This window comes from Methanobrevibacter sp. (genome assembly GCF_017406825.1).
Taxonomy (GTDB): domain Archaea; phylum Methanobacteriota; class Methanobacteria; order Methanobacteriales; family Methanobacteriaceae; genus Methanocatella.
In genome coordinates this window covers 1-56,904 of the sequence record NZ_JAFQXT010000051.1, presented here as the reverse complement: position 1 = coordinate 56,904, position 56,904 = coordinate 1, and the positions used below count along the sequence as shown (strand labels likewise).

Genomic DNA, 56,904 nt, shown 5'->3' with positions numbered 1-56,904 from the left:
TTGTTAAATCTTTTGCACTGATTTTAGCGACTTTATACAAGACTATAACTCTCTTTGAACCATAACTATAATCCTTTAATCCCGCATTAGAGTAATAATATTTTGCAAGATAGTTACCTGGTTTAATATTCTTCAGGTTAAGGGTTGCGGTACCTTTACTGTTAGTTTTGCAAATTGAAGTTTTTCCATTAAGCACGATTTTGACATTTTTATCCGCTAAAACATTGTCATTGCTATCAGTTAATTTGACATGAAGTTTTGATCCATCATTGTAATACATTACTACAACTGAAGAAGATAATTTTGTAGTAGGGCTGGCGACAATAATAGATGCCTGACCGGAACTGCCTCCAAAATTATTATCTCCTGAATACTTGAAACTAATTTTATAAGTACCTTTAGCAAGAACAGGAATAGTTACAGTGGCTTTCCCATTCGCATCAGTCTTTGAGGTTACTGTTTTATTATTGTAAGTAAAAGAGATTTTCTTGTTTTTAAGTAACGTATTATGTGCTGTTTTCAAAACAACACTGAATGAACCTTTTTTATTGGCATGAATGTAAGTTTTACTATTTGAGTTCAAATTAGTACTGTCTTTCTTAACCACAATGTTATATGAAACCTTTTCATTGGTATAAGGGTTTGTGGTGGTGATTACATACTTGCCTGCAGCCAAATTAATGTGAATACCTGCTTCACCATTATCATTGGTGGTTCTGGTATAAGTTTTACCATTGAATTTGAAAGCAATTTTGGTTTTTGCTAATGCTGAATTATCTTTCCAGAATTTTACAACATATTTTGTTGTATATCCGCAATATTTAGTTAAATCACTTCCAGTAACTGAGGATAACACCTTAACTTTCTTAGAAAGTGATGATGAAGAATAATTTGAATTTCCTCCATAAGTTAATGCAATTGCATATGTTCCAACTTTTAAACTAGCTGTTTTGATTAATGCAATTCCTTTGGCATCGGTGAATGCTGAGTAAGTTTTCTTGTTCACTTTTAAAGAAACTTTCTGATTTGATAAGGGGTTATCATTTTTATCTTTTAAAGCTACTTTGAAGGTAGTGGCTGATTTTCCATAGTGAGCATTGGAAATACTTAATTTTGTAGAAACTAAGGTAGCAGATTTGGCACTCAATACAGTTGCACCTTCAGTACCGACTACATTGCTACTTGAAATATCAGTGGCAACTCTATCACTACTTGAAATGGATGAACTGATAATGTCATCGGCTACTTCGCCAACATTGGAAGCGATTTGTCCGTTATTATCCTCAGATGAGTCGGCACTAATATTTAGAACCTCATCATCTGGACAATTTCCCAAATTATCATCATGAGAATTAACTATATTAGTTTCTGAGATAGAATACTCGCTAGAAATTTCTAATTTATCTTCTGCAGATAATGAATAGTCATTATCTCCTATTAAATTTGAATCTTCTTTATTTACAGCATTTAATGAATCTGCTGCGCTAACTGATCCTATGATAAGGAAAAATATGAACACGACAGATAACACTAATGCCTTATTTTTTATCGAAATTTTTCCACCTCTTGGTTCTCATTACGAAAATTTTATAGTAAAATATGATTATACTAAAATATAGTATTTCATAATGAGTGGATAAAGATTATTTATTTTATATTATATAAATGTTTTTAAAACTCCAATATATGAAAAACGGCTTAAAAATACTCAAATTAATCAGAAAAGATTAAAAACTAGTAGAATAGCAAAATTAAGAAAAAAATATATTAAAATTATCTATGAAAAAATCAAAATACTTAAATTTGCAATAAAATTTTAACAAATCCATAAAAAATGAAATTTAAAATTGACAATATTTTATAGAAAAAATTAGTTTATATTCAGTAATTAAACCTAAATTCAATGAAAAATTGTCTGATTTGATAAAAAATAATTGAAATAGTAAAAGTATTTGGAAAAATAACTCCAAAATATTAAAATTAAAAAATTCACAAAAAGTTGATTCAATGCTGTATGAAAAAAACATTTTTCAAAAGGACTACAAGAAAGTAGATATGCGATTCGCATTGGCTTATCCGAATATTTATAGAACAGCAATGTCTTCATTAGGTTATAACCTATTATATAATCTGATTAATGAACGTGAGGATACCTGGTGTGAAAGGATAATCTATCCAAGCATTAAATCACTCGAATCCAATACTCCTGGAAAGTATTTTGACATAATAAGCTTTTCTCTTCAGTTTGAGGAAGACTATTTTAATGTTTTGGAAATGCTTAAAGAAGCCGAAATTCCACTGAGAAGAAAAGACCGCGGAGATGAATATCCTTTGATTATCGCAGGAGGGCCTTGCGCAACCGCAAATCCTCTCCCCATGTCTGATTTTATTGACATATTCATTATTGGAGAAGGTGAAAATTCGATCAATGAATTTTTAAACGTCTATAAGGACTCTCCCGATAGGAACCTGGAAAGATATCTGGACATTGACGGGATCTACATTCCGGAATTTGACAATGAAACAAAAATCACTCTTGTAGACAACATGAATGAAACCTACCATATAACACAGCCGGTTTTGAGTAAAAGTGATGACGAGGACTATCAAAGTGTCTTCAATAACACAATCATGCTGAACGTTTCAAGAGGATGTACACGGGGATGCAGATTTTGCATGGCAGGTTATCTTTACAGACCTGCAAGAGAGACCGACTGGAAAAATTTAATCGACATTGCAATTGAAAACAGGAAAAATTCAGGATTGAATAAGGTTACGCTCATCGGCGCGGCAGTTTCTGATTATAGTGATTTGGATAAATTGATTGATGGACTTGAAAAAGAGGGTTTTCAAATTTCAACACCTTCACTGAGAATCGAATCGATTACCATGGAAACATTGACCACACTGAAAAAAAGCGGATTGAAAACCATTACACTTGCACCTGAATCGATTGCCCGACTTAGAAAAGTAGTGAATAAAGAGATACTAGAAAAACAAATTTTTACAGTAATAAAAAATGCAGTTGAATTGGATTTCAATATTAAACTATATTTTCTAATAGGAATCCCCGGTGAAAGTGATGAGGATATTCATGAGCTTTGCGAATACATGAAAAAAATAGCCCATATGCATAAGAATCCTAAAAGGGTAAAATTCAGCATAAATCCTGTAATTCCAAAACCCCATACTCCACTTCAATGGGAATGTTATGATTTTAAAGATATAAAAAGGAAAACAAGATATATTCAAAAGGAAATGAAAAATTATAACATAAAATGCGAAAGTCCTAAAAAAGGACTAATTCAATATATACTGTCTTGTGGAGATAGGGGCATTTCTACGATTATTGAAAAATCTCTAGAAAAACAACCGACACTCAAGGAATGGAGAGAGATTACTCCAAAATATGATCTTGATGAAAAATTACCTTGGAGCAATATTGACGTTGGCGTAAATGAAAGATTTCTGAAAATCGAGCACAGAAGATTAAAAAATCTAAAGCAAACCCCCTGGTGTGAAACATCACCATGCTATAATTGCGGGGCATGTGAAAAAGTATTACTAGAAAAAAATTAATTTACTATAATAATATACTATAATATAAGTGAGGCAAAATTTATGATAAAACCGGCAAGCAGAACAAAATTAATAGAATTATCATTAATCAGAAAAATGTTTGAAGCTACAAATCCCGATGCCATCAACTTGGGTATTGGCGAACCGGATTTCGATGTGCCGCAAAACATTAAGGATGCAATGAAAAAATCAATTGATGAAAATGACACTCATTATACTCCGAATAAGGGATATATTGAATTGAGAGAAGAAATTGTTAAGAAATTCAAAAAAGACAACGGCATCAATACCAACCCTGAAAATGTCATCGTAACGGTTGGAGCCAGTGAAGGATTATACATCAGTGCACAGGCATTCATGGAACAAGGGGATGAGATACTTTTACCAAATCCAAGTTTCCTATTATATGAATCCGTCATCAACCTTGCTGGTGGTACAATCGTGCCTGTTGACTGTAAAATGGAAAATGAGTTTAAGCTAAAATCAGATGACGTTCAGGAAAAGATTACTGATAAAACAAAAGCAATATTCTTAAATTCCCCATCAAACCCAACAGGTGCGGTAATGGAAAAAGAAGACATTAAGGCGATTGCCGATTTATCCATGGATCATGATTTTTTAATTATTTCAGATGAAATCTATGAAAAGATAATATATGACAAAAAACATTACTCCCCTGCAAAATACAGCGACAACGTGATAACCATAAACGGATTTTCAAAAACCTACGCAATGACAGGATTAAGAATCGGTTATTTGACTGCAAACGACGAACACTGTGAAGAATTATTTAAAATACATCAAAACAGCATAGCATGCAGCAATTCTACAGCGCAAAAAGGAGCCTATGAAGCATTGACCGGTCCGCAGGATGACGTAACAAAAATGGTTAATGAATTCCAAAGAAGAAGAGATCTGATTGTGAGTCGTTTGAATGGAATGGGCTATGAAACAGTCAATGCCGAAGGGGCATTTTATGTATTTCCAAAAATCGAAGATGAAGATTTCGTCAAGAAAGCTGCAGAAGCAGGCGTAATCACAGTTCCGGGATTTGCATTCGGATCCAATGGAAAAGGACATATCAGAATGTCTTATGCCAATTCTTATGAAAATATCGAAAAGGCAATGGATATACTTGAAGAGAGTGTAGTTAATGGATGAAAATAGAACTAAAACCGGAACAAAAGCTTCATTTGTAGCGATAACGGCTAATTGCTTTTTAACGGTTTTCAACATCATTATAGGATTACTGTCCGGAAGTTACGCATTGGTATCTGAAGGAGCCCATACCTTTTCAGACGTGATAACTTCAGTAATAGCTTATATAGGGTTTAAGATAGGTCAAAAACCCGCAGATAAGGAACATCCCATAGGTCATGGACGTGCAGAAGCCATAAGCGGATTATTAATAGTGATATTTCTGGCAATTGTTGCCTATGAAATTATCACCGGTGCTGTTGATAAAATAATGCATCCTTCTTTAATTACCGTTCCGGACATATATGCGGCAATAATGGCCGTCATAGGAATATTTGTAAACTATTTCATAAGCGAATACATTATCAGAATCGGTAAGGATATCAGAAGTCCCGCTATAGTTGCAGATGGAAAACATCAAAGAACAGACATATTTACTTCTGTTGCCATTTTAATCAGTGTAGTTATATCAAACATTGGTTATCCTATTTTAGATCCCCTTGTTGGATTATTGATAGGTTTATTAATCATTAAAACAGCTTATGAAATCGCTAAAGAAAATATTGACAATATAATGGGGAAAGTGCCATCACAGGAACTGATAAGCAAAATACAAACCGTTGCCAATTTAACTCCGAATGCTCAGAATGCACATAACATTAAAGTCGATTATTTAGGCTCATATGCCACCGCATACCTGCATGTTGAAGTTGATGGAAATATGCCATTAACTGAATCCCATCAAATTGCACATGACGTGGAAAACAATATCCTTAAAGCCATTCCTGAAATAAAATCAGTTATGGTGCATGTGTGCCCTATTGGATTAAAATATAATCATGATCAAGAAATAGATAATTAAAAAGCGCCGGGACGGGGATTTGAACCCCGGAGGTCATAAGACCATCGGATTAGCAGTCCGACGCCGTACCAGGCTGGGCCATCCCGACTAGTAAAAAACAGTATACTAAATAATATGTTTAAACATGTTAATAAAGTTAATTATTTTTTTAATGGCGTGTTCAAAAGTGGACTAATCTCAAAAATATAAGTGATCTAAAAAAGCCAACTCCACCCCGGGATTCTACAAGCATTGCATGTTAACAGTAGAGCTGCTCCCTTCCGGGCCTGACCCGTTCCTGTATCAGAGATGACTAATTTTTACCCTCCAGTAAAAATCTCACCACCACCAATCCTGTAGGACGAGGTTTCTATGTTGTTTTTCTAGGCTTATACTCTCTTAAAAAGCCGCCTTTTGAACTTCGACTGCACCAAAGGGGGTGTGTGCTTACAGAGGACCCCTAACCCTCCAGTCTAGCCAACTTTATATTTGATTTTAATCTTATATAAATGTTAGTGAAAAATATGGAAATAGGCTGAAAAATAACAAAAAAATAAATTAAAAAAACAATACTGGAAAAAAAGTCATTTCCAGTAACAAGCTGAAAACAGTTAAATTTAAAAAATAATAAAAAAATAAAGGAAATATTAGAATATCTCTTGAATAATATCTCCATCAGAAATAATTCCAACTAATTTATCCCCATCAACGACAGGAAGCTGATTTAAAATACCTGATGAAGCACTTTCCTTCATTACTTTAATGGCGGTTTCAATAGTGTCTTCAGGGGAAACTGTAACCACAGACTCAATCATTATTTCCTTGACACTGGTTCCCAATTCATATTTATCCAAAATTAGGTTGTGCCCTACATCAGTTGCAGTTATAATACCAATTAACTTATCATCTTCCAAAACCGGAAGAGAACTGATTTTATGTTCCATTAACTTTTCAAACGCATTTACAACATCGACATCGGAGGTAGTTGTAATTACATCACATGTCATTATATCTTTAACTTTCTTGTTCAACATTTTCCGCACCCACAAATTTATCAAGAATATCCTCAACCATCAAATCAATGGTTTCGTTAATATCCCTATTGTTAATTACACGAGTATGATGAATTTTAGCCTGTTCGACTAAAAAATTCTGAGTTTTTCTGATTGTATCAAAATTATCCATATATCTTTCAAGAGACCTTTTAACCCATGGCTGTCTGCATCTTGAATAAAATCTTTGTTTATGAGCTTCCTCATCATCAACAGTCAATGTGAAAATAATGATATTATTATCTTCAATCAAGTCTTTTCTTATGAATCCTGGAACCACATGAACCCCTTCGATGATTGTGCTGATTCCCTCTTTTACAGATCTTTCAATGATTGCTTCAATTCCCACATTAACAACATCCACATGACTGATAAATCCTTCAATAACGGAATCCACTCGGATAGCCGGTATTCTTATGCTTTCATATGCATCGAAACTTGATTTATGAATCACAGGACTCAGTTCTTTGGAGACGATCTTACGCATTACTTCGCGAATCATATCAGTGCTTATAAGGTTTTTTAATCTTAATCTATTAGCAAGTTCGAATGCCATTGAAGATGTGCCCACTCCTGACGCTCCACCGATTAAAATAATCAATGGCTTTTTGGAAGTTCTTAAAGCCCTCAAATTTTTGTATTTGACAGCGATTTTTGAATCAACGGATTCAAGATGATTCAATACAACATCAGCCAAATTCTGACTGGAAATTTCAGTGATATTATTTTTAATTAAATCCGCTTCAATATCACTGGCGATTTCATGGGCCCTTTCAATACCGATATCCGCAACATTCAGGGACCTGGACATGATTCCTTTGGAAAATGGCTCTTTATACTTTTTGCCCTCAACATCTCCAGTAACCCATATCATGATAATCTCTCCTAAAATATCTAAATTAATATCTTAATGTAATCGTAAATATAATTTTTTATTTGAATTTGGATATTTACTAAAAAAAATAGAAAAAATAGAGAAGAATGATTCATTCTTCTAATGAAATAATGCTTATTTCATAATTAGAGCCGTCAATTACATCGATTAAGACAGCTCCGTTGTCTCTAAGCATTCCTGGATTTGCTACATCAGTAGTTTTTCCAATTTTACTTAGGGATTTGGCTTCATGAATATGTCCGCATAAGTTTATTTGAGGTTCAAACTCGTGTATTGATTTTAAAATACCCGGACTTCCGACATGCTCACCGTTTTCAACCCTATCAGCTTCTGTGTTGAAAGGAGGTGCATGAGTGACTAAAATTTTCACCTTAGGAACATCAGTATTGTAAACATAATCATAGTTAGCTAACAAATCATATACCTGTCTGTAGATTTTGTCATCATCCATTTCACCCGGTGTGTCAAATGGAGTTGGATTAGACCCTCCAAAACCGAATAATATTGCATCTCCATATGCAATTATATTGTTGTGAAGGCAAAATGATACGTCATTAATAGCATTACAAATTCCGTTAGGGTCGCAATTGCCCGGAATTGCTATTACGTCCACTCCACAATCGGCTACCTTATTGATGAATGTCTCTACAAAGTCCAGAGGTCCGAAATCGGTAATATCCCCTAAGATTAAAACCAAATCTATATCATTATTGTTCAAATAAGCATATAAGTTTTCATTTTCTTCGCCGTGAATATCACTAATAGCTAATATTTTAACCATATAATCACCATTAATCTTCTAAAAAGAAAGAACCCATTTCTTTTAAGCCGAATTTAAGGTCTTCCTTATCTCCATGCAGTTGAATAGTCACATCATCGTCATACTCGATGATAAGTCCATTCCATTCTGCAATTTCCTGAACTCTTTCTTCAGCCAAAGGCACCCTTAAGTTAATTCTACCGGTTGTTAAACCCGGAGGGCTGTTAACCAAGAATTTTGACCTTGAATCTGCAAATTCAAATACTTCTTTTCCTTGCATGGCCTGTTTCAATAAGTCAAGCCATTCATCAGCATATTCTTCGCCTTCTTCTTCAGCTATAGCCAAGAGAGTTCCTTGAATATTGTTTAATGACATTTCTGCTTTTGCCAAACCGTTAATCAAATCAGGATGGGAAGGATCTCTTTTATATGAACTGATTGTTGATCTGATTATTCCCATCTCAGGGTTAATTCCACTTGGGATTTTATATCCTTTTTTTGTCAAATCTTTTAAAAGATGATTTAGAATTAACCAGTTTTGTTCTGATGGCAAACTCATAAATGTCCACCTATTATTTTTAGAGTAGTGTGATTGATTTTAGCATCTGCGTCTTTAAGTTCTCTTTCAATTTCGCTAGTACTACTATATGAATCTAAAAATAAAACATGATGAGTGGAAGTTCCTGCAATGTTTAGAATTGCTATTTCATCATCAGATTTGAGTTCTCTTTTATCAATAGTTGCTTTGAATTGAACGTAAGGTTCATATTCTTCTGGAAGGTCAGAATATTTGAATATTCCATCTAATGTTGCTACAAACATAATTACACCTCTAATTATTGTTACATTAATATATTTAACCACTTAATATATAAACATGATTACGAATTATTCGTATTTAATCAAACAAAAAAATTCTTTGTAAAAAAAATAGTTATCACGAGGATAACTAAACCCGAATTGTGTTTTCAATACCTAAAAAAAATAAAAGATAAGGATTAATAATCCTTAACTATTCTCCTAATGCTTTTTTAATAGCTGGAGTTGCGTCAATTTTTTGAGCATCGAAAGTTAACTCTTCAGCAGATAATCCCATAGCTAATCCGTATAATTGAGCTAAGTGGAATACTGGTAATGCGAAGTCAGTTCCGTATCTTTCGTTTACTTCAACTTGACCTTGGTCAAATTGCATGTGACAGAAAGGACATACGTTAACGATTGCGTCTACGCCTGCTTCGGTCATGTGGTCAAGTTTTTCTTTAGTGAAACTGGTAGTAACATCTAAATCTCTTGCTCTTAAACCTCCACCTGCACCGCAGCACATCATTTTGTCTTTGTAGTCTACTGATTTAGCACCAGTGATTTCTACAAGGTCATCTAAAATAGATGGGTTTTCTGCGTTGTCTTCAATACCAATAGTTTTGGTAGGTTTTAAGAAGTGGCAGCCGTAGTGTACAGCAACATTTAAGTCTAAAGGTTTTTCAATTAATGAAGCTAATTTTTCAAATCCGACATCGTCTCTTAAAATTTGAGCGAAGTGTTTAACATTAACAGTACCTTTGTATTCTCTGCCGATTTCAGCTAAGTTAGCGTTAACTTTAGCTCTTTTTTCTTCATCTTCTTGTAAGATATGGTTACATTCAAATAATGAACCGAAACATCCATTACATTCGGTCATGATGTCAGCACCCATGTCTTCAGCAATAGTTAAGTTACGAGCTGCGATTGTAGCCCAGGTTTCTTCATCGAAAGAACCGAATACACCAGGAGCAGGACAACATGATGCTCCTTCCATATCAGTTAATTTAATATCTAATGCTTCGAATAATTTTCTGGTAGCTTTTTCAACACCAGGATAACGGTTGTTCATGATACAACCTAAGAAGTATGCGATTTCCATATTATAACTCTCCTCAATTCATTTATTCTTTTAATCCGCCGGTTGCTTCATCGTAACCGATTAATTCATCAAATGCGGTAATTTTACATAATTTTTGAACTTCTTCTAATGCTTCAGGATAACTGTGAGTTGTTGGTGGTAATTCTGGAAGGCCAATTTTAACTCTTAAAGCTTTAGCAGCATCGTTAATAGGTACTGCGTGACCAGTGTTGATTACGAAAACTCCAGTCATTTTGTGAGGTTTTGCCATGTAACCTGCGTGAGCAGCAATGTTACGTGCTTTTTTGATAATTTCCACAATTTTAACACTTCTAAGACATCTTTCTTGGCAAGTGTAACAAGTGGTACACATCCATAAAGCATCATCAGTGATTACTTCTTCTTTTAATCCAAGTAAACATTTTCTGACGATTTGTCTTACTTTGTAAGGAGTTCTTCTTCCAGATGGGCAACTTCCACTACAGGTACCGCATTGGAAACAGTGTTTTACAGTTTCGATTCCAGAATCAATGAATTCAGCAGTGAAATCTGGATCACGATTTGCATCAGTTAATAATTCTTTATCAGTCAATAAAGTCATTTTATCTCTCTCTTTATCATTATTATTTGAATCTTTTTTAGCTTCTATGGCATCTTTTTTAGCTTCAACTTTCTCATGGATTTCTTCCTCGATAGCTTCCACTTTTTCATGAATTTCTTCTTTTTTAGCTTCAACTTTCTCGTGGATTTCTTCCTCGATAGCTTCAACTTTTTCCACTACAGGATCGATGTCATCGGAAGCTAAATCTTCAACACTGTCTGCTGATTCTTCCACAGTTGCTTCCTCAGCTTCTACAACTGGTTCTGCTTCAGTAACGACAGTTTCAGTTTCAGTTTTTGAAGATGTAACTTGGACATCATCAGATGTGTTTGAAACATCAGCATTGATGTCAATTTCTTCATTATCTCCTTTAAATAAGGATTTTAGACGATTTATTATAGACATTGAAAACACACCTCGGGACAATCATCGGATAATCTCCTCAAATCCATACTAATATTCTTTTTAAGAACATATATAAAGGTTACTAAAATTTTAGCTTGTGTAATCCAAATGATTACACTAAATGAAAAATTTTTATATGCCTAAATAATTATATATTTACATAAGAACAAAAAAGGAAGAAAAAATGATAAAGAAATTTGAAATAAAATCACATGACGGACCAGGAAGAATCGGTAAAATTGATGATGAATTGAGTCCGAGATTATTCTCAAAAGATGACTTGAAAATTGCTCCCAGCGAAGGATCCGCATATAACGTTGACCGGGAAATTGCCGAATTTAACGTTAGAGAAACATTAAGACTAGCCAGAAAAAATGCAGCTGAATGTGATGTGGCAGTGATTCAAGGTTCAAAATACATTGATTTAAGAGTTAAATGTCTTAAGGAACTTGAAGAAATCGGATATAACGGATTTATAATTGCCAATGGAGATGCATTACTTACCAACTCAAGAGATTTGGTGGAACTTATTGTCACATTAAAAAAAGAAGCTAAAAAGAATAGTTATTTTATTTTTTCATTTACAGAAGTTTCCTTCATGCCGATATTGGTATACATGGGAATTGACGGCTTTTTAACCGATTCTGCAAATTATTACAGTCATCTGAATGTTTTGCAGACCCCTACTAAAGCATATGATTTGAATACCTATCCGCTTTATGATGACATTTCACAAAAAGATCTTGAAAGTGAAAACATCAGGAACATGGAATTTGTTATAAAAGAAATCCATGCCCATATGAAAAACAGATCATTGAGAAATCTGGTGGAAGAAAGGTCCGGAACAACTCCCCAAAACATCTCAACCTTAAAAATACTTGACAGAAACCATATGGATTATCTGCTTGAATACACACAATTAGTTTAAAATCTTAAATGAATCCACAATATCTTTGAATTCACCTTCAGATTCACCGGATATATCTAAAGTACGCAATTCAAAAATATAAATATTCTTTTCTTCAATGAACACATAAGTGTGAATATCAAAGTTGATTTCCGGAGTATCGATGTTTGCATGGAGTTTAATGGCGTCCTTGCCTGCAATCTGAGTGAAATCGGATGCCAGAATCACACCTCCATCATCCGAAATTGCATTTTCCATGAATATCTTATAATCGTCAAGATTTGTGGCGGTGGGAAACATGACTGCATTGATTAGGTTATCCTGTCCTTTTGATAGAGTGGCTATGCAATCAGGATTGGAAAGTATATCGGCTTTTTCGACTTCCCATTTGGCAGGATATTGAAAAGTGATTTTTCCTGTATTGAATGTCTTCATGAATCATTCCTCATCTTTTGGCGAAACATCTATGGTTTCGGGAGTTTCCTCATCGATAGTGTCAATATATTTGGAGAATGGTTCTGGAAGTTTTGGCATGACTTCCTTTAGGATTTCGGCTGCATCAAGTTCCAAAGCCTGGCCTGAAAGCAACTGTTCCACGTCAAATCCGAAGTCGAATGGCTTGAGTAAATCGTCTGTAGGCACTCTTAAATTAATCTTTTTCTTGTTGAGTATCATTTTCAGAGTGCTTGTGTTTCTTATCTGCTCATTCATGTCTTCAACAGTGCTTTTTATATCATATGCTATAGCCTTATTCTTCTCATTTACTTCCTGCTTTGATTTTTCAATGGATTTTTCCAAATCTTTAACGAGAATGGCATTTCTTCTGTTGATGTTGTCCCTTGCCTCATCAATCACCACATTGATTGCATTTAGAATTGACTTGTTCAATTCGACATTATAGGCAAGAATCATCTTATTCTTATAATCGAGTTCCTTAAAAATAGCTACTCTTTCATCGTCGATTTTGGTAATCTTTTTGTTTAACTCATGAATTTCATCTTTGGCCTTTAAAAGTTCCTCCTTATCGGACAGCTGTTCCTTAAGTGAATCCACATCGTCGAAGAATGAACCCTTAAGAGTTTGGATTTGGCCTTTGAGCTCTTCAATCTCAGCGTCTTTTCCTTCAATGGTATGATAAAATTCATCAAGTTTTTCATCAGAGAATTGATTATCAATTAATTTTTCATAATCGCTTTGGGACAACACTTTTACTAAATCATCATCTTCAAAAGGATCCTCTTTTTTGAGACTGACCTGCTTTTGTTGTGATTCTTTTTCGACAGTGTTGCCGTCCTTGTCTTTACTGGTATACTTTTTTGTATACACTCTCACAGTTCTAAAATCATCACTTTCCATTATTGACACCACTCTATAATAATAAGTTTGATTTGTTTAATTTAAATAGTTAATGTTAAAAAAAGAAAAAAAAGAGGAAAAAAATTTATTTATCTTCTTTTTCAATCCATAATAACATCGCTTCTTCTATAGCTTTGGAATACCATCCAGTTTTAAATAACATCTTACTGGAAGCTATTTTGCGAAAATTCAAGTCAATGTCATTATTGATGCTGATTGTAACGCGTCTGTTTCGAGCCATATGAATAGATTGTTTAGAATACTTAATAAAGGTTTTAGTTTATTTTAAAGTCATATTGACATGAAAACATTAACATTGTTCCGTTAATAATGATTTGAATCAGGAACTGAAAAAGAATATATGAAGTGGCGAACAATATTTCTTAGAGATGGTAATATGAACGCCAAATACTTAATTATTCCATTAATATTCATGACCCCCCTATGTCTAATGGGAGCCGATTTCAGCAAAACCCCCGCTGACGCGAATAGTGATGATGAAATGGATCTCCCAAACGATTCATCTGATTTCGTATTGACATCTGATGTTGGCAGGATGTAATTTTAGAAACCAGATACTATTCCACATATAATTTTGTGGGAGATTGCATTGACGGATACGAGCAGCCCACTGCTCTACTGACCAAGGAAGCGGCGAATGCTCTTAAAGAGGCAAATGACGAGTTTGTAAAAAAAAGGGTATCGGCTAAAGATATATGATGCATACCGTCCTCAAAAAGCGGTTGAAAATTTCAAAAAGTGGGTTGAAGATGTTGGCGACACACGCATTAAAGATGCATTCTATCCCGAAATCGACAAATCCGTGCTGTTTGAACAGGGCCACATCAGCAATCATTCCGGACATAGCAGAGGCAGTGCAGTCGACCGACAATAGTCGATGCCAAAACCGGAAAAGATGTAGATATGGGCGGAACATTCGATTACTTTGGTGAAAGAATCCACCCAGACTACAAAAACATTACCTCTGAACAGTTCAATAATCGTATGATACTTCGCCAGGCAATGACTAATCATGGGTTTGACCCATTACCTGAAATGGCGGCATTTTACCTTAAAAGACAAGACTTATCAGGACACCTATTTCACTTTCCCTGTGAATGAGGATTCTCTTGTCAATTAACATTCAAAGAGGAATTCGAAGTGTTCAATCCCGTCTTCGAGATATTCCTCTGAAACCTTTTTAAAGCCCAGACTCTGGTAAAAATCAGTCAGATAGGCCTGGCCTGACATTCGAATCTTATTTTTTCCCAAATCCATGATGATGAAGTCCATTGCCTTTTTCATCATTTCCCTTGAGATGCCCCTGCCCCTATATGCCTTTTTAACAATCACTCTTCCGATTGCCATTTCCTCATATGAAACATGTTCCGGCAGAATTCTCAAGACTGCTGCAATTTCATCATCATCCCTTAAGAACAGATGATATGCGCATTGATCCTTATCATCCAAATCCTGATAAGCGCAATTCTGTTCAACGACGAAAACTTCCGCTCTCAATTTCAATATTTCATACAGTTCCACTGTTGTCAGTTCACCGAACCTTTTTAATTCCCATTTCAAAAATATTCCTCCGTTAATTTAAAGGAAGGCGTTTGGCTTTAACTTTCTCTTTAAGGGTTTTTAGCTCATTGGAGATGATGAATATTTTTTCGCCATCGATGAATGTCTTATAACTCCAGCCATCCCCGTATTGGGAAATTATAAATTCCCCATCCTCACCTGAAAACTCGTCCTGGGGAATTTCCTCATCAACAATCACGTCTTGCCTGACATCATTCTGATTATTTATTGCATTGATTGCCAGGTAAAAGCCTCTGAATTTCGGATTACCCGTTTGGCCCCGGACATACCACTGAATGAGCTCATGCTGAGTTATATCAACAACGAAAGCAACTTTAAAAAAAGAACGAAGCTTTTTATATTCGTTTATTACAATCAGGAACTTCCTGAAATAAGAGAAATTATATGCCCCATGTTTCAACTGTTCATGAATTAGTTGTGACCTTAAAGAATCATTTCTTTTTTGTAAACTATTCAATACAAAATCAATCTCCATCACTATTATTTTGAACTTCAAAGCATATAAGTTTAAATAATCGAAAATAAAACTATTATTAACCAATTCAAGAGGTGATAAAATGAGTATAAAAAAAGTTGTTGTTGCAGGCGGAGGCGTGCTTGGAAGTCAAATTGCTCTTCAATCATCCTACTGTGGATTTGATGTGACAATCTGGCTTAGAAGTGAAGGCTCCATTGAAAGAGCAAAACCAAAGCTTGAAAGATTCAAAAACATCTACATAGATACACTAGAACAAATGAAAACCGATCCTGCTGCATATTGCAGAGGATTATCTAAAAAGACAGACTTGAGCAACGATGAACTTGACGCACTAAAAGAGCAAGCGCAAGCAGCATATGATAACTTGACATTGACAACAAGTTATGAAGAAGCTGCTGCAGATGCCGATTTGATTATCGAAGCCATTGCTGAAAATCCGGAACAGAAAATTGCATTTTACACAGAACTTGCAAAATACATGGAAGAAAAAACAATTTTAGTGACAAACTCATCAACATTGCTTCCGTCCATGTTTGCCGAATATACCGGAAGGCCTGAAAAATACCTGTCATTGCACTTTGCAAACACCATCTGGGCAAACAACACTGCTGAAGTGATGGGCCATCCCGGAACCAATCAAAAATACTACGATGAGGTAGTGCAATTCGCTGAAGATATAAATATGATTCCTTTAAAACTTAAAAAGGAACAACCTGGATATATCTTAAACTCATTACTGGTTCCATTCTTAAACTCTGCACAAGCCCTGCTTGCCAATGATGTTGCAGACCATGAAACAATTGACAAGACCTGGATTCTGGCTACTGGAGCTCCTGCCGGACCATTCCATATCTTAGATATTGTAGGTTTAACCACCGCTTACAATATTGTTGTTATGAATCCAGAATCAGAAGATCCTAATACAACTGCAGGCAAAATAGCTAAGATGCTTAAAGAAAAAATCGATGCTGGTGAAACCGGTATTAATGCAGGTAAAGGATTTTACGAATATTAATATCATGAAAGGATTTCTTTACCTTTCATTCTATTTTTTTTTGATTTCAGGAAAATCATTCATATGAAATACTATTCATATCCTTAAAAACTTTTTCAACTTTCCTGATAATTTGATTAAAATCAATTTCATTAATGAATTAAGTGAAGTGTTATTTTAATATTTTAAAATTCATTATTTTAAATAAAAAAAAAGATTTTTTTGCGAAGAAAAATAAAAAGATTTAAATAATATTAAAACATAATTATATACGACATGAAGCAAACTTCATATCATGATGAACATCAGTCAACATTTTATAATCTCCAAAATGATTAGTATGTTCAATCGGAAGTAGAAAAATACCACAACTACTTCCTAACTCCCCCTTTTTTTAAACTAAACATCATCAAGTATTTTAGGATCTGCTCCTGCAATTTCCACCAGATATTCCGCTTCAACAATGTGAAGCTTGGACGGAATGATTATGCAATGAAGCGGTCCTCCGAAATCAAAATCTATTAGTTCACTGATTTTTCCCGCCTTGACTGCCACATCCCTTGAACCAACACGGGCAATGCCCATGGCAAGAGTGTCATCAGTAATCAGACCTTCTCTGTCCAAATCATTATAAATACTCATCAGATACTCCAAACCTTCATTAACAGTCATGTAACGGTCTTTATGAGCCTGAATATCCAATAAGACAAGAGTGTGCAAATCCATCTTAAGATTCTCTTCAATAACCTCATAAGGGGATTTCGGATAAAAATTATAATCCGGAAACGGTATTGTGGTCACCTTGCCGAACTTGTATCCCTGAAGTCCTGAAATAGCCGGTGCTGAAGATAGGATTGATGAGCCGTGAATCACTTCGAAGTCTATTTCCTTTTTGCGGCATTGAACCAGAAAATCGCTGTGAGTGGTTGCAATCAGAGGGTCTCCTCCCGTTATTAAGGCAACATCACTTGTTCTAGCCTCCTCGATGAATTTGTGTTCCTCCTCAACTTCCCCCCTGACAAGAACTTCTATCTTTTGACCAATCAGCTCTTCAATAGCTTCAAAGCTTGATCCGAATAATCTTGATGTGAAAAATTCAGCATAGATTTTATCTACATTTCTTAAACATTCCAATCCTTTAAGAGAAATATCCTTTTCATCAAATAATCCTAAACCAACTAAATAAAACATAATACTATTTATAATAATTTAAGCATAAATAACTTTATGAAATGTGTAAAAGTTCCATTAAAACAATTAAATGATACTCGTATTAAATTAATGGAAAATGGCTTAATGAATATGGAATATAAGATTAAAGCCGACAAAGATTACGGATATATTCCCGTTGATGATGACATTGATGACTACGAGATTGTGGATATTGACTTGGAACCCATGAAAAAAGTCCCGCATAATTTTTCTGAAATACTTAAGGATGAGCTGACCCCTGATGAAATTGAAAATCTCAGAACCTCCTTTGACACCATCGGAGACGTGGTTATACTGGAAATTCCGGAGGATTTGCAGGACAAAAAACAGATTATCGGAGATGCCGCCCTTAAATTCACAAAAAGAAAAGCAATCTATATGAAAAAAAGCGCCATCAAAGGAACAACACGCGTGCGTGATTTGGAATTTTTATCAGGCATAGACGACTCTGTTACCATCCATAAAGAACATGGTGCACGTTTGAAATTAGACATTCGTGAAGTATACTTTTCACCGAGACTTGCAACCGAGCGAAAACGCGTTATGGAAAGTGTAAAAGATGGTGAAAAGATTCTTGACATGTTCTGCGGAATCGGGCCTTTTCCCATTGTCATTGCAAAAAACAGGAATGTCGACATCACTGCTGTAGATATAAATGAATCCGCAATTTACTATCTGAATGAAAACATCCGGCTAAACAAATTGAAAGGCAATATCCAAACATGCTGTGGAGATATCGGCAAAGTCAGCAAATCATTTAAAACAAAATTTGACAGGATTATCATGAACCTTCCTGGGCTTGCCTACACTTTCCTGGATGTTGCAGTTGATTTGATTGAAGATGGCGGCATAATTAATTATTATGAGTTTTCTGATTCATATGAACAGGGAATAAAACGCCTGGAAGTTGCATGCGGAAAAGTCGGAAAGGAAGTTGAAATAATCAACACACGCAAGGTAAAATCAACATCTCCCGGCGAATGGCATGTAGCCATTGACGCAAGGATAAAAAAATAAGAAATTATTAATCTGTCAGATTAATAATTGTTTAGAACTGGATTCTGTTGCCAGTCCATAAGTCGTCATCATTGAATGCATTAAATTTCTTTTCGTCTTCGATATATTGATCCATATCCCTATATAATTTAACTCTGAAAATATCCGGATAAGCAATATAAAGCATGTCCCCGTTATCTCTGGTTTCTTTTACATAGGTTTCTTCAAACTCGATGATTGTATCCTCATCTTTGTTGAAATGATGAACCTCATTTGCACATAATATTTTGAAATGTACAAAGTCATCTTTTAATAGTTCAGTGACCAAATCCTTGATTAAAGGAGGATATTTTTTACTTTTTCCACTTTTAATTTCCATAAAATCCCTCATTGATTATTAACAATTTTAAATCTCTAGTTTTACAAAATATTGTAAATCATAATCAAAAATGAAACTCAAATAACCTTATTTTGATTGAAATATGTAGAAATTCATAAAAATGTTATTTAATACTTTAAATTTCATTCTTTAAATAGTTTTATAATGAAAAAATGATTAGAAAATGGATAGTTGAACTTCAGGGACTGAGGAGATAGCACGGCAATCCCATGCCCATTAGGGCATACAGTCCATGAAGCAAGAATCCTCAACCTCCATGAATTGAGGAGTTAACTATTTTCAAGACTAAGAACACACCCTTATTCCTAGCCTGTCAATTTGAGTTTTAAAACTCCGTTTTTTAGCTGTAAAAAAAGTAAAGTTCCATAGGTTAATCCTACCTTACTTTACTGGGGGGGAATAGTTATTTTTTGTACTCGATATAAGTACAATTAATTATATCAAATATCGCCCATATAAAGGTTTTTGCATGCAAGTACTTACTGACATTAGTAATATCAAAAAATAAGAATTATAAGAACATTTAAGAATTAAAGAAAGAATTATTGATTAAATCGGATCAATAATTCCCTTTTCGGTAATGATTCCTGTGATCAATTCCTTCGGTGTTATGTCGAAAGCCGGATTGATGACATCAGTTCCTTCAGGACAGATTCTTGCACCGCCATAATATCTCACTTCATCCCCGTCCCTCTCTTCAATAACTGTGTCAAAAATGGAAATCTCGTTGTCAAATGTAGAGTAGGGTGCCGCCACATAAAATGGTATGTCATGGTATTTTGCTGCAAGCGCCACCATAAATGAGCCTACCTTATTGACTACGCCGCCTTTGGCGATTCTGTCAGCGCCGATGACCACCTTATCGATTTTTCCTTGAGACATCAAATATCCAGAAGCCACATCAGGGATTAATTTCACCGGAATGTTTTCCTGCTGCATTTCCCAAACACTTAAGCTTGCTCCCTGACCTCTCGGACGGGTCTCATCGCAGATTACGTTGATGTTTTTTCCCGCATCTCGCGCGGCCCTGAATACTCCAAGAGCAGTCCCATAATCGACACATGCAAGAGCTCCTGCATTACAGTGGGTTAGAACTGTATCGCCATCATCTATTATTTCAGCGCCGAATTTTCCGATAGCCCTGTTTGTAGCCATGTCCTCATCATACATTTTAAGCGCTTCCGCAAGTGCGTCTTCACTTTCAAGCACTCTGTCAACAGCCCAGAACAGATTAACAGCAGTTGGCCTTGCAGCCTTTATCTCTTCTGCGGCTTTAGTTAAATCAACACCCTCAATGTCTGCCAGTGCCATTCCAAAAGCTGCCGATACTCCAATAGCCGGTGCGCCACGCACGGTCATGTTTTTTATTGCAACAATAACGTCCTGATAATTTTCACAGTACACGTAGGTCAATTCATCAGGAAGCTTTCTTTGATCAATGAGTTTTAATTTATTATCTTCCCATTCAAGTGTTTTCATATTAACACCCAATATCTAAAAAAATAAGTTTAAAAAATTGAAAGCATAATTAATGTTAGTTCCTAATTTTTGTTATGCAAAAATGCATAGAGTATTTATAATTATGCTTCCCGTCTAATTTAATATCCAAAATGGATTGATTAGAGATGTATTAAAAATACATCTAATTAATATTTTTTTCAATTATCATTTATAAATATTTATGTTAAAACTTAAAATCAACATCTATTTAGGATATCCTAAATACAATTAGGCATTTTCAGTCATAATAGGAACAACCTGTTTTTTACGTGAAACAACGCCTTCCAGTAATACGGTGTTGTTTTCCAGTATTACTCCGTATGCCTTTTCAACCAAATCTGCATCTTTTCCTAATGCGATGACCTGGGAATTGCTGTTTACAATATCTGTGATTAAAAGCATGAACAGGTCAAGATTTTCCTTTTCGATTATTTTATTCATACCCTCTTCCAAATCATCTTTCATTGCCATCACATCACTGATATCTGCAGTGTTGACCTGGTTTACAATTGATTTGACATCCTTAAAATCGATTTGCTTTGCATCTAAAGATAAAATCTCGTCAATAGTGAAACTGCTCAAATCAGTACCTGCCTTAAGCATTTCCAAACCATATTCCTCAGCATCGAGTTCAGCGATTTCAGCAAGTTTTTCAACCGCTAACTTATCATCTTCGGTTGTGGTTGGGGATTTTAAAAGTAAAGTGTCTGAAATGATTGCAGACAGCATTAATGTTGCGATTTCTTTTGTGATTTCAACATTGTTTTCCTCATATAGTTTACATAATATAGTTTCAGTGCATCCTACCGGTTCAAACCTTAAAAATAAAGGATAGGAAGTCTCCAATGCCAATTTATGATGGTCAACAACTTTTAATATATTGGCATTTTCAAGATTGTCAACGGATTCCGCTGGAGAGTTATGGTCAACCAATATTACATTAGCACCGTCTTCAATACTTTCCAAAAGTTCAGGTGCTTCCAAATTCAGATAATTCAAGATAAATTCTGTTTCCTTATTAACATTTCCTAATCTGTACGCCTTCGCATCAGCATTGCCCAACTCGTTTTCTAAATTAGCCATTACAATACTTGATGTTATTGTATCACTATCCGGACTTTTATGTCCAAAAACATAAGTTTCTACCATATTATCTAACCTATTACATTAATTTGATATACAATAATATCTTTACAACAGTTAATTTATAGGTTTGCATTTAAAAAAAAAGATTTAGTAATGACTTTGTGGAGTCATTCCTAAATGATGGTCTTCGCTTTTCTTACCCGGTATTCCGTAAGCGTCAGCCCTGCATTGGGTACATGCCCTGAATACTGGTATAATCTCTTCAACTTGTTCTCTGACGCTTTCCATCATAGAACAGTCGGGACGAGAGTAATGTTTCATTTTGGCCAAAGGTATCAAAGGCAATACGTTCATTAATGCTGCGCCTCGCTTTTTAACCTCTTTGGCTATTTCAACGATGTGTTCATCATTCAATCCAGGAATCAATACTGAATTGACCTTAACCACCAGACCATTGGCCGCAGCTTTTTCAACACCGTCCAGCTGGTTTTTGATTAGAATTTCAACAGCCTCATAACCTTTATATATCTTACCCTCATATTTGATGAAAGAATAGATATCAACCGCAATATCCGGATCGATTGCATTGATTGTTACTGTAACGGAGTTTACTCCTAGTTCAGCCAATCTGTCTGCATATTTTGGAAGTAAAAGTCCGTTTGTACTCATGCATTTAATTAAGTCAGGCTGTTCAGCAGCCAATTTTTCAAAGAATTCGAATGTCTCCTCATTTGCAAGTGAATCTCCAGGCCCCGCTACACCGACAACAGAAATAGGTCCTTCTGCAGTTACATCATTGACATGAGCAATTGCATCGTCAGGTTTCATAATGCAGCCTGCAACACCCGGTCTGTCCTCTTCATTATTAATATCTCTTGTACAGAAGTTGCAAAAGATATTGCATTTAGGTGCAACCGGCACATGTGCTCTTCCGACTTTATCATGCATTTTTTCATTAAAGCATGGATGTGCTTTTGTTATATGTGCGAATCTTGAACCGTTGTGTTCATTCATAATACCAATCTCCTCAAATATAACTCCTGTTAATTTGTATTGATACGAACAAATATATAAATCTTTCTACATGCCCCTGTTCAATTCATCTATAAATTCATGAGCCTTTTCAATCCATTCGTCCTTAATTAACTCATCAGTAGCCACAACAGTTATGATGTCTTTGGTGGACAAATCCTTAATGTTTTTAAACCCTTCAGGCAAAATCCTGAAGATTGCATCATAAATACGCCTTTGCAAATTAGAATGAGGATCATCCACAACGACAGATTCCAGTTTAGTGTGGTCACCCTTGATTTCAAGCTGATACCTGTTTGGCTGATAAATCTCATCCCTTGAAAACTGCATCCATAGGATTTTCAAAATATTCGGAAGGTAATTCTCATTATCGATCAATATTGTTGTAACATCACCAGCCTTATCATAAGTTAAATTCGCTACATCCTCAAATTTAATGACGTTTGAAGTCTTTCTCATTTTAATGGCCAAGACAAAAACAGGATCATCAGGATTAACATAGGCTTTCAAATCATCCACAGAAGCTCCTAAAACCAAATCCTGAAAGATTTGTTTTATGATGATTTCATAAACTTCCGCTCCTCTCTCATCATAGCATTCAACTAACATATAACCAACCCTTTAAAAACTATTTATCGTCATGCCTGTGTCCCATTCCGGATACCAAAAGAGCTGCTCCTACAGCACCGATATGCTGGGAATATTCCGGAACAATGACTTCAATTCCACCTAAAGTTTCGCTTACCGCTTCAACAAGACCTGAAATCAAACTTGTTCCACCCACTTGGATTAACGGTTCACGGATATCAATTTCCTGAAGCTGCTGTTCATAAACTTGCTCTGATACGGAGTGACATGCCGCCGCTGCAACATCAGCCTTTGAACCTCCGGCAGCAAGTGTGGTAACAAGGTCCTGAATACCGAATACTATACAGTAAGAGTTGAGCATTGCTTTTCTCCAGTCACCCTGAACGGCCAACGGACCAAGTTCGGTAATGTCGACGTCCAGCCTACGGGAAGTCATATCAAGGAATCTTCCGGACGCACCGGCACAGATACCTCCCATAGTAAAGTTATCCGGAATACCGTTGTTTACAGTAATTACCTTGTTGTCCATACCACCTATATCCAATACGGTTGCCTCACCTTTTTGGCAGTCCGCAAGATATACGGCGCCTTTTGCATTAACAGACAACTCCTCCTGGATAAGCTCCGCTCCGAATTCCTGACCCATTGTAAATCTGCCGTAACCTGTAGTTCCAATTCCGTCAACATCATCCCAATTATAACCGGTTCCCTCAAAAGCTTCTGCCGCTGCGGTTTTTGCTGATTCAATAATATCTTTAGTTGCAGTCCAACCGGTACCAATGACCTGGTTGTTTTCCATAAGAACCGCTTTTGTAGTGGTTGAACCTGAGTCAAGACCAAGAGTAAGGCCTTCCTGTTTTTCACGAGCGAGAATGCTTCTGCGAGTTACAGTAGTGGCTAACGCTTCCATACGAATGAATAATTCATCCGCTTTGGTTCTTTCAGTAAATGAATATGTAACTACTGGAATGCGTGTGTTATTTTGAATAAATCTTCTTACCTCATTTCTAACCAATGCTGCTTCAGCACATCTGAAACAGGTTGCGATAAACACCGCATCAGGTCTGGATCTTCCTTCAACAATGGCCATTGCCCTTGCAATCATGAGTTTTAAACTTGAACTCTGTGCTGAAAATCCGAATTTTTCATAAGATTCATCAATGTAATCCAAATCAATTTCAGGAAGAACAATTTCGGCACCAAACTTGTTTGCCGCCTTTTCAATCTCTTTTTGAATTCCACTGTATTCTGTTCCGCATGAAACTAATGCAATTTTAACCATATTATTCTTCCCCCTTATCAGTTTCTTCAAGTGAGTCTATAAAGTCATTGACGCTATTTACCATGAAATAGGTTTCGTCCTGATTTGTAGGATAAGTCAGTTCCAAAACAGGAATGTCCTTGTTTCTAAGTAAGAATATTGACAGCTCATTAGTTCTAGCACAACCTATGCAACCAAAACCGTATGGCGCATTGTCAACGACAATTGCGGCTTCCGCTTCATCTATAAGTGGCCCTATAATTGCCATTCTGCCCCGAACACCGGAAGGAACTTCGATTGCCGCATATTTTAGACCTTTGATTGGGTCGTCTTCCGTAATGTTCATCGGCGGAGAATCAATCTCCGGGTCTTTGATTTTTTGCCTAATTTGTTTTTGTAAAACTAAAGGAGTATGACCTTTTCTTTCAATTAAATCTGCTAAGATTAATGAGTTTGGAGGATAAACAGCTATTTTCACCATGTTTTTCACCTATTCTTTCTTATCTAAACATTCATTCATGATTTTTTTAAATTCATCAACGTCAACCGGTTTTTTCTCTTCAATTTCCACGTCTTTACGCTCTTCCAGCGCATTAGCGACAAAACCAAGTATTCTGTACTCTTTTTCCATCTGATGGAAACCTTCCCTAGGACCAAACCTATGGCCCCTGCAACGTCTAGGATCACCTGGAGCGAATCCTCTTTCCTTTGTGAAAATGTGGTTCGGGTCGAGTTTTCTGATTTCCTCTATCGCTTTATAGACATCTTCACTTTTTCCACTAATCATGGACCCGTAACATGTATTTTTGATTGTTAACGGCAAATCAAGCATGTGGAATGCGGTTACGATTTCCTGTTCGCTTACATGAGCTCCCGGTCCGATAAAAATCATACGAGTAATTACATCCGGATCCCAATCTTCTGTACCCAATTCGGGACTAATGGTCAGATTCTGTGACATAAACTTCAACTCCCTCTTTTAATTCTTCTAGATGATCATAATCAGATGTAATGTCTCCAATTATATTTGTAGCATCAAAGCTTTCTGCAGTCGGACCGAAATCATAATTATCCTCAAACCTGATGCCGATTAGACCTGCACTCTTTGAAGCCATGTTTGTTATTCCAATTTGACCTCTTATAACTTTTTCAACCGGGGTGTTTTCAGGTATCAAACCTTTGGCAATTTTCTTATCTCCCTCGAAGATAACAATGTGCATTCCCGGCACTGCAAAGTGAACTTTGATTTTTCCTATTGGATTTTCCAAAAGCCCAGAAATATATTTAAAGTATCTTACTGATCTTGGAGCGTTATCCACAAATTTGATTGTGCATAAATCCTCTTTTTTGATTGCTTTTGTAATTACCTGGCCTTCTTTTTGAATATCAATTGTATGCAACGGGGTTTGCTCGACGATAATCGCATCATCATCAACCAATCCGTCTATCATGTGTTCAACACCGGCCTGTGATAACAATTCAGTGGCCTCTTTTTGTGTTTTATTCAACAACATCAACCTTTGCTGTTCTGCCTTAACGGTGATGAATTCATTTTCCTTTGCAACATCAATGATTTCCATACCGTTTACGATCTTGCCGACAGTTGTGTGATTTGGAGTTAAAACCCTGTTTTCACGATAAATGTATACCTTTCCCACACCTACACCAGTATTCCTAACCGTGATTGTTCCACGGGTTCTTTGAGTGGTGTTCTCTTTAGGTTTATCGATGCCTGCAAGGTCATAAAAACCAATGAATGATTCGCTGTCATATGAGACTTTAATTCTACCGTCTTTGATAATTGAAAATAAATGCTCTACACATGTTGGGGAATCCTCATCGATATCAAAAGAGATATAAGTGTACAGTTCATTTCCCTCTTCTAAAACAGTGCTTAAATCTGAAACGGAAACGATGTCGGTTGATGTGCTTCTTTCGATGATAGGCTCTATGCCTGTAATCTTATCATCATCTGTCAAATTATCCAATGTTTTCTTACCCCCGATAATTCGGGCGAAAATACCTTTATTGAATGGAGGCACACTATAGATATTCGTAGTATTCTCTTTAAGCATTATTAAATGAGTAGACTCATTACTAAAACTAGATAAACTTAAAACAACATCTCCTTCAAAATATTTAAATTCATCGGAAGTAGGTTCCAAATCAGTTACAATAGGACCCACGGCAACCTCTGTTGAAGTCGACCATCTGACATCCAAATCAACAAAATCCTCATACTGATTTTTCCACACGTCTACTAGAGGCCTTGCCTCATCGGACTCGTCTAATTGAATAATTATTGAACCCTTGTTTGTTTTAATTTTATACTTGCTAATGTTCTTTTCCAATTCTTTTTTACCTTTTATTAAGCAAATAATACTTCCTGGAGTATAAGGGGCGTTAGTTTCACCAATCACATCCTGGATTGTTGAAGCATCTGCCACATCTACCTCTTCTCCATTAATTTTAATTAACATACAATCTCCAATAAGAATTTTTAATATTATATATATTTGATGTCATACTATAAAATAATTATTTATTTGATTTAGAAAATTATATTAACACAAAATTATAACAATATAATGTGGAGTGAAAACTATGGAACTATCAAAAAAGCATATCATTTTCCTACTGATCATTTTAATTATTGCTGTAGGAGCCCTCTCAATAGCAAGCGCATACACAGGTACCGGCTTTTCACACAATATACCAAGTTCAAAATACTATGACCTGTCCGCATCAGACATATTGAGCAAATACAACAGAACTGACTGTCATGTGGAAGAAAGCGGCATTTGTGTTCAGGTGGTTGACGGAGATACCGTTTACCTGGATAATGGTGACAAGATACGTTTGGTGGGAGTAAACACTCCCGAAAGAGGAGTTGAAGGATATATTGTTTCCAAAAATTTCGTTCAGAAGCTGTGTTTAAATAAAAAAGTGGGCATAGACATTGATGACCGAAAACATTCAGACAAGTACGGCAGAACCCTGGGCGTTCTTATCGTCAACGGCAGAAATGTCAACGAAATGCTTTTAAAGGAAGGCCTTGCTGAGATAATGTATATGCCTCCAAGCGAATTCTATCCTTTTGACTGGGCAAATGACAATACTCCAGTATCCCATTATCACAGCTCATCATCAACCGCCAAAACACCAACAAGTTCCCAATCCACAAGCTCATCAGATTCAGCAAACTATGTCGGAAATGCGAACAGCGGCAAGTTCCATGTGGCATCATGTCCAAGCGTCAGCGACATGTCTGAAGGAAATAAGGTTTTCTTTTCAAATAGGGATGATGCGATAAATCAGGGATACGTGCCCTGCAAGCGGTGCAATCCATAGTTTAAATAATCTAATCAAAGAGCGTATAGTAAAAGAGTTTTAATTGTTATGAAATCAAAATTTTGTTTAATTATAATTGTATTATTTTTCTGCATTAGTATATCCCATGTTTCAGCGGAAAACACGAATGATACTACTTGTTTGGAAATTAGTGATACCTGTGAAAACCTAACCCTCAGTGAGAAAGAACTGAGTACATCACAAGTTATACAAGAAGAATCTGAAGACAATATGCTTTTATCAAACAATTATTCCTCTATTATTTGTGGCAATCTTGATAAAGTATATGGGAATGATACCAATTTTACTTTTTATTTTTATGATAATTCCCGCAACGGGTGTGCAGTTGTTTTGAGTGGAATTGATTTTAATTACAATGCATACATACATACAACAAATCCGATCTTAGGATTAGAATTCAACGGCACCAAACCAATGATGCCTACATATGCAAAGCAATATCATCATTATTGTTAGGAGAAATAGAATCAAAATCCTTAGAATTAACCGGTAGAAAAAGCAATTCCTCATTAAATACAATTTTTACAGAAATATTAAATGGTAGAAACTACACAATAACAACTGATAATGAAACTCTAACAATACAATTAGAAGATAATGAAAATTGCAGTTGGTTATACAATATAAATTCAGGATTAATATATGATTTAATCAATTATGATAATTTTACATACAAGGGAGCAATATCACAAGCAGGCAATACGACCTGCCCATTCCTGTTCGTGGAGGTAATGGTGGGTTCAATAACCGAACAACTTAGATACAAAGGAAATATAAGTTCCAATTATAGTTTTATACTCAGTGAAAAAGATAAAAAAATTTTAGCTGAAGTGACCGCAAGTTTATCATTATCCAGTGCAGCAATTCTTTTAGAGTATTCAATACCTCTTTTAATTGTTGGTACGATATCAACACCTATTCTAATCCCTTTTTTGATTGGAATTAGTTTAATAGTGATTGGTTATGAATTAAATAAGTATGCTGTCGGGGATAAAGAAGCTTTAGGTAGTACTGCTTACAGTTTTGTTCAAGGATTATATTTATGAAAAATTTTATGAAAGGGGAATTAAATTGGATAGATATGGTATACAAGTATTAATTGTTATTCAATGCATATTATTAGTTCCAACAATCAGTGAAATTAATGATTATTTGATTACTCATGATATTTTTTGTTTTTTAATATTGTCTTTGTTTTATGTTATGGCTTATAGCCTTACATTTCCATTTATTTTTAAAGAACCAATTGAACAACATTATGAGGTACTATCTGAAGTCCATATGTTTTCAACTTATCAGTATCAAACTTTACTTTTTTCTGTATGGTTGCCTGCATTACTATACCTGATTTTAGGTTGTTCTTATTTTATGGGATTTTTCTCAAAAAGTTTGCAATGCTCAGTATTTTTCATTATACCGATCATTAGTTTGATATTTGGAAGAAAACCATTTAATGATTCAAGTTGTATTGTTAATAATGAAATTCTCTTAGGTTATCCTCCAATTTATCCGATAATTAGCTTAATAGCAGGTATTTTTGGATTTAGTTTCATTTTAAATTCAGATATCAATCAGAATATTGTTCTGATTATAACATTGATTTTCCAAGCCATACTGGTCCTACCTCATGTTATAAACAGGATTGCTCCGTTTGAAATTAGAACTAAAAAAGGATGTTTATATTTCCTAGCAATAACAATAGCGTTATATGCTCTACTTATATTCCTAACTATTGGGAAAACAATATTTTACCCAACAAATAGCATTATCAATGCAAAAACAATACTTGATAAAATAATCACATACGGCATATCAATGATAATTGTCTACCTATTCTATAAACAAGCCCAAAAAATGAATAAAAAGAAAAAGTAATAAGAATAATTTCTCCAATGAAAATTTCATAGATGTGAAAAATTCCGATTCAAGATATTATTCCCAATTAAATTATATATGGACATCCTTCAAATGAAATCAAAATTCAATCGAGAACAGTCCCTATTTCCTCAAAACACGATCTGAAATAAAAACAGGATTCTTTTCCTGATTAAAAACTTCCATCTGCTCGTCTTTATAGTTTAAATAAAGTGAATTAGAGTCAGTTACTTCACCGACGACATTTGCTTCAATAGAGTATTTTGCCAGATATTCCTTGATAAAATCGCATTTTTCCTCGCTTGCTGTAAAAACAAAACCTGAACCTGGATACGATCTGAGCCAGTCTACCCATTCAATTCTTTCATTTCTTGGAATATCCTCCAGATTGACAATAGCTCCTTTTCCGGAAGTCTCGAGAAGCATTTCAAGAGTTCCCAATATTCCCGGATTTGAAATGTCTTTTCCTGATTTTATATAATCATGTTCCGCCAAGTATTGGACTGCAGTAATCTGGTCCTGAACCAGCTTTGCATCTTTGTCATAAGTGGTGTCCCAGTTTAAGCTAAACATTTCATGGGGCTTGCCGTCAAGGTCTATTGCGACAATAACCCTGTCTCCAACTTCCGCCCCGAAACTGGTGATCATCTTATCTTTTTGAGCTATTCCTACAATGGCTACGCCCAATGAGTCGACTTCGCCGTCGGGGTGAAGGTGTCCTCCCACCATGGGGACATTGAATTTCAAACATCCGTCCTTGATTCCATTCAATAAATCCTCGTAAATGTCATCATTGCTTATTGACATTATATTGACCATTGCCAATGGTTTTCCTCCCATTGCAGCAATGTCATTTACATTGACAAGTACTGAGCAATATCCTGCCCAATAGGGGTTTACATTCATGATGTCCCCCCATATTCCGTCGGCAGCAAGCAGTATGACCTGATTATTTCCAATGTCAATGGCTGAAGCATCATCGCCTATGTCTATTACAACATCTCCTGAAACATTATATGATTCCTTTAGAAGAGATATTACATTATCGATTGAGCTTTTACGTGACACTCCCTTAAATTCTTGAATTTCCTTAACAAGATTTTTAAAATCCAATTTTACACTTCCAGTTTAATTAATATAATTAATTTTATATTTGCAGTTAATATTTTTTATTATTTCTTCAATCTTGACTTTAACTTCATCGATGTTTGCAAAATCATATGAATCCTCTTTGTCCCTGAAGATTTCCCTTTTAATATTTTGACCGCAGATGTCATCAAAACCGCTTTCAACCTCAAAGATGATGGAATTCTTAACCTTGAATCCATCCTCCACAACCTTGTCCAAATCTCCATCAGTTATTCCAATTACAGGTATATCGAATCTGTAAAGAATATCGGAAGATATCAATGTCGTGTCGTCCCCGACAGTTATGACAAGATTCGAGTCCCTAAATCGATAAACATCCTCCCCCGCATGATCAAGGAATGTTACCTTAAAATTTTCTGATTTATCTGTTGAAATAACCCTTGGAGTGACTTTGGCATTCCTTAAAAGGCCGGTTTTTATGATTGCACTGTCAAGGTCGACTTCCCCTAATTTCTCAAGGCCATGGCCCTTCAGTTCGCCTCCGATGATATTGACAATATGATTATCCCTTGCAATCAGTGTCAATTTATCGGAGCTGGTCTTTCCTATGACAACACTGTTGACCATGATATTTTCACCTGGGCTTACCCCATGGACTATTCTTTGATTTAAAGCGGCATTGTCCTGCTTAATGTGTCTTTCATAGACCTCTTCAGGCTTTACAATATCCAAACCCAACTTAAATGACAGCTCCCTAACAATCTCCAGATCATTATTCCATGGGATTATGCTGCCGTCAGATTCTCCCGGGCGTTCTATTTGAATCACCGGAATGTCATTATCTGCAATTTTATCGGCATAATGGGTGTAAACCTTGTATCCGAAAACCTGGCCTGTGACATCGGATTTTCCATAATTAAGCAGGAATATCGCATCCACATCATCATCATGAAATATCTTTAAAGAATCGCTTGGAACCAATTTGCGTGAAATGTCTATGACATCTTCCAAACTTGCATCGATTACTGCAGTTCTTCCCATAGTCCCTCCAAGCCTTGCCTTAATATCCCCATAGTCCTTAAGCAAATCTATTAATTTCAAAGCATAACCTGAATCAATGATATTCGGGCCATGGACAACTATTCCGATTTTCATCTAATCCACCTTAATACGTTTTTTAAATATTCGAGATCCACATATCTCGCAGTCATCAAAAGGATAATCATCACCATATTCCTTTTTACAGCCTTCACATACCTTTTTCCAGTTATAAACGCCTTTAATGCCCTCGGTTATTATGCTGGAATATGGAATTTCCATGATTTTTAAGGAATTCTGAATTGTATAGTCATCACTGATAACCTTAACGTTTTTCCCCTTGTCAGACAACATTAATGCCAGAGCTATCAGCTTCTTGTCGGCGCCGGACAATCTCAAAACGTCACCCGATTCGGATATGACTTTTTCAACTTCGCCAATGTATTCCGTTTCGACATCCTGAATAATTATCTTGCCCTCGTCAATCGCCATGTCAAGGACCAGTCTAGATTCAAAATCCTTGATTTCGGCAGTGATTTCGGGAATGGTGAAGTTATTATTTGAAATCAGTTTAAATCCATTAATGAACGCTGATGCATCCAGCACATAACAAATTTCCATATTACTATATTTAAAGTTACAAATTAATAAATCTTAGTTCGCCCGTTTTCAATGCATTTGTGAGACCTTTATGAGAGTTATATGAGAGTTATATGAAAAGCTTGTAATACCTTTATAATTGATTTTTGAGAGATTTATGAGACCTTTTGAAAAAATTATTTAAATTTAAAAGCTTAAACTAAAAATACATGAAGATACATCGAAATTTTAGTAAAATTTCAATGATGATACATGGAGGATATGAATATGGATAATAACCAGAACATTGAAAATGACATTAAATTCCTTGCAAAGTCCGAAATTCGATTGAAAATTTTAAGCGAACTGAATAAGCAGCCCCATAACATCAGAGAAATCGTTAAAAAGACCAATATAACTTACAGCTCAGTTTCAAGCAACATCGGGAAATTAGAGAAAAGGAACTACATTACAAAATCAAACAAGAAGTATCATGTCAATCCCATGACTGAAGTGTATTTCAACTCTCTGATGGAATTCAAGCAGAGCGTTGATTTGATAAATGACTTTGACGCATTCTGGGGAAAGCATGACATAAATCAGCTCAGCATAGATTCTGTGAAGAACATTTCCTATCTGAAAGACTCACATATAATTGAAACAACACCGACTGACATTTTCAAAACCCACAATATCATAAAAAAGCAGCTGATGGAATCCGGAAATGTTAAGGCAATCTTTCCCTATCTTCATCCGGAATATCCGAAATTGATTGAAAACGTTTTGAATGACCATGGGGAAGTTGAGCTAATAATTCCTCAAAGCATTTTCAAAGAATTGATTAACAGAATCGACAGGAAAACAAGGCTTGCGGCCAAAAAGAATAATCAGCTGAATGTCTACAACTTTAAAGATGATTTGAACCTGTATCTGACAATCTGCAACAACAACATCAGCTTAGGCCTGTTTAAAAATGACGGCAGCTTTGACCAGAACAGAATTCTGATTTCAGACAATCAGAAATCAAATCTATGGGCAAGAGAATTATTTGAACACATCAAAAAGCAGGTGACACAATGACCAATATCGAAACAAAAAAGGAACTGACAGACGAATTCAGCGGCATAAAATATATCCTATCATCAGGAATGAGGTCCAGATTACTTTTATGCATTTATGACAATCCGAAAAATCTTGATGATTTAAGGAAAGACTTGAAAAAACCGTCCGCTACAATATTGCACGGACTGAAAGAGCTTGAAACAATAAATCTTGTTAAAAAAGCTAAAAAATCATATGAACTGACATCCAACGGCTATCTGTTGACAACAAATATGATCAAACTCATCGAAAACTGGCATTCGGTCAACAAAAGCAAGGATTTTTGGAACAATCATGACTTAGCGTCAATACCCGAAGACCTGCTGAAGAACATCTATCTCCTGAAGGATGCAGAGTGCGTCAGCTCAACCACAAGCAACCTATCAAACGCCTTTAATGCATACCTTCAACTGATATCCAATGCAACCCGCATGAAAATAATATTGCCGATTTACTCCGAGAACCACTTTAAGTATTTAATGGATTTATTAGAAAAGAATAAATTAGAGAGTTTGGACTTAGTGATTAATCGGGAAATTTTAAACTCACTGCAAAATCATGAATTATTTAATGAAAGAATATTGAATAATGAAAAGGTTATTGTGAACTGTTTAAATGATAATTTAAAGTTATTTTTAACTTATTCTGAAGAGTTCATGTCCCTGTCGTTATTCTTTGATGACGGGCACTATGATGATTCCCAAATATTAATCGCTAAAGATGAAAATGCTCTTAAATGGGCTAGAACTCTCATAAATCATTATCGATGGAGGAAACTATGGAAGAAAATCTAGTAATATGGTCATTAAAAAATCAAGAACTAGTGGATCTGTTAATAAGTCGCGAAGGTGGAAAAACAACAGTGAGAATTCTGGATGAAATATTAAAAAATCCAACAAACGCAAATCAGTTATCAAAAATGTTAGAACTAAACTATAAAACAATTATTCATCATACGAACATAATGCAGGAACATAAATTCATTACAAGAAACAAATTCAATAAAACTTATTACTTCCATCCTACAGAGAAATTAATTAAGAATCTTGATGAATACTATTTAATCAAAAAAGAATTGGATAAAAGGGAGTAAAACAATGAAAAGTGATACTGCTGAAATGCATAAAAAAGAATCATCCAACGACATATCATGTGGAATAATCACACTTAGTGACAGTAGAAAATCAGAGAAACTGGATTTGTCCGGAAAATATATGGCTCAAGAGATTGAAGCCAGATATGCACTGAAATCAAAAATTCTGATTCCGGATGAACCTTCAGATTTGATCAATGCAATCGAAGATATGGTTTCTCTAGAAATTGATGTTATCTTAACAAATGGTGGAACAGGTTTGGATACCCGTGACATCACTGTCGAAACAGTTGAATCACTTTTTGAAAAAAGAATTGAGGGATTTGGAGAACTTTTCAGAGCGAAATCTTATGAAGAAATTGGCTCTGCCGCTCTTCTTTCAAGAGCAACAGCGGGAATATATAAAAAAACGATTATATTTTCAATGCCTGGTTCTCCGAATGCTGTTAAAACAGCATTATCTTTAATCATTGATGAATTGCCTCATTTTGTCCATCATGTTAAAAAATGATGAAATTAATTTTTCATCATAATTTTATTTTTTTAGTCGAAAAATTCATTAACACTTATTAAAGGCTCAAGAGCGATGCCCTCTTTTTCAAACTCTTCAACAGCCCCTTCCTGTCTGTCGACAACAACAAAAGCCCTGATGACATTGCCGCCATTGTCCTGAATAGCTTTAATTGCTTTTAGAAGTGAACCGCCTGTAGTTGAAACGTCTTCGACAACAATGACATTATCATCCCGGTTCAATTCACCTTCAATGAGTTTTGAAGTACCGTAACCCTTTTTTTCTTTACGAATCATTAATAATGGCAATCCTGACTCTAAAGAAACGGCAGTGGCTATGGGAACAGCTCCCAATGCTGGACCTGCAACTTTATCAATGTTATCCCCAGCAATTCTTTCAGTTATTAATTTTGAAATTGTGGAGAGAATTTCAGGCTCGGTAATGGCCTTTTTCATGTTAATGTAATAATTGCTTTTCTTTCCGGAGGATAAAGTGAAATCCCCTTCAAGAAAAACCTCATTTTCTTTCAGCAGTTCAATAAGATATTCTTTTGAAGGCATTATAAATCATCTTCACCTTTAAGTAGGATTTTATCTCCAATGACTTTCACGAGTTCCATTGGAACCATATTCTCACTGGATTTTATTTGTTCGGATATTCCGGTTTTTTTAAGTACTAAATCTGTAATTTCAAATGTGTCCTTATCTAGAACAACATCGGAAACCTTTCCAACAATTTGAACGTCCGCATCAAGGACCTCTTTTCCAAATAATTCATCTTTAATTCTCATAAAAAAACACCTTTTAATATAAAATTGTTCTTAATATTAATTAATTGTTTCTAAAAATCATATCCAAAAGCAAAATTGTATTAAATACTAACAATATAATAACAATATTGATTTCAAGGTGAATTTATGGAAAATGAGATATTCACAGTATCTGCGATTAATGCCCATATCAACAAAATGTTGAAAAGAGATCCGAATCTGAAAAATATTCGGATAAAAGGTGAAATTTCCAATTATAGAAATTACCCCAGCGGGCACAGTTATTTTACTTTAAAAGATGAAAAATCTCAGATTCCCGCAGTATTTTTCAAATTCAATAAGCAGAGATTCCTTGAATTTGAACCTGAAAATGGCATGAAGGTAATTGTCAAGGGGAAAATTGAGGTTTATGAAACTGACGGAAAATACCAGTTATATGTAACAAAGATTGAAAAGGACGGAATTGGAGATTTATTTGCCCGATTTGAACAATTGAAAAAAGACCTTGATAAAGAGGGATTATTCGAAGAGACTCATAAAAAAGAAATACCCAAATATCCCAAAAGGATTGGTGTTGTTACCGCCAAAACCGGAGCTGCCATAAGAGACATCATAACCACAATAAAGCGAAGGTATCCAATATCTGAAATATTAATATTTTCAACACTGGTTCAGGGCAACCAGGCCGCGCCTCAAATTGTCAGACAAATTAGGCATGCACAGGAATTTGACATCGACACACTGATTGTCGGACGCGGTGGAGGCAGCATTGAAGATTTATGGCCGTTCAATGAGGAGATAGTTGCACGAGAAATTTATGCATGTGAAATCCCCATCATAAGTGCGGTAGGCCATGAAATTGATTTTACGATAGCTGACCTTGTAGCCGATAAGAGGGCTGCCACTCCAACGGCCGCTGCAGAGCTGGCGGTTCCCAATATACGGGAAGTGAAAAATAACATCGGTCAACTTTCAAACAGGATAAACAAAAGTATTGAAAATAAGATAGTGGAAAACAGGACAAGACTGAGCCATATATCTCAAAAAAACGTTTTGAAAAATCCCGAATCGATTTATGAGATAAAAGGAATGCAATTGGATAACTTAATTAATAAACTGGACTACTCATCCAAGACCATTATTTCGCAAAATAGAAATAAGTTATTCAGGATAGAAAACTCAATTGTCTTGAAAAAACCTGAAGAGATTATTAAAGCAAAAAAAGATAGATATATGAAAAATTTCAACAAATTAGAAATCCTCAATCCGCTTTTAACATTGAAAAGAGGTTATGCTATGGCAAAATCCGGAGATAAAGTTATATCCTCAGCGAAAGATGTGGAAGTTGGAGATGAAATTGACATTGAATTTGATGACGGAACTGTAAATACAAAGGTGATATGATGGAAAATTTAAGTTTTGAAGAAAGTATAGAAAAACTAGAAGAAATCGTTAACAGACTGGAAAATGGAGATGTGCCTTTAGATGATGCAATTGACGAATTCAAAAAGGCAATGGATTTGGTTAAAATCTGTAATGATAAGCTAAATGACGCTGAAGAATCAATTGCTAAAATCGTTGAGAACAATGGCGAACTCATTGATTTTAATCCCGAATAGGCATATTGGAATTAGAGATAAATACCACAGAAGTATTAAAAATAGTTAATCCAGAATTCCAATAAGGTCTTTAACGGATAACTATCACATTTTTCTATTATTTCCAATGCCAAACTATAGGCATCCTCTTTTTTTATTAAGTTAGCTTCAACTTCATCTATCAAATTCAGAACAGAGGTTGTTATTGCTACATTCTTTTGGTCTCTGGCATCAGTGCGCAGCTGCTTTATGAATTCGAATTTATCCTGATTCAGATTATCATAGAATTCGTTGATGTCTAAAGAATACCTATTCAGACGGACCAATGCATTTGACTGTGATTTGCTTGTAATCCAAACCTGTTTTCCGATTGATCTGGTTACGGATTCGATAACTGCTTTTGCAATCAATTCGCCAAGCTTGGAATGTTTTCCCGCATTTGTTAAAATATCACTAGAATCCGCATTGGAAAAAATCGCCACCCCATCGGTTCCGGTTCCTGTTGCAAATCCGTTGGAGTACTGTGATGGGATTCTCAAATTGTTCAAAGCAACTGTTTTTGCTTCGGTTATGGTCATGAATGCCTCAGTTAAAGTGGACTTTTCAAGACAGACATTTGTCAATAGGATAATATTTATTGTGCCGAAATGAAATTCCCCGTTTTCCTGCCAGTATGATGACTCATCCCCTGCTCGGGATGCGTTTGTCCTAACGCCTGCAGTCGTTATGGCAGTGACTTCAAGATTTTTGAACTCCTTAGTTACAATGCTGACATTTTTCATTTCAGCCAGCGTTATCAGTCCTGTTGAAAAATTGGAATCAATATTTAATGACTTGCATTCATTCATCAGATACTCGCATACATCATGATTTACCAGATAATCTATTTTTTCCTGTGATAAATGCTGGTTGAAAGCATGCTTGTAGATGTCGTTTGTTCCGGAGTTTAGCTCAGAGGTTGACATTCCATTTCGCTGAACTCCAAAATTAATTAAAATGGTGTCTTTTAGGTAAAATATCTCATCATCAGTGGATGTCTTAAAAATAACTCTGTTTGAGTACATAAAAAAAGAAAAAAGAGTGATGTAAAAGAATTTACATCATTGGAGGCATTCCGCCAGCCATGGATGGGTCCATACCCATGTCTTCTGGGCCTCTGGTTGATGCGATTACATCATCGATTCTTAAAATCATTTCAGCTGCTTCGGATGCAGATTGGATAGCTTGTTTTTTAACACGTTTAGGTTCGATTACGCCAGCTTCTTTCATATCTGCTACTTCACCAGTGAATACGTCTAATCCCATGTAGAATGAGTCTTCTTGTGCAGCTCTTAAGTCTACTAAAGAGTCAATGCTGTCTAAACCTGCGTTTTCAGCTAAGGTTTTTGGCACTATTTCTAAAGCTTCTGCAAATGCGTTTACTGCTAATTGTTCTCTACCGGAAATTGATTCTGCGTAGTCTTTGAGTTTTTTAGCCATTGCGATTTCAGGAGCTCCTCCACCAGCAACAACTTTGTCGTCTTCTACAGTAGCTGCAACTACACCGATTGCATCTTCAATTGCTCTTACAATTTCATCTACAATGTGTTTGGTACTTCCTCTTACGAATAATGTTACGGATTTAGCTCCGCTGCATTCTTCTACAAAGATCATTTCTTCTCCAGAGATTTTTCTTTCTTCAACAGTGCCTGCAATACCTAAATCTTCTTCGGTTAAGTCATCTAAGTTAGTAATTACGCTAGCGCCAGTTGCTCTGGATAATTTTTCGATATCGGATTTTTTGACTCTTCTTACTGCTAAAACACCAGCTTTGGATAGGTAGTGTTGTGCTAAGTCATCAATACCTTTTTGTGCGAATAATACATTTGCACCTGCATCAACGATTTTGTTGACCATGTCTTTGACCATTTTTTCTTCTTGTTCAATGAAAGCTTGCATTTGAGCAGGGTCAGTAATTGTAATTTCAGCGTCCATTTCGGTTTCTTTAACTTCTAATGGAGTGTTGATTAATGCGATTTTTGCATCTTTGATTTCGGATGGCATGCCTGGATGTACTCTTTCTTTATCGATGATTACACCTTCAACTAAGCTGGATTCTTCAACAACAGCACCGTCTTTTTTCTCGATTTTGATGTTGTCAGTGTCGACTGTGCCATCTTCTTCAGCAATAGCTTCCACAGCATCTACGATTAATTTTGCTAATGGTTCACGTGCTGCTTCAGTTCCTTTACCAGTCATAGCGGTCATAGCAACTTTGAGTAAGATTTCGGAGTCCACATCGTCGATTGCGATTTCGTCTAAGATTTCCTGTGCTTTTTCAGCTGCTTTTCTGTATCCCATTGCTATGATAGTTGGGTGAATGTCTGAATCAAGTAATCCTTCTGATTTTTTCAATAGTTCTCCAGCAATGATAACTGCGGTTGTGGTTCCGTCTCCAACTTCGTCTTCTTGGGTTTTTGCCACTTCCACAAGCATTTTTGCTGCTGGGTGTTCAATATCCATTTCTTTTAAGATAGTAACTCCGTCGTTGGTTACTACAATGTCTCCGAGTCCGTCGACTAACATTTTGTCCATTCCTTTAGGACCTAATGTTGTTCTTACAGTTTCAGCAAGTACTTTACCTGCTAAAATGTTATTTCTTTGTGCATCTCTGCCGACAGACCTGTTAGTACCTTCTGGTAAAATAAAAATTGGTTGTCCTTGTGCCATTAATAATCACCTTTTTTTTAATTTTATAAATAATTAGATCAGTTTAATTATCAACATGAGAAAATAAGTTATAGTGTTGACTAAACCTTTCTACTTAATAGATGAGTTTAAGGTTATATAAATACTTTACGGTATAAAGTAAATTTAAGTAAGAAAAAGATTTGAGAGATAATCTGCAAAAAAATTACCTGCAAAATTATTGACAAACCAATTGATAATTGTAGGAGTTACCCCAATCGCTGACAAAATTATTATACAAAAAATAAATTAAAATATATGTGGCTGTGAAATTACGAAAAAATATCCTGGGAAATATAGATGCACGCCAAATTTTTAAATTATTATTGTAAAATTAAAAAAATAGATTCGATTTAAAAGCTTAAACTGAAAAAAATAAGGGAAAATAGAAGAAAATCTTCTAAAATTAAATAGTAACTGTAAATGGACCAAAATCATAATCATGATGGAAACCAAGAGAACTTCCAGGACCAATCTTATTATTGACACTGGCAGAACTGTGATGAACACTGCCGTCTGCATCAGAAGAACTGTTATGAGCAGGTTCTGTAGACTCGGCCGCATATATTACACTGCATGTCAAAGCGATTATCGAAACAACAATTAATACTCTTATGATTCTTTTACTAAACATGATACTCTCCTCTCAAATAACATTAATTTATTTTCGTCAATTTATCTCTGAAAAACACTGAGATTCTTATCTAATCTGCAATTCTTGAATGAAAATTTTAGAGATAAGCAAATATATAAAATAAGTTACATTTAATGTTTTTCGCGTGTAAGTGCACACTTACATTATAAAATAGGAAAACAAGCATTAAAAATAAACAAATATCATTTTTAGACAAATAAAAATAGAATACTGGATAAAACTGGATTTTAATTCATCGTCAACTAAAAAAAGATAATATAGGTAGAGTTATCTACCTTGTTTTTTCTCTAATCTGAAAGGAGGAGTAGTTTCCTGGGTTTCATATGCTTCCTGTTCTTCCTGCAATTCATTGAAGAAAGCATTGATTTCCTCTAACCTTTTAATCTTATCCTCTTTTCTTTGCAATTCATTTTGAAGTCTTAAATAATCTTCACGTGAAACAGATTGCTCTTTTAGATAACGAATTTCATTTTCGCGGGCAGAAATCTCGTTCTGCAATTGAACATACTCATCTTTAGAAACTGATCTGTCCTTTAAATATTGGATTTCACTGTTTCTTGCATCGATTTCGTTGTCGAATCTGGCTTGAAGATTGTCATAATCCTGTTTAGGAACAGAATTTTCCTGCAACTCAATAAGTTGGGTGTCCAATGACTTAATTTCGGAATTGAATTTTAACTGCAAGTCATTATAATCTTGTTTAGGGATAGTTTCTTGTCTTAAGTTGGAAATTTCATTATTCATCGCATTAATTTCGGATTCAAATTGAGTCTGAAGGGAAATATAATCCTCTTTAGGAATAGTTTGCTGTTTGAGAATGTCCAATTCATTGTTAACCTGATCAATTTGACTTTCTTTAATGCGGATTTCATTATTTTTCAGCTCAATCTGCTTTTCAAGCTCCAGTATTTGGCTTTGTGATTCGAAATCGTTTTCCAATTTGAGAACTTTGATTTTATATTCATCGATATTTCTAGAAAGAGAATTAATTTGGGCGTCTTTTTCTGCAATGCTTCTGTAAGATTCATTTAACCTTTCGTTAACATCGGACAATTCTTTTTTCTTATATTCGCGTAATTGTTCAGCGAAATACTCCTTGATTTCATCAAGAGAATTGTTGACATAATCCAATTCATAGATCCTATCTTCCTGATTTTTAATAAGGATATCCTTCTCATCCATTTGTTTTTTCAAAAGATTGATTTCATCTTCAGCTTTAAACTTGATTACAGAAACCTCTTTTTCCTTATCTACAATGTCTTGTTCGAGCTCCTTAAGCCGTTGCGGAGTGTTATCATTAGCTCGTTCCACTTCAAGCTTAGTTAATTCCAGTTTTAATGAATTAAGTTCCAATAGGCAAGATCGAATTAAAGATTGCAGAGTATCTTTTTCAGCATCAATTCCTATTTGCATTCTATCCCTTAGTTAAAATTTTTTCTTAATATCGGTTAGTAATTATTAATTTGTAATAATTTCCGAAACTCCGATATATTGAACAATATATTTCCTTGATATAAAATATTAATTTCATACTATTTAAATTAAACCCTTATAGTAACTAAAAAATAAAATGAAAAAGAAATAGAAAACAGAAGTCAAAAATAAAAAATTTTAAAAAAAATAGAAAAAATAAATTGATAAAATTAGAGTATTTTATCATTAATCAATTCAGCATTGAGAATAGATGCTCCTGCTGCACCACGAATAGTGTTGTGGCCAACTAAAACATATTTAAAACTATTGTCAAATACTGCATCTTTTCTGAGTCTACCAACAGTTACTGCCATACCATTACCTGCATTTCTGTCCATTCTTGGCTGTGGCCTGTCGGATTCTTCTTTAACAATGACCGGATTTTCAGGAGCAGAGAACAGATTTAGTTCTTGCGGCAAACCTTTGAAGTTTGACATTTTGTCACTTACATCAGCAATGTCAAAGTCATCAGCCAACTCGATAAACACCGCTTCGGTATGACCATCGATTACAGGTACCCTGTGACATGACGCACTTAATTTGAAATCGGCATTGACTACATCAGTACCGTCAAATGAACCGAGCAGATAGAGTGATTCGCTTTCCATTTTTTCCTCTTCCCCACCAATGTAAGGAACAAGATTATCGATAATGGCCATTGATGGAACCCCATTATAACCTGCACCGGATACAGCTTGCATGGTTGACACTCTAACTGATTTAACATCAAAATTATCAACAATAGGTTTTAATGTTAATGCCAAAGCGATTGTTGAACAGTTTGGATTGGTTACAATGAATCCATCCCAGTTATTCTCCTTTTGTTGAGCATCAATCATGTCTAAACACTCAGGATTGACTTCAGGGATTACCAAGGGTATATTTTTTTTCATCCTATGTGCACTGGCGTTACTTGCAACAACATAATCCTTTGCAAACTCTTTTTCGACAGTGAGTGCGAAATCGGCAGGAAGGGATGAAAATACAATATCCACATCATCATCCATTGCCTTAGGATCAGTTTCAATGACTTCAATGTCTTTTACAGACTCCGGCATTTCATTATTCATATACCAGGTTGTAGCATCTTCATATCTTTTACCGGCGGATCTGGAAGAAGCAGCTAAAGCTGTAACCTCAAAATCCGGGTGATTTTCAAGCAACTGAATAAATCTTTGACCAACCATTCCGGTTGCGCCTAGAACACCTACATTTACCATATTTAACACCTATTCTAATCCTAAAACATCATTCATACTGCTGACAACACCAGTTTCAGCATTTGGAATATATCTGATAGCTCTGATTACACCAGCAATAAATACCTCTCTTGTATGTGCCTGATGTTTGAGCTCTATCCTTTCACCATCACCAACAAACATTACTGTGTGGTCTCCTACGATATCTCCACCACGGATTGCGTGAACACCAATCTCTTCAGGAGTTCTTTTTCCAACTAAACCCTGTCTTCCATAAACTCCTACCTCTTCAGGGTCACGGTCCAGTTCTTTTGCTATTACCTCAAATGCGGTCATAGCTGTTCCGGACGGAGCGTCCTTTTTCTGATTGTGGTGAGCCTCAATAATTTCAATATCAAAATCATACAATAACGGAGCCAATTTCTTTAAGGTATTGAAAAATACATTTACTCCGATAGCCATGTTTGAAGAGATGACTGCCGGAACATTATTGTCTTTAACATTTTTAATATTGGATTCCATTTGTTCTTCACTGAAACCTGTGGTTCCAACAACGATTCCAACACCACAAGAAGTTGCTATCCTAATTGTTTCGACTGCAGCATGAGCGATTGTGAAGTCTACAAGCACATCAGGTTTTGCAGCTTTTAATGTCTCTTCCAAATCCTGAGAACCGGTAATCGCAACGCCCAGTTCTTCAGTTCCTGCCTGAAGACCTGCATCTCTACCGGCAAGAGGAGTATTCGGCATCTCAATAGCTGCAACAACTTCCATATCATCCTGTTCTGTGATTTTTCTAATAATGCCGGAGCCCATTCTTCCTGCAGCTCCGGTAACTGCTACCCTAATCATATTATTACCAACTTAAATTAAATCAGAATCTTTTAATGCTTTTTTAAGAACTTCAAGGTTATCTTCTCTCATAGGCACTAAAGGTTGTCTTAAAGGTCCTGAAGGCAATCCCATAAGACCCATTGCAGTTTTAACAGGTACCGGGTTGCTTTCAATGAACAATGCCCTAATCAATTCAACCATTTCATAGTGAAGTTCCATTGCTCTTGTATAATCATCATTCAATACGCTGTCAACCATTAGAACCATTCTTCTCGCATCAATGTTTGCGGAAGCTGAAATAACTCCGGTTGCCCCAACGGCCATAAGAGGTAAAGTTAATGAATCTTCCCCTGAAAGAATGTTGAAGTCTTCCTCCAATCCTTCGTGAGTGAGTGCCCTGTAGATGTCAGATACTTTATCCACACTTCCGCTTGCCTCTTTAACCGCATCGATGCCGTCCACTTTTGCCAGTTCGACAATTGTTTCGACATCCATGTTGATTCCTGTACGGGAAGGCACATTATACAATATTAGAGGAATGTCGACTGTTTCGGCAACAGTGGTATAGTGGTCAATCAAACCGTGCTGTTGTGGTTTGTTGTAATACGGAGTGATCAATAATGCTGCATCAGCCCCTGCATCATATGCATATTTAGTCAGTGAGAGAGCTTCTGAGGTGGCGTTACTTCCAGTACCTGCAATAGTCTCGACTCTGCCGTCCACTTCATCAACCAAAATATCAATTATCCTTTGATGTTCTTCATGAGAAACTGTAGCTGATTCACCTGTGGTTCCTGCACCAACTAAACCTGTTACTCCTTTTTCAATTAAATAATTAATATTGGATCTGAATCCTTCTTCATCAATTTCTTTATCTTGTGTGAATGGAGTTACCATTGCAACGTATGTTCCTTCAAAATTCATTCTAAAACCTCATTAATTAATTCACGTGCTTTATCACCATCATCCCAGTTGACGAACAGTACAACTGCGGTTTGTGATGAAATAATTTCGACAATATTGATTTCGTTTTTTCTGAGCGGTTCTGTAATTTCTGAAATTATTCCAGGAGTATCGATAATATCAGGACTTACAAATGTAATCATTGCAGTATCTCTTCCGAGGGATAGAGAACTTAAGACATCGGTTTCCACTACAACCTGATGCAATAAATGATAGGCCTTATTGGAATCATTCTTTTCAACAAATACTGTGATTGAGTTCTGACCAGCGGAGATTCCAAAAATATTTATATCTGAATCAGCGAGTTTTCCAGTTATGTTGGCCATAAGACCGGTGGTTTTAACCATTGCTTCACCGACAATGGCTATAAGAGAAATAGGGTTCTTGTATTTAGTTACACATTTCATCATATCACCTTCATAAGGACCTACAATGCGTGTACCTTTTGAGGATAAATCCCCGTGAGCAAAATTGATAATTTTTGCAGCTATTAATGGATCTTTGTATCTTAATGCATGAGGATGGAGAACCTGCGCTCCATGAGTTGCCAAATCCCTCATTTCCTCAACTGATATTTCATCCAACAATTGCGCTTCTTCAATTTTATTAGGATCAGTTGACATGACACCCTCAACATCAGTAACAATTATTACCTCATTTGCATCAAGACAATGGCCGATTAAGAAAGCGGTTACATCACTGCCTCCTCTTCCGAGTGTTGTGATTTCACCATTCGGACCTTGCCCTAAAAATCCACAAATGACCGGAATTATACCTTGATTTACGAGTTGCATTATTCCTTCGGTTTTTTTCTTGGTTGTATTAAAATCAATTTTTGCTTCTAAGTAATTAGAATCAGTCATTATTGGCCATAAATCATTATAAGGGTCAATAAATTCTGACTTTACACCTAAAGATTCAATAGTTGCTGAAAATAATCTGGCACTAGTTAATTCACCCATAGCCATAATTCCTGCCTTTTGCTTGTCTGTTAAGCTTGTTCCAATAGCCTCATCAGACAATCCAATGAGGTCATCGGTGGTCTTGTTGACAGCTGAAACTACAACTACTATCCGACTACCTTTCATATACTCATTCACGACAGATTGCGCCGCTTTTTTAATTCTGGAACCATCCCCTACCGAGGTTCCTCCAAATTTCGATACTATCAAATCCATTAAGTTCACCTATTTCTTAAAATATTGATTATTATTTTGCTTAAATATTCAATTAAACAAAATATACATATCTATTTTTATATAACCATATTAATAAACTTTAATTAAAACGAGTATAAAACCAGTTAAAAAGTTAAATGTGAAAAAAGAGTTGATAAAAAAAGAGTAGAAAAATATGAAAAAAAGCTTATTTTTGGGTTTGTTCTAACCTAACAAGCCTTGTTACATATCCTGCGATTTTGTTTCTTAAATGTTTAGTACTTACGGTTGAGTATTCCTGTACTAATTTTTTATTTTCTTCAAAATCAGTAGTGAAAACACCTTTGTGAGTTTCGATGAGTTCTTTTGCTAAACGTTTAACAAATGAAGTTCTAATATTGCCCATTAACATTCCTCCTTTAAAATTTGTTTTTGCATGTTTTTACTTAACTTAGTCAGCATACTAAATATTTGATCAATAATTTCACTATCAAGATTATTCTCTTTGGATAATTTCTCAATTTTTTTATGAATTGCCTCTTCCCTATCCTTATCATAGATAGGTAATCCCAGATAATCCTTAGAAAATACAATATCTTTTGCAAGAGCAGTTCTCTGAGAAATTAAATCAAATAACGCATTATCAATTTCATCAATACGTTTTCTGGATTCCTTGAGAAGTATTTCAGCTTCTTCATTATTTTCAAAATGTTTACTTTCGCCATTACTTTTCAAAAAATCACCAAATTGATAATAATATAATTTATCAATATCCTAGTATATAAAGTATATGTTTCATTTTTAAGATAGCAAAGAAAATGACAAATTTTTCCTATAACAAACAGCAACCGTCATTATCACTCACAGTTTCGATGACTCTGCCTTCATATTTCATCCATGACTCGCGAACATCATCAATTGAATCAACATCAACAATCGCCACAAAGGATGAGCCGGTTCCTGAAAGGCCAGCTGCAAGAGCACCAGCCTGTAAAGCGTCAATGGCAATTGAAGTATTGAATCCCAATGCAGAAGAATAAATCAGTCCATTTAAATTTAAAGCCTTGAAGTACTCTTTTTTACATGCGAAATCGAATGCCGTTTCGACCAATGGAGCTAGAACTTTCATCCTCCCAACATTTGAATCCCCTGATTTTGAGTGGAAATCAGGCATGTAAATCAAAATAGAATGATCATCCATTTTCTCTTTTATGATAAACTCCCTATTTTTATTGTCAGTTACGACGACTCCTCCAAAATAGGATGCCGTTGCATCATCAAATGAACCCGTGATTGTAACTCCCGCATCAAGAGATGCGTCGATTGCCATATTGATTACCTCCAAATCGGACAGTGGCTTTAAATCAAATTCCTCTTTAATGATTTCTGAGGTAACTTTAACAATAGCATTTGAAGAAGCGCTGCTGCTTGAAAGTCCTGATGCCATCGGCAAACTGGATTGGGTCTTTAAGCTGATTCCAAAATCCTCTTTGTCAATATCATAATGATTGAAAACCTTCTGAACACATAATTCCATTAAGTCAGTGTCGGCTCCAACGTCATTGACACATCTTATTGAATCAGGCATTGTTTTAGCCTCACATTTTATATCCAAACCAATGCCGAACGCTGAACCGAAACCAGTTGCAATTGCATTGATTATTGTCGCAGAACCGGGAGACCTGACAATTTTCCTCATTATCTAACCTCGTCATATGGAATGTCAACAACTGCAAAATCCAAAGCCCTGTTTCTGGCATTCATCGAAAAGATTAATCTCAAATCATTGTCAGTGAGAATTCTATCAGTGGCCTTGGCAATTGAAACTACATCATTCGGGTCAACCAATAGTCCCACATCCTTAGTGATTATCTCTGAAATTCCCCCAACATCACTTCCTATTACGGGTTTGCCGCAAGCCAAAGCTTCAATAAGCACCAAACCGAAACTTTCTGAAAATGACGGCAAGACCAAAACGTCACAGCTTGGAATTATTCTTTCAACATCGTTTCTTGATCCTGTAAAGATCACATCATGGATATTTTCTTCTTCTACCTTTTTCTTCAGGTCTTTAAATAAAGGCCCATCTCCAACAATCACTAAACAATAATCGCAATTGGAGATTTTTTTGGCTTCAATAAGAGAATCAACATTTTTCCTTTTAATTAGATTGCCAACAAAAAGGACGATTGGTTTGTTTCCAATTTTATTTTCCACCCTGAATGAAACATCAGGATGGTTTGAAAATTTGTTTACATCAACGGAGTTCCATGAAATTCTGGTTTTATTGGCTATGCCAACAACTCCTGTTGCAATGATTTCATGTTTCAATGCATTGCTGACTGCACAGACCACATCAGCATCTTCCAATACTGTTTTAATTGAGGAACGCATGAATGACTGATTTTTATATAATTCAAACATGTCTGAACCGTGTGCGGTTACATAAGTTTTAATATTGTATTTTTTCCCAACCTCAACAGCCGCGGCCCCTGCGGGGAATAAGTAATGGCCATGAATAATGTCTATGCCTTCTTTTTCAATGAGCTTTTCCAATGCCTTTTTGGCATTTTTCTTAAACATCAATCCCCTTACTCCTTTAAGATTAAGACCTTTTGTTGGGATAACATGAATTCCGTCAATATCCTTAATTTCCTTGTGGGGATATGTTATGACAAAAACCTCATGACCCATTTCAACTAATCTTTTTGATAAGGTATGTATATGAACTCCCACTCCCCCAACATGAGGCGGGAACTGACCGACCATAGCTATTTTCATAAGTTAAAACTCCAAATCTTCACTATATAAATATAATGAAATTATTGTTTAAATAATTAATTATATAAGAAAAATTAATGTTTAAGATGCGATTTGTTTTAAAAAAAAAGGAAATGGAATCATAGTTTTCAATCTAAAAAACTTAATTGTCCATCTAACGGAATATTAATATCTGAAACTGCATCAAACTTAAATATTTCCTAAAAAAAATATATTACCATGACTTTCATGAACAATAATGGAAATTTTAAACAGTTCCGAATGATCGGATTCCTAAATGAAAATTGCAATGATGATCATGTGATATCAAAAATTACCATCGTGCTTCGTCGAGACAAGATAGAAGCTCCTTATTATATGATTACCAAAATCAGACTATCTTCATGTATTGACAGACCAGATAATGGAGTTATTCACGCAATGGACATATTGAACCATACCAGAAGGCATAACTTAACTGAAGATGCCTATGATGAAATTAAATCATTGATTACTGATAACGACTATGAATCCGACCAGGTGAAAATCTTTAAAGACGATGCTCAACTTAAGATGGTTTTAATGTCTAAAAATGATGATGAACTCAATGACCTTTTTAAAGTCTATGGAGAACTTTTTGAAAAAATAGATAAGTTGATTGATTAAAATGGGAAAATCATTTTTTAGAGATAATTTCCGCATTGTCGTTTAGATAATTTCCTTCCATATCCACTAGAATAACATTTAAATCCAAATCAAAACGTTGCTTGCACCTTTCGCGGATTGCATGGGCAATACTATTTGAAACCTCAACTGAAATATCCAATTCGTTCAATATGTTCATCATGTCATCAGTTGTTTTTGAATCGAATAATCTTTGAAGGTCCTCTTGTTTTGCGCCGCATAATGCTGCATGTGCAACCATTATCTCGCGTCTGCCGTCTGCAATGGCATATTTAGTGTTGAAGATTCCTCCGGCAACCTTTATCAATTTTCCGATGTGTCCGAAGAAAGTGAATTTGACAATTCCTCTTTTTTCAGCCTCTTCAAACATGAAACCAACATAATTGCCTGTTTGGATAATCTGTTCTTTAGACGCATTCAAGTTTTTCAGAGCCAACTTTTCGCCGATGTTTCCCGGGACAAAAATCAAATCCTCAATGTTTGAAGCCAAAGCGACATCCAATTGTGTGACAATGGAATTCTTATACGCCTCGCTGGACATGGACCTTGCAATACCTGTTGTCCCTAAAACCGATATTCCCCCGATGATGCCCAATTTGGGATTCATTGTTTTTTTGGCAATGATTTCTCCATCGGGAATGGAGATGGTTACTTTTGCAATTTTATCTTCAGGTATCTTATCCTTTAAGTTTTTAACAATCATGCGACGAGGACCCGGATTTATTGCATAATCCCCAACAGGAACCTGAAGGCCTGGCTTTGTGATTTTGCCAACGCCCTTTCCCCCAGTGATTATAACATTACTCTCCTCATCAGTTTTATCCAATAATTCTACAGTGGAAACTATTGCCAAATCGACTGTAACATCAGGGTCATTGTAAGGATTCTTATGGGCTACTGCACAGGCTTTAAAATCAGATATTTTCCTGCAACTGTCAATAATGATATCCAAAGTCTTTTTGGGAGTTTCAACATTGACGCATGCAATGTCGGAAGATTCCAGAATCGCCTCCAATGCTGCAAGCGAACAAGCTGTTGCTACAGTGCCTGTTGTAACGCCAGTATATTCATCAATAGACATTTTAAATAAAAAAAAGAGAGAATCTATAATTTAGATTCAAGTACAGAAATTAATTCATCTTCAGAAGGAGTGCCTACAAAACTTACTTCCCCGTCGATAACTACTGTAGGAACTGCCATGATTTGATAATCCATTGCTCTTTGTCTGTTTTCTGGATTGCTTGGGTCATCGATTTTAATTGATTCCACATCAATTGCATCGCCTAATTTATCTTTTGCTTTTTGGGCAGCATCAATTGCCGCTGGACAGTGTGGACAGGTACTAGTTGAAAATACTTCTACTTTTATTGCCATATTCTATCTCTCCTTTAAGTTAATTTGTAAATATTTTATAAGTTATTAATATATAACTGTTCCCATTGAAAGAATTAATCCAGATTAGATGTTTTCGGCACCACTGATTTTGACAGGACTTGCTTTAACTGATACGTGCTTGACTTCGGGAATCTCCCTGATGATTCTTTCATGAACCTCACTGCATACTTTATGAGATTCTTCGAGAATCATTCTCTCATCAAGTTCTATTTCCAATATGATTATTGTGGAATATCCCATATAGTCAACCAGGATATTCTTAGTATCCTGAACGTTAGGCACTGAATTTGCAATGTTCCTTATGTTTTCAATTAACTCCTTGGATGGCAGCTTTCCAATGATATAATTAACATTTGATATGAAAATCTCGACTGCTGTTTTAAAGATAAGCAGTCCGATGACTATTGCAATTATGGAATCAAAAACAGGATGGCCGATATTGGAAAAGAATACCCCTATCACTATTGCGATTGAAGTGAATACATCTGATTTCTGATGATAACCATCGGCGATTATGGCAGGACTTTTAATTTCCTTTCCAACCTTTATCATATATCTGCTGACAATTATATTGATGAAAATTCCTACAACCGCCATTGCCGCAACGCTCATATGAGGGGCTGAAAATTGATTGAACAATACCTGTTTGGAAGCCTTTTCAATAATTTCCCAAGAAATGACAACCAAAAATAAAACAATGAATAATCCGCTTATGGCTTCGGCACGAGCATAACCTAAAGGATGATCATCATCAGCCGGTTTTTGACTATACTTAAATCCGATATATGCAATGACTGTCGTTATGATGTCTGAAAGTGTATGTGCTCCTTCAGAAACCAATGCACTGCTTCCGGCAATCATACCGACTGCAATATTGAAAACTGTCAAAAAGCAATTCGCAAGAACTGCAACCAAAGTCACTTTTTTACCACTTTTCTCGCGAAAATTATCTGCCATAAAATAACTCCAATTTAAATCAATTAAAATATAATTGTATTATTAGTAATAAATTTTTTGCATTTGAAAAAAATCTTAAAACTGATATTACTTATCAAATGCTCTCCGGAAATATTTAATATATATTAAAAAAATAAAAATTAATGATTAAAATGGAAAATCTAAGAGACGATATCAAAACAATAATCAATGGTGCATACCCTTACATTAAAGAGTTTAATCCTGCTCAAAAGGCTGTTATCGAGTCAGGATACCTTGAAGACAAATCAAATTACATAATCTGCATTCCTACAGCCAGTGGAAAAACCGTTTTAGGAATCCTTCCAGCTTTAAAAACAATACTTGACGGAGGCAAGGCAGTTTATGCAGCACCACTTCTTTCGATACAGAACGAAAAGGTTAAGGAATTCAAAGCATTTGAAGAACATGGAATCCGCGTTGGCAAACACCCTGCAAGTTCCGATTTGTCCGTAATGGTTTTCGAATCATTTGACGTGCTTACAAGATTTTCCTGGAATAATCTAAGGGATGTTGATACCCTAATCATTGACGAATTCCACATGATTGGGGAATTCACAAGAGGACCAACTCTTGAAGCGGCAATAACAAGGGCAAAAATCATAAATCCCAAAATGAGAATAATTGCGCTGTCAGCTACCTTGAAAAATATTGAAGAAATAGAGGGGTGGCTTGAAGGAACCTGCATAGAGCATGATTACCGGCCGGTCCCACTGCATAAGGAAGTTTTGGATGCGGAGATGTTCAATACCAAAAACAAGAATGATGTTATTGTGAAAGTATTGGAAAAGTCAATTGAAGATAAATCGCAGGCATTGGCTTTCGTGTCCACTAGAAGATTTACAGAAAGCCTTGCAACTTACGTTTCAAAAAAGATAGACAAGAAAATTAATTTGAGACAGAGGGAACGCTTTAAAGAAGTTGCCGATAGGATACTTGAAGTTCCAAAAAATAAAGGTTCACTTCCAACAAGCACCTGCCTTAAATTGGCCGAAAGCATCGAACACGGTGTCGCTTTTCACCATGCCGGTCTTTTCAATGAACAGAAAGAAATCATTGAAGATGAATTCAGAAACGGGAATATCTTAATGATTACCGCAACACCGAGTTTAATGTATGGAGTCAATTTACCTTCCAAAACCGTTGCAATCAGAGACCATACCCGGTGGACAACAAGGGGGCCCGAACAGATACCTGTTTTTGATTATGAACAGATGTCCGGACGAGCAGGAAGGCCACAATATGATGATGTCGGATATTCCTATCTAATAGCAAAAACAATGGATGAGGCTCTAAACCTGCAGGAATACTACGTTGAAGGCGAAATTGAAAAAACCAATTCAAAGCTCGTTGAAAACAAAGATGCGATTTATAAACAGATTATTGCCCAAATAGCTTCATCACTTTCAAGGAATCTGGATGAACTGATTGACTTTTTTGAAAAAACATTATACGGCTATCAGATGAGCAATAATCCTTCAATGGCATTGTTTGCTGCCGATAGCATTAGATACGAACTTGAAATCGCATTGGAATTTCTGCTTCAAAACGGAATCATAAGGGCAACCCCTGAAGGATTGAAAGCCACTGATTTTGGTTATCTAATAGCTAAATCAAACTATTCTGTTGAAACAGCGGTTAAAATTAAGGAATACATCTCAGGCATCAATAAGATTAACGCCAGTGAATTCATATATGCTTTATGTGAAACTCCTGATGTGCCTCTCATATCCTTCAAAGGAAGAAAATCAAAAGACCCAGTGCATGAAAAACTGTCCGAAGTAGGTCTCTTTGCAGTTGATATCGGAAACGTTGAAGCCACAGCCGTATCATTGATGGAATGGATTGATGAGAGAAACGAGTATGAAATCGAAAACAGATACAATGTTTATTCCGCTTCAACTAGAAGATCCGCTTATGAAGCATCCCGTCTTGTCAAGTTTGCAAAAGACACCTCAGAAGTGCTGGGAAACTATTCCAACCTGAAAGACTTTGACATTTTATCCGCCAGATTATACTACGGTGTTAAAGAGGACATTATTCCGTTAGTCGTTGGAGTAAAAAGACTCGGTAGAAAAAGAGCAAGAAATCTGGTCAGAATATTCGGAACAGATTTGAGTGGCGTTTCAGAAAATGAGTTGCAAAAAGTAGAAGGTATCGGACCTAAATTAGCTGAGAAAATAAGATTATTTGCAAATAATTAAAAGGTGGGATTTAACCTCCACCTTCTGCAACACTGGAATCCATTTGCATGTTTTCCAATGATTTTGCTTTTTCTTTCATTGCTTCAACGTCAATTTCATTATCTCCCTCATCATAGAATGAAGATTTTTTAATGTCCTTTTCATCGAGCAATTCGACTAAATTAGAACGATACCATAATTCGGTTTTATCAATTTTTACCCAGTCAATGCCGTCCTGTGTCTTCAGGTCAAGGACTTTGCCCATTGTTCCTGTATCCACATATCTGACATGAGAATCAAGAGTAATTTCCAATCCTCTTGCATCAAAAACCATTTTAATACCTGTTTATTCAGTGTCGTCTTCTATTTCGACTTCAACAGTTTCAGCTTCAGCTTCTTCAGCTTCTTCTTCTTTTTCGATTTCTTTGTTTAAGATGACATATGCACCAATGGTTGCAATATCTTCAAAGGAGATTTCAAGTTCATCTCTGGAGAAGATGTTTTTTTGTAAAGTTAAAGTAACGGCTTCGATTTTACCGGTTGCGGTGTCAAAATCCACATTGTCAACTTTTCCAACAACATTTGCATTTTTATCTAAAACGGTAGATCCAATAAATTCTTTAATTTGCATTTTTTCACCTTTGCTTAATATTAATAATATACAATTATATTTTATTTCATTAAATATATAAATAAATCCTGTATATAAAATTAACTATTATCATATGGTGAAAATAAAATGGAAAATGCATGTCGGATAATAATCGATGATATTGTCGATGGTAAGATTACAACACGAAAAGAACTTGAAGTCGAAAAAAGGCAGTTATGTCGCGATTTAAAGTTAACCAGGTTCATGAGCAATGCGGACATTCTGGAATATGCAAAACCTGAGGAAAAGGAAATCGTTTCCGGAATCCTAAGGAAAAAACCAACAAGAACAATGTCCGGCGTTGCAATAGTTGCCGTAATGTGCCATCCTCACAAATGTCCTCATGGAAGATGTTTTTATTGTCCCGAAAGCGACATTGCTCCTCCAAGCTATACCGGTGAGGAACCGGCTGCGCTTAGAGGCAGAATGTATGAATATCATCCATATGTCCAATGCTTCAACCGCTTGAAACAACTTAAAAAGATTGGCCATCCCATCGATAAGGTTGAACTCATAATAATGGGAGGGACTTTCCCTTCAAGGGATTTGTGCTATCAGGAATGGTTTGTTTCACAATGCCTAAAGGCAATGTGTGACTTTGGCTTGATTATGGAAAACAAGCCAACGAACTATGATTATGACCTTGATTATGAGGAGATACGTTCTTTTGAGAAAGGAATTTTGAAAACCTATCCTCCAAACGGCTATGTGTTGATTGATGATGTGCAGAGGGTCAATGAAAGTTCAAAAGTGAGATGCGTGGGAATGACTTTTGAAACCCGTCCTGACTACTGTAAAAAGGAGCACATCAATAGAATGCTTGATTTTGGAGTTACCCGAGTTGAACTTGGTGTTCAAACCCTATCGGACGAGTTATATGAAAAAATTCAACGTGGACACACATTATCCGATGTTGTTGAAGCCAATCAGCTCTTAAGAGACTCCGCCATCAAGGTGGCCATGCACATGATGCCGGGCTTGTTTTCAAATCAAAGCCAGGATTTGAAAATGTTCAAACGGCTATTCAGTGATGACGATTTCAAGCCGGACATGCTGAAAATCTATCCCTGCCTTGTAACGAAAGGAAGCGAACTGTATGACCTATGGAAAGAAGGCGGATATGAACCATATAATGATGACGAAGCCGTTGAATTGATAACTAAAGTCAAGGCCATCCTTCCGAAATGGGTAAGGACAATGAGAATTCAAAGGGATATCCCATCAACGCTTATTGAAGCCGGAGTTAAAAAATCTAATCTTGGAGAACTCGTTTATAATAATCTTGAAAAGGAGCATATAAACTGTCAGTGCATTCGCTGCCGTGAAATAGGACATAAGAAGACCTCCAGAGAGTATACTTTGGATGACTTTGAATTGTTTAGTGAAAACTATTCCTCATGCAATGGACAAGAGCATTTCTTGTCAATTGAAGATATTAATGAAGAAAGCATTGCCGGGTTTTTAAGATTGCGTCTGCCATCAAAAGATCATTTCCGAGAGGAAATTACTGATACAACCGCACTGATTCGTGAATTGCATGTCTATGGAAACATGATTAAAATTGGTGGTAAAAACCCTAAAATAGGACAGCATACCGGATT

The 56,904-nt window shown here is 35.6% G+C and carries 67 protein-coding genes, 1 tRNA gene, 1 other RNA gene and 1 pseudogene (1 of these 70 only partly in view); 22 read left to right on the top strand and 48 right to left on the bottom strand.

Annotation, left to right across the window (positions count from 1 at the left end):
• Positions 1-1,519: the 5' portion of an Ig-like domain repeat protein gene (locus IJF99_RS09080; RefSeq protein WP_292794516.1), read on the bottom strand. Its footprint begins 1,427 nt before the window's first position; the window shows 1,519 of its 2,946 coding nt (coding positions 1-1,519); it begins with the start codon at positions 1,517-1,519; its stop codon lies off the left edge, out of view.
• 488 nt (positions 1,520-2,007) lie between these two features.
• Here IJF99_RS09080 and IJF99_RS09075 point away from each other — a divergent pair, with 488 nt between their 5' ends.
• From IJF99_RS09075 to IJF99_RS09065, 3 genes are read left to right on the top strand one after another with little or no spacing between them, the layout of a single operon-like run.
• Positions 2,008-3,579 carry a radical SAM protein gene (locus IJF99_RS09075; protein ID WP_292794514.1) on the top strand — a complete coding sequence of 524 codons (1,572 nt, stop codon included), beginning with the start codon at positions 2,008-2,010 and terminating at the stop codon, positions 3,577-3,579.
• Between the two features lie 42 nt (positions 3,580-3,621).
• Positions 3,622-4,740, top strand: coding sequence for a pyridoxal phosphate-dependent aminotransferase (locus IJF99_RS09070; protein ID WP_292794512.1), 1,119 nt, complete (start codon positions 3,622-3,624; stop codon positions 4,738-4,740).
• Positions 4,733-5,638: a cation diffusion facilitator family transporter gene (locus IJF99_RS09065; RefSeq protein ID WP_292794509.1), complete on the top strand. Its 906-nt coding sequence runs from the start codon at positions 4,733-4,735 to the stop codon at positions 5,636-5,638. Before IJF99_RS09070 ends, IJF99_RS09065 begins: the two co-directional genes overlap by 8 nt.
• Before the next feature lie 4 nt (positions 5,639-5,642).
• On the opposite strand, the gene IJF99_RS09060 is transcribed toward IJF99_RS09065, so the two are convergent.
• The 9 genes from IJF99_RS09060 to hdrC form a co-directional block, all read right to left on the bottom strand.
• A tRNA-Ser gene (locus tag IJF99_RS09060) sits at positions 5,643-5,726 on the bottom strand.
• Positions 5,727-5,786: 60 nt separating this feature from the next.
• Positions 5,787-6,101, bottom strand: an RNA gene (ffs, locus tag IJF99_RS09055) — signal recognition particle sRNA.
• Between the two features lie 163 nt (positions 6,102-6,264).
• Positions 6,265-6,651 carry a CBS domain-containing protein gene (locus IJF99_RS09050; RefSeq protein ID WP_292794506.1) on the bottom strand — a complete coding sequence of 129 codons (387 nt, stop codon included), beginning with the start codon at positions 6,649-6,651 and terminating at the stop codon, positions 6,265-6,267.
• Positions 6,632-7,543 (bottom strand): 2-phosphoglycerate kinase, encoded by a 912-nt coding sequence (locus tag IJF99_RS09045; protein ID WP_292794504.1) that lies wholly within the window; start codon positions 7,541-7,543, stop codon positions 6,632-6,634. The genes IJF99_RS09050 and IJF99_RS09045 overlap by 20 nt, the downstream gene beginning before the upstream one ends.
• Before the next feature lie 112 nt (positions 7,544-7,655).
• On the bottom strand, positions 7,656-8,345 hold the full coding sequence (locus IJF99_RS09040) for a metallophosphoesterase (RefSeq protein ID WP_292794502.1): 690 nt from the start codon (positions 8,343-8,345) through the stop codon (positions 7,656-7,658).
• A 10-nt stretch (positions 8,346-8,355) separates the two neighbouring features.
• On the bottom strand, positions 8,356-8,883 hold the full coding sequence (locus tag IJF99_RS09035; RefSeq protein ID WP_292794500.1) for a DUF2096 family protein: 528 nt from the start codon (positions 8,881-8,883) through the stop codon (positions 8,356-8,358).
• Entirely contained in the window at positions 8,880-9,146 is a 267-nt protein-coding gene (locus IJF99_RS09030; protein ID WP_292794498.1) for a DUF749 domain-containing protein, read from the bottom strand. Before IJF99_RS09030 ends, IJF99_RS09035 begins: the two co-directional genes overlap by 4 nt.
• A gap of 190 nt (positions 9,147-9,336) precedes the next feature.
• On the bottom strand, positions 9,337-10,224 hold the full coding sequence (gene hdrB, locus IJF99_RS09025; protein WP_292794495.1) for a CoB--CoM heterodisulfide reductase subunit B: 888 nt from the start codon (positions 10,222-10,224) through the stop codon (positions 9,337-9,339).
• Between the two features lie 22 nt (positions 10,225-10,246).
• On the bottom strand, positions 10,247-11,209 hold the full coding sequence (hdrC, locus tag IJF99_RS09020; RefSeq protein ID WP_292794493.1) for a CoB--CoM heterodisulfide reductase subunit C: 963 nt from the start codon (positions 11,207-11,209) through the stop codon (positions 10,247-10,249).
• Positions 11,210-11,393: 184 nt separating this feature from the next.
• Between hdrC and IJF99_RS09015 the strand changes: the two genes are divergently transcribed.
• On the top strand, positions 11,394-12,137 hold the full coding sequence (locus IJF99_RS09015) for an archaeosine tRNA-ribosyltransferase (RefSeq protein ID WP_292794491.1): 744 nt from the start codon (positions 11,394-11,396) through the stop codon (positions 12,135-12,137).
• Here IJF99_RS09015 and IJF99_RS09010 read toward each other — a convergent pair.
• From IJF99_RS09010 to IJF99_RS09000, 3 genes are all read right to left on the bottom strand, one after another.
• On the bottom strand, positions 12,129-12,551 hold the full coding sequence (locus tag IJF99_RS09010) for a PsbP-related protein (protein WP_292794489.1): 423 nt from the start codon (positions 12,549-12,551) through the stop codon (positions 12,129-12,131). The two genes, IJF99_RS09015 and IJF99_RS09010, sit on opposite strands and share 9 nt — an antisense overlap.
• A gap of 3 nt (positions 12,552-12,554) precedes the next feature.
• Positions 12,555-13,472, bottom strand: coding sequence for a hypothetical protein (locus tag IJF99_RS09005; RefSeq protein WP_292794487.1), 918 nt, complete (start codon positions 13,470-13,472; stop codon positions 12,555-12,557).
• An 85-nt stretch (positions 13,473-13,557) separates the two neighbouring features.
• Positions 13,558-13,713, bottom strand: coding sequence for a hypothetical protein (locus IJF99_RS09000; protein ID WP_292794485.1), 156 nt, complete (start codon positions 13,711-13,713; stop codon positions 13,558-13,560).
• A gap of 156 nt (positions 13,714-13,869) precedes the next feature.
• On the opposite strand from IJF99_RS09000, the gene IJF99_RS08995 reads away from it, so the two are divergent.
• Both IJF99_RS08995 and IJF99_RS08990 read left to right on the top strand, forming a co-directional pair.
• Positions 13,870-14,034, top strand: coding sequence for a hypothetical protein (locus IJF99_RS08995; protein WP_292794483.1), 165 nt, complete (start codon positions 13,870-13,872; stop codon positions 14,032-14,034).
• Positions 14,035-14,069: 35 nt separating this feature from the next.
• Positions 14,070-14,192: a hypothetical protein gene (locus IJF99_RS08990; RefSeq protein ID WP_292794481.1), complete on the top strand. Its 123-nt coding sequence runs from the start codon at positions 14,070-14,072 to the stop codon at positions 14,190-14,192.
• Here IJF99_RS08990 and IJF99_RS09515 read toward each other — a convergent pair.
• On the bottom strand, positions 14,179-14,364 hold the full coding sequence (locus tag IJF99_RS09515; RefSeq protein ID WP_366931266.1) for a hypothetical protein: 186 nt from the start codon (positions 14,362-14,364) through the stop codon (positions 14,179-14,181). The genes IJF99_RS08990 and IJF99_RS09515 overlap by 14 nt on opposite strands.
• Before the next feature lie 32 nt (positions 14,365-14,396).
• Here IJF99_RS09515 and IJF99_RS09510 point away from each other — a divergent pair.
• Positions 14,397-14,456: pseudogene (locus tag IJF99_RS09510) on the top strand (hypothetical protein); the annotation flags it as partial.
• Between the two features lie 153 nt (positions 14,457-14,609).
• Here IJF99_RS09510 and IJF99_RS08980 read toward each other — a convergent pair.
• The gene (locus IJF99_RS08980; protein WP_292794476.1) at positions 14,610-15,053 is read right to left on the bottom strand and encodes a GNAT family N-acetyltransferase; all 444 of its coding nucleotides are present in this window, start codon (positions 15,051-15,053) and stop codon (positions 14,610-14,612) included.
• 13 nt (positions 15,054-15,066) lie between these two features.
• On the bottom strand, positions 15,067-15,549 hold the full coding sequence (locus tag IJF99_RS08975) for a hypothetical protein (protein ID WP_292794473.1): 483 nt from the start codon (positions 15,547-15,549) through the stop codon (positions 15,067-15,069).
• A gap of 82 nt (positions 15,550-15,631) precedes the next feature.
• On the opposite strand from IJF99_RS08975, the gene IJF99_RS08970 reads away from it, so the two are divergent.
• Positions 15,632-16,567: a 3-hydroxyacyl-CoA dehydrogenase gene (locus IJF99_RS08970; RefSeq protein ID WP_292794470.1), complete on the top strand. Its 936-nt coding sequence runs from the start codon at positions 15,632-15,634 to the stop codon at positions 16,565-16,567.
• A 378-nt stretch (positions 16,568-16,945) separates the two neighbouring features.
• Here IJF99_RS08970 and dph5 read toward each other — a convergent pair whose 3' ends face one another.
• Positions 16,946-17,737 carry a diphthine synthase gene (dph5, locus tag IJF99_RS08965; protein ID WP_292794467.1) on the bottom strand — a complete coding sequence of 264 codons (792 nt, stop codon included), beginning with the start codon at positions 17,735-17,737 and terminating at the stop codon, positions 16,946-16,948.
• A 36-nt stretch (positions 17,738-17,773) separates the two neighbouring features.
• Between dph5 and IJF99_RS08960 the strand changes: the two genes are divergently transcribed.
• The gene (locus IJF99_RS08960) at positions 17,774-18,775 is read left to right on the top strand and encodes a class I SAM-dependent methyltransferase family protein (RefSeq protein WP_292794465.1); all 1,002 of its coding nucleotides are present in this window, start codon (positions 17,774-17,776) and stop codon (positions 18,773-18,775) included.
• A gap of 31 nt (positions 18,776-18,806) precedes the next feature.
• On the opposite strand, the gene IJF99_RS08955 is transcribed toward IJF99_RS08960, so the two are convergent.
• From IJF99_RS08955 to IJF99_RS08915, 9 genes are all read right to left on the bottom strand, one after another.
• A complete protein-coding gene (locus tag IJF99_RS08955) occupies positions 18,807-19,133 on the bottom strand; it encodes a hypothetical protein (protein ID WP_292794463.1) in 327 nt (108 codons plus the stop codon).
• 570 nt (positions 19,134-19,703) lie between these two features.
• The gene (gene mtnA, locus IJF99_RS08950; RefSeq protein ID WP_292794460.1) at positions 19,704-20,633 is read right to left on the bottom strand and encodes an S-methyl-5-thioribose-1-phosphate isomerase; all 930 of its coding nucleotides are present in this window, start codon (positions 20,631-20,633) and stop codon (positions 19,704-19,706) included.
• 249 nt (positions 20,634-20,882) lie between these two features.
• Entirely contained in the window at positions 20,883-21,803 is a 921-nt protein-coding gene (locus IJF99_RS08945) for a manganese-dependent inorganic pyrophosphatase (RefSeq protein ID WP_292794457.1), read from the bottom strand.
• 84 nt (positions 21,804-21,887) lie between these two features.
• Entirely contained in the window at positions 21,888-22,754 is an 867-nt protein-coding gene (locus IJF99_RS08940; RefSeq protein ID WP_292794455.1) for a radical SAM protein, read from the bottom strand.
• 66 nt (positions 22,755-22,820) lie between these two features.
• On the bottom strand, positions 22,821-23,381 hold the full coding sequence (locus tag IJF99_RS08935) for a methanogenesis marker 17 protein (RefSeq protein WP_292794452.1): 561 nt from the start codon (positions 23,379-23,381) through the stop codon (positions 22,821-22,823).
• A 19-nt stretch (positions 23,382-23,400) separates the two neighbouring features.
• The gene (locus IJF99_RS08930; protein ID WP_292794450.1) at positions 23,401-24,642 is read right to left on the bottom strand and encodes a methanogenesis marker 15 protein; all 1,242 of its coding nucleotides are present in this window, start codon (positions 24,640-24,642) and stop codon (positions 23,401-23,403) included.
• Position 24,643: 1 nt separating this feature from the next.
• Positions 24,644-25,102, bottom strand: coding sequence for a methanogenesis marker 5 protein (locus IJF99_RS08925; RefSeq protein WP_292794448.1), 459 nt, complete (start codon positions 25,100-25,102; stop codon positions 24,644-24,646).
• A 9-nt stretch (positions 25,103-25,111) separates the two neighbouring features.
• On the bottom strand, positions 25,112-25,582 hold the full coding sequence (locus tag IJF99_RS08920; protein WP_292794446.1) for a methanogenesis marker 6 protein: 471 nt from the start codon (positions 25,580-25,582) through the stop codon (positions 25,112-25,114).
• Complete coding sequence (locus IJF99_RS08915; protein WP_292794444.1) at positions 25,560-27,101, bottom strand: methanogenesis marker 3 protein; 1,542 nt, start codon at positions 27,099-27,101, stop codon at positions 25,560-25,562. Before IJF99_RS08915 ends, IJF99_RS08920 begins: the two co-directional genes overlap by 23 nt.
• A gap of 124 nt (positions 27,102-27,225) precedes the next feature.
• Between IJF99_RS08915 and IJF99_RS08910 the strand changes: the two genes are divergently transcribed.
• The 4 genes from IJF99_RS08910 to IJF99_RS08895 all read left to right on the top strand — a co-directional run bounded on the left by IJF99_RS08910 (position 27,226) and on the right by IJF99_RS08895 (position 29,868).
• On the top strand, positions 27,226-27,972 hold the full coding sequence (locus IJF99_RS08910) for a thermonuclease family protein (RefSeq protein WP_292794441.1): 747 nt from the start codon (positions 27,226-27,228) through the stop codon (positions 27,970-27,972).
• A 141-nt stretch (positions 27,973-28,113) separates the two neighbouring features.
• Positions 28,114-28,449, top strand: a complete 336-nt coding sequence (locus IJF99_RS08905) for a hypothetical protein (RefSeq protein WP_292794439.1) — start codon at positions 28,114-28,116, stop codon at positions 28,447-28,449.
• Positions 28,443-29,039: a hypothetical protein gene (locus tag IJF99_RS08900; RefSeq protein WP_292794437.1), complete on the top strand. Its 597-nt coding sequence runs from the start codon at positions 28,443-28,445 to the stop codon at positions 29,037-29,039. The genes IJF99_RS08905 and IJF99_RS08900 overlap by 7 nt, the downstream gene beginning before the upstream one ends.
• Before the next feature lie 25 nt (positions 29,040-29,064).
• Positions 29,065-29,868 carry a hypothetical protein gene (locus IJF99_RS08895; RefSeq protein ID WP_292794435.1) on the top strand — a complete coding sequence of 268 codons (804 nt, stop codon included), beginning with the start codon at positions 29,065-29,067 and terminating at the stop codon, positions 29,866-29,868.
• Positions 29,869-29,991: 123 nt separating this feature from the next.
• Here IJF99_RS08895 and IJF99_RS08890 read toward each other — a convergent pair whose 3' ends face one another.
• From IJF99_RS08890 to IJF99_RS08880, 3 genes are read right to left on the bottom strand one after another with little or no spacing between them, the layout of a single operon-like run.
• On the bottom strand, positions 29,992-30,981 hold the full coding sequence (locus IJF99_RS08890) for a methanogenesis marker 2 protein (RefSeq protein WP_292794432.1): 990 nt from the start codon (positions 30,979-30,981) through the stop codon (positions 29,992-29,994).
• Between the two features lie 15 nt (positions 30,982-30,996).
• Entirely contained in the window at positions 30,997-32,112 is a 1,116-nt protein-coding gene (locus IJF99_RS08885; RefSeq protein ID WP_292794430.1) for a DUF2117 domain-containing protein, read from the bottom strand.
• Complete coding sequence (locus IJF99_RS08880; protein WP_292794428.1) at positions 32,113-32,616, bottom strand: type II toxin-antitoxin system VapC family toxin; 504 nt, start codon at positions 32,614-32,616, stop codon at positions 32,113-32,115.
• A 246-nt stretch (positions 32,617-32,862) separates the two neighbouring features.
• Here IJF99_RS08880 and IJF99_RS08875 point away from each other — a divergent pair, with 246 nt between their 5' ends.
• Genes IJF99_RS08875 through IJF99_RS08860 form a run of 4 tightly spaced genes read left to right on the top strand, consistent with a single transcriptional unit; the run spans position 32,863 to position 35,279 of the window.
• Complete coding sequence (locus IJF99_RS08875; RefSeq protein WP_292794426.1) at positions 32,863-33,654, top strand: transcriptional regulator FilR1 domain-containing protein; 792 nt, start codon at positions 32,863-32,865, stop codon at positions 33,652-33,654.
• Positions 33,651-34,469 (top strand): transcriptional regulator FilR1 domain-containing protein, encoded by an 819-nt coding sequence (locus tag IJF99_RS08870; RefSeq protein ID WP_292794424.1) that lies wholly within the window; start codon positions 33,651-33,653, stop codon positions 34,467-34,469. The genes IJF99_RS08875 and IJF99_RS08870 overlap by 4 nt, the downstream gene beginning before the upstream one ends.
• A complete protein-coding gene (locus IJF99_RS08865) occupies positions 34,454-34,768 on the top strand; it encodes a winged helix-turn-helix domain-containing protein (protein WP_292794422.1) in 315 nt (104 codons plus the stop codon). The genes IJF99_RS08870 and IJF99_RS08865 overlap by 16 nt, the downstream gene beginning before the upstream one ends.
• Before the next feature lie 4 nt (positions 34,769-34,772).
• A complete protein-coding gene (locus IJF99_RS08860; RefSeq protein WP_292794420.1) occupies positions 34,773-35,279 on the top strand; it encodes a MogA/MoaB family molybdenum cofactor biosynthesis protein in 507 nt (168 codons plus the stop codon).
• Positions 35,280-35,311: 32 nt separating this feature from the next.
• Here the strand turns inward: IJF99_RS08860 and pyrE are convergent, their stop codons facing one another.
• Positions 35,312-35,839, bottom strand: a complete 528-nt coding sequence (pyrE, locus tag IJF99_RS08855) for an orotate phosphoribosyltransferase (RefSeq protein ID WP_292794417.1) — start codon at positions 35,837-35,839, stop codon at positions 35,312-35,314.
• Positions 35,839-36,069 (bottom strand): PRC-barrel domain-containing protein, encoded by a 231-nt coding sequence (locus IJF99_RS08850; protein ID WP_292794414.1) that lies wholly within the window; start codon positions 36,067-36,069, stop codon positions 35,839-35,841. Before IJF99_RS08850 ends, pyrE begins: the two co-directional genes overlap by 1 nt.
• Positions 36,070-36,195: 126 nt before the next feature.
• Between IJF99_RS08850 and xseA the strand changes: the two genes are divergently transcribed.
• A complete protein-coding gene (gene xseA / locus IJF99_RS08845) occupies positions 36,196-37,452 on the top strand; it encodes an exodeoxyribonuclease VII large subunit (RefSeq protein WP_292794412.1) in 1,257 nt (418 codons plus the stop codon).
• Positions 37,452-37,667: an exodeoxyribonuclease VII small subunit gene (gene xseB / locus IJF99_RS08840; RefSeq protein WP_292794409.1), complete on the top strand. Its 216-nt coding sequence runs from the start codon at positions 37,452-37,454 to the stop codon at positions 37,665-37,667. The genes xseA and xseB overlap by 1 nt, the downstream gene beginning before the upstream one ends.
• Positions 37,668-37,702: 35 nt before the next feature.
• On the opposite strand, the gene IJF99_RS08835 is transcribed toward xseB, so the two are convergent.
• From IJF99_RS08835 to IJF99_RS08780, 12 genes are all read right to left on the bottom strand, one after another.
• Entirely contained in the window at positions 37,703-38,710 is a 1,008-nt protein-coding gene (locus IJF99_RS08835; protein ID WP_292794407.1) for an adenosylcobinamide amidohydrolase, read from the bottom strand.
• 31 nt (positions 38,711-38,741) lie between these two features.
• A complete protein-coding gene (gene thsA, locus IJF99_RS08830) occupies positions 38,742-40,355 on the bottom strand; it encodes a thermosome subunit alpha (RefSeq protein WP_292794404.1) in 1,614 nt (537 codons plus the stop codon).
• Positions 40,356-40,779: 424 nt separating this feature from the next.
• Positions 40,780-41,007 (bottom strand): hypothetical protein, encoded by a 228-nt coding sequence (locus IJF99_RS08825; RefSeq protein ID WP_292794402.1) that lies wholly within the window; start codon positions 41,005-41,007, stop codon positions 40,780-40,782.
• A gap of 288 nt (positions 41,008-41,295) precedes the next feature.
• On the bottom strand, positions 41,296-42,441 hold the full coding sequence (locus IJF99_RS08820) for a glycosyl transferase (RefSeq protein ID WP_292794399.1): 1,146 nt from the start codon (positions 42,439-42,441) through the stop codon (positions 41,296-41,298).
• A gap of 230 nt (positions 42,442-42,671) precedes the next feature.
• Entirely contained in the window at positions 42,672-43,721 is a 1,050-nt protein-coding gene (gene asd / locus IJF99_RS08815; RefSeq protein WP_292794397.1) for an aspartate-semialdehyde dehydrogenase, read from the bottom strand.
• Between the two features lie 9 nt (positions 43,722-43,730).
• The gene (dapB, locus tag IJF99_RS08810; RefSeq protein WP_292794395.1) at positions 43,731-44,552 is read right to left on the bottom strand and encodes a 4-hydroxy-tetrahydrodipicolinate reductase; all 822 of its coding nucleotides are present in this window, start codon (positions 44,550-44,552) and stop codon (positions 43,731-43,733) included.
• A 12-nt stretch (positions 44,553-44,564) separates the two neighbouring features.
• On the bottom strand, positions 44,565-45,458 hold the full coding sequence (gene dapA / locus IJF99_RS08805; protein ID WP_292794392.1) for a 4-hydroxy-tetrahydrodipicolinate synthase: 894 nt from the start codon (positions 45,456-45,458) through the stop codon (positions 44,565-44,567).
• Positions 45,455-46,675: an aspartate kinase gene (locus IJF99_RS08800; protein WP_292794390.1), complete on the bottom strand. Its 1,221-nt coding sequence runs from the start codon at positions 46,673-46,675 to the stop codon at positions 45,455-45,457. The genes dapA and IJF99_RS08800 overlap by 4 nt, the downstream gene beginning before the upstream one ends.
• A 187-nt stretch (positions 46,676-46,862) precedes the next feature.
• Positions 46,863-47,060 (bottom strand): 30S ribosomal protein S17e, encoded by a 198-nt coding sequence (locus IJF99_RS08795; RefSeq protein WP_292794388.1) that lies wholly within the window; start codon positions 47,058-47,060, stop codon positions 46,863-46,865.
• Positions 47,060-47,389, bottom strand: a complete 330-nt coding sequence (locus IJF99_RS08790) for a chorismate mutase (protein WP_292794386.1) — start codon at positions 47,387-47,389, stop codon at positions 47,060-47,062. Before IJF99_RS08790 ends, IJF99_RS08795 begins: the two co-directional genes overlap by 1 nt.
• A 97-nt stretch (positions 47,390-47,486) precedes the next feature.
• Positions 47,487-48,353, bottom strand: a complete 867-nt coding sequence (locus IJF99_RS08785; protein ID WP_292794383.1) for a shikimate kinase — start codon at positions 48,351-48,353, stop codon at positions 47,487-47,489.
• Positions 48,353-49,435 carry a glycosyltransferase family 4 protein gene (locus IJF99_RS08780; protein WP_292794381.1) on the bottom strand — a complete coding sequence of 361 codons (1,083 nt, stop codon included), beginning with the start codon at positions 49,433-49,435 and terminating at the stop codon, positions 48,353-48,355. The genes IJF99_RS08785 and IJF99_RS08780 overlap by 1 nt, the downstream gene beginning before the upstream one ends.
• Before the next feature lie 219 nt (positions 49,436-49,654).
• On the opposite strand from IJF99_RS08780, the gene IJF99_RS08775 reads away from it, so the two are divergent.
• Positions 49,655-50,080: a hypothetical protein gene (locus IJF99_RS08775; protein ID WP_292794378.1), complete on the top strand. Its 426-nt coding sequence runs from the start codon at positions 49,655-49,657 to the stop codon at positions 50,078-50,080.
• A gap of 10 nt (positions 50,081-50,090) precedes the next feature.
• Here the strand turns inward: IJF99_RS08775 and cbiD are convergent, their stop codons facing one another.
• The 3 genes from cbiD to IJF99_RS08760 all read right to left on the bottom strand — a co-directional run bounded on the left by cbiD (position 50,091) and on the right by IJF99_RS08760 (position 52,450).
• Positions 50,091-51,179 carry a cobalt-precorrin-5B (C(1))-methyltransferase CbiD gene (cbiD, locus tag IJF99_RS08770; protein ID WP_292794375.1) on the bottom strand — a complete coding sequence of 363 codons (1,089 nt, stop codon included), beginning with the start codon at positions 51,177-51,179 and terminating at the stop codon, positions 50,091-50,093.
• Positions 51,180-51,202: 23 nt separating this feature from the next.
• Positions 51,203-51,472: a thioredoxin family protein gene (locus IJF99_RS08765; RefSeq protein ID WP_292794372.1), complete on the bottom strand. Its 270-nt coding sequence runs from the start codon at positions 51,470-51,472 to the stop codon at positions 51,203-51,205.
• Positions 51,473-51,556: 84 nt separating this feature from the next.
• On the bottom strand, positions 51,557-52,450 hold the full coding sequence (locus IJF99_RS08760; RefSeq protein ID WP_292794370.1) for a cation diffusion facilitator family transporter: 894 nt from the start codon (positions 52,448-52,450) through the stop codon (positions 51,557-51,559).
• A gap of 143 nt (positions 52,451-52,593) precedes the next feature.
• On the opposite strand from IJF99_RS08760, the gene IJF99_RS08755 reads away from it, so the two are divergent.
• Positions 52,594-54,672 carry a DEAD/DEAH box helicase gene (locus IJF99_RS08755; RefSeq protein ID WP_292794368.1) on the top strand — a complete coding sequence of 693 codons (2,079 nt, stop codon included), beginning with the start codon at positions 52,594-52,596 and terminating at the stop codon, positions 54,670-54,672.
• Between the two features lie 10 nt (positions 54,673-54,682).
• Here IJF99_RS08755 and IJF99_RS08750 read toward each other — a convergent pair whose 3' ends face one another.
• Both IJF99_RS08750 and IJF99_RS08745 read right to left on the bottom strand, forming a co-directional pair.
• Entirely contained in the window at positions 54,683-54,985 is a 303-nt protein-coding gene (locus tag IJF99_RS08750) for a DUF2098 domain-containing protein (protein WP_292794366.1), read from the bottom strand.
• 12 nt (positions 54,986-54,997) lie between these two features.
• Complete coding sequence (locus tag IJF99_RS08745; RefSeq protein ID WP_292794363.1) at positions 54,998-55,282, bottom strand: PRC-barrel domain-containing protein; 285 nt, start codon at positions 55,280-55,282, stop codon at positions 54,998-55,000.
• 108 nt (positions 55,283-55,390) lie between these two features.
• Here IJF99_RS08745 and IJF99_RS08740 point away from each other — a divergent pair.
• On the top strand, positions 55,391-56,904 hold a 1,514-nt coding region (locus IJF99_RS08740; RefSeq protein WP_292794360.1), incomplete at its 3' end, for a tRNA uridine(34) 5-carboxymethylaminomethyl modification radical SAM/GNAT enzyme Elp3.

Coding starts and splice junctions, on each gene's coding strand:
- IJF99_RS09000 (WP_292794485.1), bottom strand. CDS start 13,713: ATGGCTCGAAACAGACGCGTTACAATCAGCATCAATAATGACATTGAC.
- IJF99_RS09070 (WP_292794512.1), top strand. CDS start 3,622: ATGATAAAACCGGCAAGCAGAACAAAATTAATAGAATTATCATTAATC.
- IJF99_RS09075 (WP_292794514.1), top strand. CDS start 2,008: ATGCTGTATGAAAAAAACATTTTTCAAAAGGACTACAAGAAAGTAGAT.
- IJF99_RS09040 (WP_292794502.1), bottom strand. CDS start 8,345: ATGGTTAAAATATTAGCTATTAGTGATATTCACGGCGAAGAAAATGAA.
- IJF99_RS08860 (WP_292794420.1), top strand. CDS start 34,773: ATGAAAAGTGATACTGCTGAAATGCATAAAAAAGAATCATCCAACGAC.
- IJF99_RS08865 (WP_292794422.1), top strand. CDS start 34,454: ATGGAAGAAAATCTAGTAATATGGTCATTAAAAAATCAAGAACTAGTG.
- IJF99_RS08870 (WP_292794424.1), top strand. CDS start 33,651: ATGACCAATATCGAAACAAAAAAGGAACTGACAGACGAATTCAGCGGC.
- IJF99_RS08970 (WP_292794470.1), top strand. CDS start 15,632: ATGAGTATAAAAAAAGTTGTTGTTGCAGGCGGAGGCGTGCTTGGAAGT.
- IJF99_RS08915 (WP_292794444.1), bottom strand. CDS start 27,101: ATGTTAATTAAAATTAATGGAGAAGAGGTAGATGTGGCAGATGCTTCA.
- IJF99_RS08795 (WP_292794388.1), bottom strand. CDS start 47,060: ATGGGCAATATTAGAACTTCATTTGTTAAACGTTTAGCAAAAGAACTC.
- dapB (WP_292794395.1), bottom strand. CDS start 44,552: ATGATTAGGGTAGCAGTTACCGGAGCTGCAGGAAGAATGGGCTCCGGC.
- hdrB (WP_292794495.1), bottom strand. CDS start 10,224: ATGGAAATCGCATACTTCTTAGGTTGTATCATGAACAACCGTTATCCT.
- IJF99_RS08885 (WP_292794430.1), bottom strand. CDS start 32,112: ATGAAAATCGGAATAGTTGTCCATGGCCCGAATATCATTGATTCAGGT.
- IJF99_RS08800 (WP_292794390.1), bottom strand. CDS start 46,675: ATGGATTTGATAGTATCGAAATTTGGAGGAACCTCGGTAGGGGATGGT.
- dph5 (WP_292794467.1), bottom strand. CDS start 17,737: ATGTTTTATTTAGTTGGTTTAGGATTATTTGATGAAAAGGATATTTCT.
- IJF99_RS08760 (WP_292794370.1), bottom strand. CDS start 52,450: ATGGCAGATAATTTTCGCGAGAAAAGTGGTAAAAAAGTGACTTTGGTT.
- IJF99_RS08780 (WP_292794381.1), bottom strand. CDS start 49,435: ATGAAAATAGCTATGGTCGGTCAGTTCCCGCCTCATGTTGGGGGAGTG.
- IJF99_RS08960 (WP_292794465.1), top strand. CDS start 17,774: ATGAAATGTGTAAAAGTTCCATTAAAACAATTAAATGATACTCGTATT.
- IJF99_RS08850 (WP_292794414.1), bottom strand. CDS start 36,069: ATGAGAATTAAAGATGAATTATTTGGAAAAGAGGTCCTTGATGCGGAC.
- IJF99_RS08955 (WP_292794463.1), bottom strand. CDS start 19,133: ATGGAAATTAAAAGTGGAAAAAGTAAAAAATATCCTCCTTTAATCAAG.
- IJF99_RS08935 (WP_292794452.1), bottom strand. CDS start 23,381: ATGTTAGTTGAATGCTATGATGAGAGAGGAGCGGAAGTTTATGAAATC.
- IJF99_RS08835 (WP_292794407.1), bottom strand. CDS start 38,710: ATGTACTCAAACAGAGTTATTTTTAAGACATCCACTGATGATGAGATA.
- IJF99_RS08785 (WP_292794383.1), bottom strand. CDS start 48,353: ATGAGGAAAATTGTCAGGTCTCCCGGTTCTGCGACAATAATCAATGCA.
- cbiD (WP_292794375.1), bottom strand. CDS start 51,179: ATGTCTATTGATGAATATACTGGCGTTACAACAGGCACTGTAGCAACA.
- IJF99_RS09065 (WP_292794509.1), top strand. CDS start 4,733: ATGGATGAAAATAGAACTAAAACCGGAACAAAAGCTTCATTTGTAGCG.
- IJF99_RS08750 (WP_292794366.1), bottom strand. CDS start 54,985: ATGGTTTTTGATGCAAGAGGATTGGAAATTACTCTTGATTCTCATGTC.
- IJF99_RS08765 (WP_292794372.1), bottom strand. CDS start 51,472: ATGGCAATAAAAGTAGAAGTATTTTCAACTAGTACCTGTCCACACTGT.
- IJF99_RS08825 (WP_292794402.1), bottom strand. CDS start 41,007: ATGTTTAGTAAAAGAATCATAAGAGTATTAATTGTTGTTTCGATAATC.
- IJF99_RS08755 (WP_292794368.1), top strand. CDS start 52,594: ATGATTAAAATGGAAAATCTAAGAGACGATATCAAAACAATAATCAAT.
- IJF99_RS08880 (WP_292794428.1), bottom strand. CDS start 32,616: ATGGAAATTTGTTATGTGCTGGATGCATCAGCGTTCATTAATGGATTT.
- IJF99_RS09045 (WP_292794504.1), bottom strand. CDS start 7,543: ATGATATGGGTTACTGGAGATGTTGAGGGCAAAAAGTATAAAGAGCCA.
- IJF99_RS09050 (WP_292794506.1), bottom strand. CDS start 6,651: ATGTTGAACAAGAAAGTTAAAGATATAATGACATGTGATGTAATTACA.
- IJF99_RS09015 (WP_292794491.1), top strand. CDS start 11,394: ATGATAAAGAAATTTGAAATAAAATCACATGACGGACCAGGAAGAATC.
- pyrE (WP_292794417.1), bottom strand. CDS start 35,839: ATGCCTTCAAAAGAATATCTTATTGAACTGCTGAAAGAAAATGAGGTT.
- asd (WP_292794397.1), bottom strand. CDS start 43,721: ATGGTAAATGTAGGTGTTCTAGGCGCAACCGGAATGGTTGGTCAAAGA.
- IJF99_RS08775 (WP_292794378.1), top strand. CDS start 49,655: ATGACTTTCATGAACAATAATGGAAATTTTAAACAGTTCCGAATGATC.
- IJF99_RS08920 (WP_292794446.1), bottom strand. CDS start 25,582: ATGTCACAGAATCTGACCATTAGTCCCGAATTGGGTACAGAAGATTGG.
- IJF99_RS08940 (WP_292794455.1), bottom strand. CDS start 22,754: ATGAATGAACACAACGGTTCAAGATTCGCACATATAACAAAAGCACAT.
- IJF99_RS08875 (WP_292794426.1), top strand. CDS start 32,863: ATGGATAATAACCAGAACATTGAAAATGACATTAAATTCCTTGCAAAG.
- IJF99_RS08820 (WP_292794399.1), bottom strand. CDS start 42,441: ATGCAAATAGGAATTGATGCTGAAAAAGATACTCTGCAATCTTTAATT.
- IJF99_RS08975 (WP_292794473.1), bottom strand. CDS start 15,549: ATGGAGATTGATTTTGTATTGAATAGTTTACAAAAAAGAAATGATTCT.
- xseB (WP_292794409.1), top strand. CDS start 37,452: ATGGAAAATTTAAGTTTTGAAGAAAGTATAGAAAAACTAGAAGAAATC.
- IJF99_RS08945 (WP_292794457.1), bottom strand. CDS start 21,803: ATGGTAGAAACTTATGTTTTTGGACATAAAAGTCCGGATAGTGATACA.
- mtnA (WP_292794460.1), bottom strand. CDS start 20,633: ATGAAAACACTTGAATGGGAAGATAATAAATTAAAACTCATTGATCAA.
- IJF99_RS09005 (WP_292794487.1), bottom strand. CDS start 13,472: ATGGAAAGTGATGATTTTAGAACTGTGAGAGTGTATACAAAAAAGTAT.
- thsA (WP_292794404.1), bottom strand. CDS start 40,355: ATGGCACAAGGACAACCAATTTTTATTTTACCAGAAGGTACTAACAGG.
- IJF99_RS08995 (WP_292794483.1), top strand. CDS start 13,870: ATGAACGCCAAATACTTAATTATTCCATTAATATTCATGACCCCCCTA.
- IJF99_RS09030 (WP_292794498.1), bottom strand. CDS start 9,146: ATGTTTGTAGCAACATTAGATGGAATATTCAAATATTCTGACCTTCCA.
- dapA (WP_292794392.1), bottom strand. CDS start 45,458: ATGAATTTTGAAGGAACATACGTTGCAATGGTAACTCCATTCACACAA.
- IJF99_RS08930 (WP_292794450.1), bottom strand. CDS start 24,642: ATGGTTAAAATTGCATTAGTTTCATGCGGAACAGAATACAGTGGAATT.
- IJF99_RS09010 (WP_292794489.1), bottom strand. CDS start 12,551: ATGAAGACATTCAATACAGGAAAAATCACTTTTCAATATCCTGCCAAA.
- hdrC (WP_292794493.1), bottom strand. CDS start 11,209: ATGTCTATAATAAATCGTCTAAAATCCTTATTTAAAGGAGATAATGAA.
- IJF99_RS08925 (WP_292794448.1), bottom strand. CDS start 25,102: ATGGTGAAAATAGCTGTTTATCCTCCAAACTCATTAATCTTAGCAGAT.
- xseA (WP_292794412.1), top strand. CDS start 36,196: ATGGAAAATGAGATATTCACAGTATCTGCGATTAATGCCCATATCAAC.
- IJF99_RS08910 (WP_292794441.1), top strand. CDS start 27,226: ATGGAACTATCAAAAAAGCATATCATTTTCCTACTGATCATTTTAATT.
- IJF99_RS09035 (WP_292794500.1), bottom strand. CDS start 8,883: ATGAGTTTGCCATCAGAACAAAACTGGTTAATTCTAAATCATCTTTTA.
- IJF99_RS08745 (WP_292794363.1), bottom strand. CDS start 55,282: ATGCAAATTAAAGAATTTATTGGATCTACCGTTTTAGATAAAAATGCA.